This window comes from Mycobacterium sp. 360MFTsu5.1 (assembly GCF_000383495.1).
GTDB classification, from domain to species: domain Bacteria; phylum Actinomycetota; class Actinomycetes; order Mycobacteriales; family Mycobacteriaceae; genus Mycobacterium; species Mycobacterium mucogenicum_B.
This window is the reverse complement of sequence record NZ_KB911463.1, coordinates 171,023-228,693: the sequence shown is the minus strand read 5'-3', so window position 1 is coordinate 228,693 and position 57,671 is coordinate 171,023. Positions and strand designations below refer to the sequence as shown.

Annotated in this window: 52 protein-coding genes (2 of these 52 running past the window's edge); 31 read left to right on the top strand and 21 right to left on the bottom strand. The window is 68.2% G+C overall.

Features of this window, described 5'->3' with window-relative positions:
- Positions 1–515, bottom strand: the 5' portion of a protein-coding gene (locus tag H289_RS0104635; protein ID WP_020099585.1) for a TetR/AcrR family transcriptional regulator. 118 nt of this gene lie to the left of the window's left edge; the window shows 515 of its 633 coding nt (coding positions 1–515); the start codon lies at positions 513–515; its stop codon lies beyond the left edge, outside the window.
- Positions 516–593: 78 nt separating this feature from the next.
- Here H289_RS0104635 and H289_RS0104630 point away from each other — a divergent pair, with 78 nt between their 5' ends.
- Entirely contained in the window at positions 594–2,063 is a 1,470-nt protein-coding gene (locus H289_RS0104630) for a flavin-containing monooxygenase (RefSeq protein WP_020099584.1), read from the top strand.
- Between the two features lie 62 nt (positions 2,064–2,125).
- On the opposite strand, the gene rraA is transcribed toward H289_RS0104630, so the two are convergent.
- The 3 genes from rraA to H289_RS0104615 are packed head-to-tail and all read right to left on the bottom strand — an operon-like array spanning position 2,126 to position 3,759.
- Positions 2,126–2,614 (bottom strand): ribonuclease E activity regulator RraA, encoded by a 489-nt coding sequence (rraA, locus tag H289_RS0104625; protein WP_020099583.1) that lies wholly within the window; start codon positions 2,612–2,614, stop codon positions 2,126–2,128.
- Positions 2,615–2,638: 24 nt separating this feature from the next.
- On the bottom strand, positions 2,639–3,082 hold the full coding sequence (locus H289_RS0104620) for a hypothetical protein (protein ID WP_020099582.1): 444 nt from the start codon (positions 3,080–3,082) through the stop codon (positions 2,639–2,641).
- 20 nt (positions 3,083–3,102) lie between these two features.
- A complete protein-coding gene (locus tag H289_RS0104615; RefSeq protein ID WP_020099581.1) occupies positions 3,103–3,759 on the bottom strand; it encodes a DUF6474 family protein in 657 nt (218 codons plus the stop codon).
- A gap of 31 nt (positions 3,760–3,790) precedes the next feature.
- Here H289_RS0104615 and H289_RS32825 point away from each other — a divergent pair, with 31 nt between their 5' ends.
- The 3 genes from H289_RS32825 (at position 3,791) to H289_RS0104600 (ending at position 7,247) form a co-directional block, all read left to right on the top strand.
- Entirely contained in the window at positions 3,791–5,533 is a 1,743-nt protein-coding gene (locus H289_RS32825) for a hypothetical protein (RefSeq protein ID WP_155944029.1), read from the top strand.
- Between the two features lie 62 nt (positions 5,534–5,595).
- Complete coding sequence (locus H289_RS0104605; protein ID WP_020099579.1) at positions 5,596–6,087, top strand: ImmA/IrrE family metallo-endopeptidase; 492 nt, start codon at positions 5,596–5,598, stop codon at positions 6,085–6,087.
- Positions 6,084–7,247 (top strand): hypothetical protein, encoded by a 1,164-nt coding sequence (locus H289_RS0104600; protein WP_020099578.1) that lies wholly within the window; start codon positions 6,084–6,086, stop codon positions 7,245–7,247. The genes H289_RS0104605 and H289_RS0104600 overlap by 4 nt, the downstream gene beginning before the upstream one ends.
- Before the next feature lie 48 nt (positions 7,248–7,295).
- Here the strand turns inward: H289_RS0104600 and H289_RS0104595 are convergent, their stop codons facing one another.
- The 4 genes from H289_RS0104595 to H289_RS33310 form a co-directional block, all read right to left on the bottom strand.
- Entirely contained in the window at positions 7,296–7,694 is a 399-nt protein-coding gene (locus tag H289_RS0104595; RefSeq protein WP_020099577.1) for a helix-turn-helix domain-containing protein, read from the bottom strand.
- A 447-nt stretch (positions 7,695–8,141) separates the two neighbouring features.
- Positions 8,142–8,672, bottom strand: a complete 531-nt coding sequence (locus H289_RS0104590) for a hypothetical protein (protein WP_020099576.1) — start codon at positions 8,670–8,672, stop codon at positions 8,142–8,144.
- A gap of 218 nt (positions 8,673–8,890) precedes the next feature.
- The gene (locus H289_RS0104585) at positions 8,891–9,514 is read right to left on the bottom strand and encodes a superoxide dismutase (protein WP_020099575.1); all 624 of its coding nucleotides are present in this window, start codon (positions 9,512–9,514) and stop codon (positions 8,891–8,893) included.
- 144 nt (positions 9,515–9,658) lie between these two features.
- The gene (locus H289_RS33310) at positions 9,659–9,814 is read right to left on the bottom strand and encodes a hypothetical protein (protein ID WP_020099574.1); all 156 of its coding nucleotides are present in this window, start codon (positions 9,812–9,814) and stop codon (positions 9,659–9,661) included.
- 396 nt (positions 9,815–10,210) lie between these two features.
- On the opposite strand from H289_RS33310, the gene H289_RS0104575 reads away from it, so the two are divergent.
- Genes H289_RS0104575 through H289_RS0104565 form a run of 3 tightly spaced genes read left to right on the top strand, consistent with a single transcriptional unit; the run spans position 10,211 to position 12,418 of the window.
- Entirely contained in the window at positions 10,211–10,552 is a 342-nt protein-coding gene (locus H289_RS0104575; RefSeq protein ID WP_020099573.1) for a rhodanese-like domain-containing protein, read from the top strand.
- Between the two features lie 20 nt (positions 10,553–10,572).
- Positions 10,573–11,559 carry a DUF4328 domain-containing protein gene (locus tag H289_RS0104570; RefSeq protein WP_029104789.1) on the top strand — a complete coding sequence of 329 codons (987 nt, stop codon included), beginning with the start codon at positions 10,573–10,575 and terminating at the stop codon, positions 11,557–11,559.
- 4 nt (positions 11,560–11,563) lie between these two features.
- Positions 11,564–12,418: a glycerophosphodiester phosphodiesterase gene (locus H289_RS0104565; RefSeq protein ID WP_020099571.1), complete on the top strand. Its 855-nt coding sequence runs from the start codon at positions 11,564–11,566 to the stop codon at positions 12,416–12,418.
- 3 nt (positions 12,419–12,421) lie between these two features.
- Here the strand turns inward: H289_RS0104565 and H289_RS0104560 are convergent, their stop codons facing one another.
- The 3 genes from H289_RS0104560 to H289_RS0104550 all read right to left on the bottom strand — a co-directional run bounded on the left by H289_RS0104560 (position 12,422) and on the right by H289_RS0104550 (position 14,755).
- The gene (locus H289_RS0104560; protein WP_020099570.1) at positions 12,422–12,970 is read right to left on the bottom strand and encodes a ferritin; all 549 of its coding nucleotides are present in this window, start codon (positions 12,968–12,970) and stop codon (positions 12,422–12,424) included.
- Between the two features lie 153 nt (positions 12,971–13,123).
- Positions 13,124–13,891, bottom strand: a complete 768-nt coding sequence (locus tag H289_RS0104555; RefSeq protein WP_020099569.1) for a CPBP family intramembrane glutamic endopeptidase — start codon at positions 13,889–13,891, stop codon at positions 13,124–13,126.
- A gap of 60 nt (positions 13,892–13,951) precedes the next feature.
- Positions 13,952–14,755: a DUF2470 domain-containing protein gene (locus tag H289_RS0104550; RefSeq protein WP_020099568.1), complete on the bottom strand. Its 804-nt coding sequence runs from the start codon at positions 14,753–14,755 to the stop codon at positions 13,952–13,954.
- A 121-nt stretch (positions 14,756–14,876) separates the two neighbouring features.
- On the opposite strand from H289_RS0104550, the gene pheA reads away from it, so the two are divergent.
- Positions 14,877–15,782 carry a prephenate dehydratase gene (gene pheA, locus H289_RS0104545; protein WP_020099567.1) on the top strand — a complete coding sequence of 302 codons (906 nt, stop codon included), beginning with the start codon at positions 14,877–14,879 and terminating at the stop codon, positions 15,780–15,782.
- Complete coding sequence (locus tag H289_RS0104540; RefSeq protein ID WP_020099566.1) at positions 15,779–16,453, top strand: histidine phosphatase family protein; 675 nt, start codon at positions 15,779–15,781, stop codon at positions 16,451–16,453. The genes pheA and H289_RS0104540 overlap by 4 nt, the downstream gene beginning before the upstream one ends.
- Here H289_RS0104540 and H289_RS0104535 read toward each other — a convergent pair whose 3' ends face one another.
- Genes H289_RS0104535 through H289_RS0104525 form a run of 3 tightly spaced genes read right to left on the bottom strand, consistent with a single transcriptional unit; the run spans position 16,454 to position 18,520 of the window.
- Positions 16,454–16,651 (bottom strand): hypothetical protein, encoded by a 198-nt coding sequence (locus tag H289_RS0104535; RefSeq protein WP_020099565.1) that lies wholly within the window; start codon positions 16,649–16,651, stop codon positions 16,454–16,456. It lies immediately after the preceding gene.
- A 49-nt stretch (positions 16,652–16,700) separates the two neighbouring features.
- Entirely contained in the window at positions 16,701–17,051 is a 351-nt protein-coding gene (locus H289_RS0104530) for a metallopeptidase family protein (protein ID WP_020099564.1), read from the bottom strand.
- 2 nt (positions 17,052–17,053) lie between these two features.
- Positions 17,054–18,520: a septum formation family protein gene (locus H289_RS0104525; protein WP_020099563.1), complete on the bottom strand. Its 1,467-nt coding sequence runs from the start codon at positions 18,518–18,520 to the stop codon at positions 17,054–17,056.
- Positions 18,521–18,642: 122 nt separating this feature from the next.
- On the opposite strand from H289_RS0104525, the gene serS reads away from it, so the two are divergent.
- Complete coding sequence (gene serS / locus H289_RS0104520) at positions 18,643–19,899, top strand: serine--tRNA ligase (protein ID WP_020099562.1); 1,257 nt, start codon at positions 18,643–18,645, stop codon at positions 19,897–19,899.
- Between the two features lie 21 nt (positions 19,900–19,920).
- Positions 19,921–23,238, top strand: a complete 3,318-nt coding sequence (locus H289_RS0104515) for an ATP-binding protein (protein WP_020099561.1) — start codon at positions 19,921–19,923, stop codon at positions 23,236–23,238.
- On the opposite strand, the gene H289_RS29705 is transcribed toward H289_RS0104515, so the two are convergent.
- Entirely contained in the window at positions 23,235–23,960 is a 726-nt protein-coding gene (locus H289_RS29705) for a hemerythrin domain-containing protein (RefSeq protein ID WP_020099560.1), read from the bottom strand. The two genes, H289_RS0104515 and H289_RS29705, sit on opposite strands and share 4 nt — an antisense overlap.
- 105 nt (positions 23,961–24,065) lie before the next feature.
- Between H289_RS29705 and H289_RS0104505 the strand changes: the two genes are divergently transcribed.
- Both H289_RS0104505 and H289_RS0104500 read left to right on the top strand, forming a co-directional pair.
- Positions 24,066–24,875, top strand: coding sequence for a DUF5718 family protein (locus H289_RS0104505; protein ID WP_020099559.1), 810 nt, complete (start codon positions 24,066–24,068; stop codon positions 24,873–24,875).
- Positions 24,876–24,944: 69 nt separating this feature from the next.
- Positions 24,945–25,193, top strand: coding sequence for a hypothetical protein (locus tag H289_RS0104500; protein ID WP_110772322.1), 249 nt, complete (start codon positions 24,945–24,947; stop codon positions 25,191–25,193).
- A 20-nt stretch (positions 25,194–25,213) separates the two neighbouring features.
- Here the strand turns inward: H289_RS0104500 and H289_RS0104495 are convergent, their stop codons facing one another.
- The 3 genes from H289_RS0104495 to H289_RS0104485 are packed head-to-tail and all read right to left on the bottom strand — an operon-like array spanning position 25,214 to position 27,848.
- Positions 25,214–25,585, bottom strand: a complete 372-nt coding sequence (locus tag H289_RS0104495; RefSeq protein ID WP_020099557.1) for a hypothetical protein — start codon at positions 25,583–25,585, stop codon at positions 25,214–25,216.
- Positions 25,582–27,132 carry a Rieske 2Fe-2S domain-containing protein gene (locus H289_RS0104490; protein WP_029104787.1) on the bottom strand — a complete coding sequence of 517 codons (1,551 nt, stop codon included), beginning with the start codon at positions 27,130–27,132 and terminating at the stop codon, positions 25,582–25,584. The genes H289_RS0104495 and H289_RS0104490 overlap by 4 nt, the downstream gene beginning before the upstream one ends.
- Before the next feature lie 38 nt (positions 27,133–27,170).
- A complete protein-coding gene (locus tag H289_RS0104485; RefSeq protein ID WP_029104786.1) occupies positions 27,171–27,848 on the bottom strand; it encodes an aminoglycoside 3'-phosphotransferase in 678 nt (225 codons plus the stop codon).
- 52 nt (positions 27,849–27,900) lie between these two features.
- Between H289_RS0104485 and H289_RS0104480 the strand changes: the two genes are divergently transcribed.
- The 3 genes from H289_RS0104480 to H289_RS0104470 are packed head-to-tail and all read left to right on the top strand — an operon-like array spanning position 27,901 to position 30,228.
- A complete protein-coding gene (locus H289_RS0104480; protein WP_020099554.1) occupies positions 27,901–28,674 on the top strand; it encodes a lysophospholipid acyltransferase family protein in 774 nt (257 codons plus the stop codon).
- A 4-nt stretch (positions 28,675–28,678) separates the two neighbouring features.
- A complete protein-coding gene (locus H289_RS0104475) occupies positions 28,679–29,416 on the top strand; it encodes a lysophospholipid acyltransferase family protein (RefSeq protein WP_020099553.1) in 738 nt (245 codons plus the stop codon).
- A complete protein-coding gene (locus tag H289_RS0104470; RefSeq protein ID WP_020099552.1) occupies positions 29,416–30,228 on the top strand; it encodes a Cof-type HAD-IIB family hydrolase in 813 nt (270 codons plus the stop codon). Before H289_RS0104475 ends, H289_RS0104470 begins: the two co-directional genes overlap by 1 nt.
- A gap of 10 nt (positions 30,229–30,238) precedes the next feature.
- Here H289_RS0104470 and H289_RS0104465 read toward each other — a convergent pair whose 3' ends face one another.
- Together H289_RS0104465 and H289_RS0104460 are read right to left on the bottom strand one after the other, a co-directional pair.
- Entirely contained in the window at positions 30,239–31,855 is a 1,617-nt protein-coding gene (locus H289_RS0104465) for an N-acetylmuramoyl-L-alanine amidase (protein ID WP_036420122.1), read from the bottom strand.
- A gap of 155 nt (positions 31,856–32,010) precedes the next feature.
- On the bottom strand, positions 32,011–33,009 hold the full coding sequence (locus H289_RS0104460) for a hypothetical protein (protein ID WP_029104785.1): 999 nt from the start codon (positions 33,007–33,009) through the stop codon (positions 32,011–32,013).
- A gap of 201 nt (positions 33,010–33,210) precedes the next feature.
- On the opposite strand from H289_RS0104460, the gene glf reads away from it, so the two are divergent.
- The 14 genes from glf to H289_RS0104390 all read left to right on the top strand — a co-directional run bounded on the left by glf (position 33,211) and on the right by H289_RS0104390 (position 54,333).
- Complete coding sequence (gene glf / locus H289_RS0104455) at positions 33,211–34,440, top strand: UDP-galactopyranose mutase (protein ID WP_020099549.1); 1,230 nt, start codon at positions 33,211–33,213, stop codon at positions 34,438–34,440.
- Between the two features lie 5 nt (positions 34,441–34,445).
- Positions 34,446–36,395, top strand: a complete 1,950-nt coding sequence (locus H289_RS0104450; RefSeq protein WP_020099548.1) for a glycosyltransferase — start codon at positions 34,446–34,448, stop codon at positions 36,393–36,395.
- Positions 36,396–36,430: 35 nt separating this feature from the next.
- Entirely contained in the window at positions 36,431–36,970 is a 540-nt protein-coding gene (locus H289_RS0104445) for a phosphatase PAP2 family protein (protein WP_029104784.1), read from the top strand.
- The gene (locus H289_RS0104440) at positions 36,967–37,881 is read left to right on the top strand and encodes a decaprenyl-phosphate phosphoribosyltransferase (protein ID WP_020099546.1); all 915 of its coding nucleotides are present in this window, start codon (positions 36,967–36,969) and stop codon (positions 37,879–37,881) included. Before H289_RS0104445 ends, H289_RS0104440 begins: the two co-directional genes overlap by 4 nt.
- Positions 37,878–39,872: a terminal beta-(1->2)-arabinofuranosyltransferase gene (aftB, locus tag H289_RS0104435; RefSeq protein WP_020099545.1), complete on the top strand. Its 1,995-nt coding sequence runs from the start codon at positions 37,878–37,880 to the stop codon at positions 39,870–39,872. The genes H289_RS0104440 and aftB overlap by 4 nt, the downstream gene beginning before the upstream one ends.
- Before the next feature lie 163 nt (positions 39,873–40,035).
- A complete protein-coding gene (locus H289_RS0104430) occupies positions 40,036–41,037 on the top strand; it encodes an esterase family protein (protein ID WP_029104783.1) in 1,002 nt (333 codons plus the stop codon).
- Between the two features lie 245 nt (positions 41,038–41,282).
- Positions 41,283–42,152 (top strand): alpha/beta hydrolase, encoded by an 870-nt coding sequence (locus H289_RS0104425; protein ID WP_177127350.1) that lies wholly within the window; start codon positions 41,283–41,285, stop codon positions 42,150–42,152.
- A gap of 114 nt (positions 42,153–42,266) precedes the next feature.
- Complete coding sequence (culp6, locus tag H289_RS0104420) at positions 42,267–43,280, top strand: carboxylesterase Culp6 (RefSeq protein WP_020099542.1); 1,014 nt, start codon at positions 42,267–42,269, stop codon at positions 43,278–43,280.
- 241 nt (positions 43,281–43,521) lie between these two features.
- Complete coding sequence (gene fadD32 / locus H289_RS0104415; RefSeq protein WP_020099541.1) at positions 43,522–45,405, top strand: long-chain-fatty-acid--AMP ligase FadD32; 1,884 nt, start codon at positions 43,522–43,524, stop codon at positions 45,403–45,405.
- Positions 45,406–45,450: 45 nt separating this feature from the next.
- Positions 45,451–50,889, top strand: a complete 5,439-nt coding sequence (gene pks13, locus H289_RS0104410) for a polyketide synthase Pks13 (protein ID WP_020099540.1) — start codon at positions 45,451–45,453, stop codon at positions 50,887–50,889.
- A 10-nt stretch (positions 50,890–50,899) separates the two neighbouring features.
- The gene (locus H289_RS0104405; protein ID WP_020099539.1) at positions 50,900–52,474 is read left to right on the top strand and encodes an acyl-CoA carboxylase subunit beta; all 1,575 of its coding nucleotides are present in this window, start codon (positions 50,900–50,902) and stop codon (positions 52,472–52,474) included.
- A 76-nt stretch (positions 52,475–52,550) separates the two neighbouring features.
- A complete protein-coding gene (locus H289_RS0104400) occupies positions 52,551–52,997 on the top strand; it encodes a hypothetical protein (RefSeq protein ID WP_020099538.1) in 447 nt (148 codons plus the stop codon).
- Entirely contained in the window at positions 52,994–53,416 is a 423-nt protein-coding gene (locus H289_RS0104395) for an RDD family protein (RefSeq protein ID WP_020099537.1), read from the top strand. Before H289_RS0104400 ends, H289_RS0104395 begins: the two co-directional genes overlap by 4 nt.
- Positions 53,407–54,333 (top strand): alpha/beta fold hydrolase, encoded by a 927-nt coding sequence (locus H289_RS0104390; protein ID WP_020099536.1) that lies wholly within the window; start codon positions 53,407–53,409, stop codon positions 54,331–54,333. Before H289_RS0104395 ends, H289_RS0104390 begins: the two co-directional genes overlap by 10 nt.
- A 130-nt stretch (positions 54,334–54,463) precedes the next feature.
- Here H289_RS0104390 and H289_RS0104385 read toward each other — a convergent pair whose 3' ends face one another.
- Positions 54,464–55,702 (bottom strand): HNH endonuclease, encoded by a 1,239-nt coding sequence (locus H289_RS0104385; protein ID WP_020099535.1) that lies wholly within the window; start codon positions 55,700–55,702, stop codon positions 54,464–54,466.
- A 403-nt stretch (positions 55,703–56,105) separates the two neighbouring features.
- Between H289_RS0104385 and H289_RS0104380 the strand changes: the two genes are divergently transcribed.
- A protein-coding gene (locus H289_RS0104380; RefSeq protein ID WP_020099534.1) for a nitrate reductase subunit alpha crosses the window boundary here: on the top strand, positions 56,106–57,671 show its beginning. 2,082 nt of this gene lie beyond the right edge of the window; 1,566 of the gene's 3,648 nt are visible here — the first part of the coding sequence; it begins with the start codon at positions 56,106–56,108; its stop codon lies beyond the right edge, outside the window.

Here is a 57,671-nt window from a genome sequence, read left to right as displayed (position 1 = left end):
AGCGAGGTCGCCAGGTCCCGGGCGGGCAGGGTGTTCGGCGCGGCGCCGCGTGAGCGTTCCGCGGAGATCAGTGCGGCGGTCAGGTTGATCCACTTCTGCATGAGGCCGGCCCAGAACTCGCGGAACTCGGGAACGGTCCGGACCGCCTCGACGCCGGCCCGGGCGGTGGCCGGGTGCGAGCCGAACGAGCTGAAGAAGATCTCGATGCCGTGCCGGATGGCCTGCTTGGGGTCTGACGGCATGTCTTCGAGCGCGCCGTCGAAGCCGGTGTCGGCGCGCTTGATCAGCGGATCGAGCAGCGACAGCAGCACCGCTTCTTTGGACGAGAAGTAGAAGTAGAACGTCGGGCGGGAGATGCCGGCGCCTTTGGCCAGGTCATCGACGGAAATCTCGGAGAACGAGCGCTGCTGCAGCAGGGCGGTCGCGGTGGCCAGGATGGCCGCTTCGCGGTCGTCGCCCGACGGTCGGGCCGCGCGTCGACCCCGGGCGGACCGGGTCTGTGCGGCGGTACTCACGCAACTGAGCCTAACAGTTTGTCGAGTTTCTCAACAGACCGTTGACTGACTCAACACCATGTTGATACCGTCGGTACCATGATCGAACACTTCGATGTTGTCATCGTCGGTGCCGGCATCTCCGGCATCAGCACCGCCTGGCACCTCCAGGACCGCTGCCCCACCAAGAGCTACGTGATCCTGGAGCGCCGGGAGAACATCGGCGGCACCTGGGACCTGTTCAAGTACCCCGGCATCCGCTCGGACTCCGACATGTTCACCCTCGGTTTCCGGTTCAAGCCGTGGGAGTCGGCCAAGTCGATCGCCGACGGACAGTCGATCTGGAACTACATCAACGAGGCCGCCGACGAGAACGGCATCCGCCAGCACATCCGCACCGGCCAGCGCGTCACCTCGGTGGACTGGTCGGACGCCGAGAACCGCTGGACCATCAACATCACCGCAGGTGGTGAGGAAAAGCAGATCACCGCGTCGTTCCTGTCGGTGTGCAGCGGCTACTACAACTACGACGAGGGCTACTCGCCCGAGTTCCCCGGCGCGGCCGATTTCAAGGGCCAGATCGTGCACCCGCAGCACTGGCCCGAGGATCTCGACTACACCGGCAAGAACGTCGTCGTGATCGGTTCCGGCGCAACGGCCGTCACGCTGATCCCGTCGCTGGTGAACGGCGGCGTCGGGCACGTGACCATGCTGCAGCGCTCGCCCACCTACATCGGCGCGCTGCCGCTCGAAGACCCGGTCGCGAAGCAGACCAACAAGTTCCTGCCGAAGCACCTGGCGCACTTCGTGAACCGCTGGAAGCAGATCGGTTACAGCACCGGGCAGTACCAGCTCGCCCGCAAGTTCCCGGCCGTGTTCAAGAAGGCGCTGCGGCAGATGGCTGAACGCCGACTGCCGGAAGGCTTCGACTACGACAAGCACTTCAGCCCGCGCTACAACCCGTGGGACGAGCGAGTCTGCTTGGCGCCCAACGGCGATCTGTTCAAGGCCATCCGCTCGGGCAAGGCCGGCGTCGTCACCGACACCATCGAGACCTTCACCGAGAACGGCATCAAGCTGAGCTCCGGCGAGGAGCTGCAGGCCGACATCATTGTCACCGCAACGGGTTTGAACATGCAGCTGTTCGGTGGCGCGACCGCCAACCGCAACGGCGAGCCGATCGACCTGCCGTCCTGCATGACCTACAAGGGCCTCATGCTGTCGGGCGTGCCGAACATGGCGATCACCTTCGGCTACACCAACGCGTCCTGGACGCTCAAGGCCGACCTGGTGTCCGAGTTCATCTGCCGCGTGCTGAACTACATGGACGCCAACGGATTCGACCGCGTCGAGCCGCAGCACCCGGGCGACAGCGTCGACGAGCTGCCGTTCATGGACTTCACCCCCGGCTACTTCAAGCGGGCCATGGACAGCCTGCCCAAGTCGGGTTCGGAAGCGCCGTGGAAGCTCAAGCAGAACTACTTCTTCGACATGCGGACCATCCGGTACGGCAAGGTCGACGAGCAGGCTCTGCAGTTCACGAAACACCGTGCCGCAGTGACGGTTTGATCCGTCAGACGAGAAAAGCCCCCACCTCGCGGTGGGGGCTTTGCCGTGTTGAGGTCACGGTGTCACGACGGTGACGGTGTCACGACGACGATGCCGTCCTCGTCGCAGTAGGCGATGTCACCCGGGACGAAGGTGACGCCACCGAAGGTCACCGCGACGTCGCGCTCACCGGCGCCGGTCTTGGTGCCCTTGCGCGGGTTGGTGCCCAGCGCCTTGATGCCGACGTCGATGGTGCGCAGCGTCGACGCATCGCGCACCGGGCCGTTGACGATGACGCCCGACCAGCCGTTGTCGTGGGCGAGGCCGGCGATGATGTCACCGACGAGGGCGGTGTGCAGTGAGCCGTCGCCGTCGACCACCAGGACGCCGCCGTCACCGGGCGTCGACAGGATCGACTTGAGCAGGGCGTTGTCCTGGAAGCACTTCACCGTGGTGATGCGGCCGGCGAACATGGTTCGACCGCCGTAGTTCTGCAGCTGCAGATCGCAGCTGCGGACATCGGGATAGATCTCGTCGACGAGGTCGGCGGTGGCGCGGGGTTCGATGGTCACCCGCCGATTATCTCAGGGGCGAAGTCAGTCAGCGGCGCGGCGTCGGGCCAGCAGCACGACGAGCAGGGCCAGGACGCTCGCGGCGATCACCGCGGTGACCGGCAGCTGCGAGCGCTGCGGGACGGGCGGAGCCAGGTCGAGCACGGGCGGTGGTGCGGGCGCCGGGGCGTCGGGAGCCGGCGGCTGAGGAGCCGGAGATTCGGGAGCCGGGGGCGCTGGTGGCGCTGGCGGCGCGACCTTCGGCGGAGCCTTCTTCGCGGCCGCCTTCTTGGCGGGCGCGGTGGTCGCGGCCTTTTTGGCGGGCGCCTTCTTGGCGGGCGCCTTTTTCACTGCGGCCTTCTTGGCCGGAGCTTTTTTCGCCGGAGCCTTTTTGGCGGGCGCCTTTTTGGCAGGTGCCTTCTCGGCCGGCGTCTCATTCGCGGGAACGCCGGGTTGCGACTTGTCCGGGGAATTCTGCTCGTCTGCCATGCGGATGCTCCTCCGGGCGGTCAGGACACCCCGAGGCGGGCCAGGACGTCTGCGTCGATGCCGTTGAGCTGGCTCTCGATGGCGGCGTGTGCCGTCCGCCGCTGCGGGGCCGGCATGTTCTCCGCCGCAGTCACCGCCGCGGACAGGTCGGCCAGCTTGCTCGACAGCGTCGCCACGAACTGCTTGGTCTCGGCATCTTTGGGCTTGTTCTCGGCCACCTGGCGCAGCGAGCGCTCCGCGCCGGCGATCCGGGCCGACAGCGCGCCGCCGGCGCCGGAGAACTGGCCGATCTGGCTCAGCGGAACACCCAGCTGGTCGGCGCGGCGCTGGTCGATGAGACCGCGCGCGGCAATCGCGGCCCGGTACGCCACAGGCACGACAACAGGAGTGAGGATTCGCGACACCATCAGCAGCCGGCGAATCTTGGTCGGCGACAGCAGCTTGCCTTCACGGACCGCCTGCAGCTGCGCTTCAGCAACCTTGAGTGCCGTCTTGTCGCTGTCCCGCTGGGCTTTGACGCCGGCCCGGTCCCGCTTCGTTTGCCGACGGCCGTCCGCCTTGATGCGGCGGGCCTCGTTCTTGGCGGACAGCCGTGCCTCGAGTTTCGCCTTCGCCTTGATCGCCTTCGCCTCGGCGCGACGGGTTGCCCGGCTCTTGCGTCGCTTGAACAGGCCCATTCCGGCTGACCTCCCGGTCGTCTCGACACGTGTGCACGATCTTGCTGCGATGGTGACGTCACCTTATCGTCCGTGGGCCACAATCGGGCACCGGGTCGCGGCTCGAATTGCGCCGCAATTCCAGGGTGGAATTTCCCACATTTCTCGTTGCTTTATCCAGCAAACAAAGTCCGGCGGCTGTGCGACAATTATTCGGAATTCATCGGAGCGGGTTTTTGATGCCATGAAAGCGGAGGGAACGATGGCGCCACGCCAACGAATAGCTACAGCTGCCGCTCTGATGGCATCTGGGCTGTTGATCGCTGGCCTGGGTGGCGCGAACGCCTTCGCTGATACGGCATCTTCCGGTAGTGGCTCGAGTGGCCATGGTGACGGGGCTTCCCACGAGGGCGCGAAGCCCGGTGGTGGCTCAACCGCTGGTGGCGGGCACAAGTCCCCCGCGCGGCCCACCAAGCCCACCGACGGCCAGTCGCAGACGCCGTCGATCAGTGGCACCGGTTCGGGCACGAAAAAAGATAAGCGCGGCGCGCCCGGCGGCGTTGCCAAGAGTGGTTCTGAAGCCGGTGCTCACGACCCCGGCAAAACCGGTGAATCCGGCAAAAATACGTCCGAAAGCAATGCCCCCAGCAAACAAAACAATGCCACTTCGCCGGGCCGGTCCGAAGATTCCGGAACGGCAAACGGGGCCGCTGGCGAACATCAGCAGTCGGCCGGCTCGTCGCCTCAGCAGACCGAAAGCGGCACGACGACCGGCACCACGGCGCCCGCGACGACGGGCGCGACGAGCCAACCGCAACCGGCTGCCGCGATCGGTCCCGCGACGGCGACCGAGCCCGCGACCACGACGGGCGTTCCCGCCATCCGGTTCCCGAGCCTGCCCAACATCTTGAGCCTGCCGTCCCTGCCGGGCCTTCCCGGCCTGCCCAAGCTGCCGGGTCTGCCTGCCCTGCCCACCGCAGGCGGCGTCAAGCCGGGAGGCGGATCGGACAGCCCCGCGTCGCCGTCCACGTCGCCCACCAAGACGCCGGTCAAGGCCACCCCGGCCGGGGCGACCACCAGCATCAACCTGATGGGTCTGACGTTCTCCCTGCCGACCGCCGCGGTCCACACGTCGCCGACCGGCGCGGTGCAGAGCATCGATCTGACGAAGATCCCGCTGGCGTCGCTGGTGCCGCGCCTGCCGAAATGGGATCAGCTCCCGCAGCTGCCCGACATGTCGAACATTCCGGTGCTGGCGCAGCTCGCCGCGATCCCGGTCTTCGTCCTCGCACACATCGAGCCGGTCTATGACTTCGTCGCCGGGCTCACCAACGCGACGCTCGACGCCGCGACGTCGCTGCCCTTCATGCAGACGTCGCTGTCAATGCTGAGCGGGCAGGTCGTCCCGACCATGAACTTGAATGCGGGGCGCCCGAACCGCATGCCCGCGCCGGCTGCGATCCTGCCGGCGGCGCCGGTACTGGATACGCCGGCGTTTCCCGCGCTGAAACTGGACAACCCGGTCGTCGTCAGCGCCCCGACAGAACTCCCGGCGGTGCGGTCACCGCAACCGACCACTTTCGGCGCCAAGAACGAGATCATCGCTGACTCCGCGTTCCGCGCCGGATATCCTGACTACCTGCGTGCAGCCGGTCTCAGCGAGGTGGCCGCGGTAGCCGTCCCCGGCTTCACCGGCATCCTCATCCTGACGGGCGCCGGTGGCCTGGTCGGCTACCGGCAGGCGCGCGCTGGTCACGTGGTCCGCCGCAGCGGCACTGCACGATTTATGACCTGAGGCAATGGGTCTGCGGCACAATTGATGGCAACCGTGCCAATCGCAGTGAAAGGGGGTTCGGCATGCCCGCGAGCCGCCGTGTCACACGCGCAGTCAATTCGGTGCTGGATCTTGCCCCGCGACGTGGCGAGGTCTCACTTGCCCGTCTCGTCGAAGCCGTCAGCGAGGATCGTGGCCGCCCCATCGAGGTGACCATGGCCGACCTCCCGGCCGGGGTCTGTGGACAGTGGCGCCAGTACAACGACCGCGACGTGTTCCTCTTACAAAAGGGACTCCCGGCCGGAGACCGGACGCTTGCCCACGAGCTCGGCCACCTGGTTCTCGGTCATGAGGGCGTCTCCGTCGTCGAGGCCGCCCGTGACTCCATGGAACTGGCGAGTTCCGATCTCATCGGCTACATGCTGAATCAGCGGACCGGTTGTATGGGGCCGGCCGGTGAGGAAGCCGAACAGGAAGCCGAGGATTTCGCGGCGTTGCTGATCCACCGGCTGGGCCGGCTGCCTTCTGACCGCTCGTCGATCGTCCAGATCCGTCTCGGCGAGGCGTTTGGTTGATCATCTGGGTTATCGCCGGCCTCCTCGGCCTGGCGACCGGCCTCCGTATCGGTTGGGCACTGGTCAACAAACAGTCGCTCGTCAGCGCAGCGATGATCGTCGCGTTAGGCAGTCTGGGCCTGGTCGCGGCACTGAACTGGGAGCCGCTCACGCTGCTGCTCGACACGATCCTGCATTGGCCGAACGTGTCCAGCATGCTCAGTCAGGTGGCGCTGATCGCTTGTGCCGCAGGCAGTTGCGTGATGATCACGTCGGCCTCGTCGAGTCGTAAACCGCTCGTCATCCGCCGCATCGCCCTGGCTCAGTACGGCGTCGCCGGGGCGATCGGGGTGCTCACCCTGGTCCTCTTCTTCCTGACCCCGCAGCAGCCGGAGATGGCGCCCGAGGAGTACCTGCGCAGAAATCTCGGTTCGGGCGGCAACTCGTTGTCGTGGCTGCTGCCGTTGCTGTACGTGCTGCTGGCGCTGACGCTGGTCGCGTGGGCCGGTGTGCGTAACTCGAACCGCACCCGGCGGGGCCGGGCCCTGTTCGTCTTCAGCGTCGGCATCGTGCTGATCGTGCTGGCCAGCGCCTTCATCCTGCTGCGCGCGGTGGGCAGCACGCAGCTGGTCGGTGTCGGCGCGGCGGCGACCATTCTCGGCTGCGCCATGCTGGTGGTGGCCAGCGGCTCGCTGCTGCCCAGCGTCGAGGACTGGTTCGGGGCGCGGCGCGAACTGCGGACCATCGCCCCGCTGCTCGCCGAGTTGAGCCGCCGTCATCCGAACATCGGGATCGGCGTGCGGCCCCGCGGTCCGCTGCTCTTCCGGGTGGCCGAGCAGATGTCGCTGATCTCCGATGCGCTGTACCTGGAGGCCACCGCAGTCCTGGACGGCGGCGACGTTTCCGACTCGCGCGGCGTCGATGTGGCGCCCGATGTGCAGGCGCGGCGCGTGGCCAGCTGGATTTATGACGGCCGCAGCGGCCGGCCGAAGGGCGGTTCGCGGACCAAGTTCCCCGGGCCGGGCTGGCTCAGGCAGCCCGCGACATATTCGGACCGAGAGTGGATCCTGGCGATTGCCGAGCAGTACCGCGAGCTGGATCGGCAGGGTAAGGCGGATGCGACCGGAACCGCCGCCAAGGCGTCCGTCGGTCGGGTGAAAGCAGTACGACCAGCGGATTAACGGAATCCGCTGGTCGTAATGTGGTCGAGCCCGGTTGGGCTAACCGGTTCAGCTGTCGAGGTTCTCCTGGCGACGCAGCTCGTCAACCTTGTCGGCGAGGTCCTTCTTGGCCTCGGGGGACAGGCCGACGGTACGAGCGGCAATGCGGCGGATGCCCTCATCGCGCATGTTGGCCAGCCAGGTCAGTTCCTTGTCGAGCTTCTCGTAGTACTCGTCGTCGGTGAAGTAGGCCGGCTTGATCCGGAAGAAGTTGGCAAGCGCCGCCATGGTCGCGACAGACGGGTTGGTCCGGTTGCCCGAACGCAGCTGCGACAGGTAGGGGGCCGACATGGTCACACCCTCGGCCTTGAGTGCGGCGATGACCTCGGCAGATGTGTGAGCGCCGCGTCCTGGCGGGTAGACGGTGTCAAACAGCCGGTTCAGCCGAGCGGCGAACGTCATGCTCATCGGTTATTCCTCCACTTAGCGATATCTGCAGGCGTCAGTGTCACTATTTGCTGACTATCGTAGCGAGAGTTGCGCCGAGAGCCAAGTGCAAACCACGGAAAACTCGATCCAGCTACCAGATTTATCGGTTCAAACGGCTCCGAGCTGCGGTTCTGAGGGGGGATCCCGGTGCCTGCCCGTAGCCTGATGAGGCAAATTTTGACGCGTATGCTATTTTGCCCGGACCTCGACTGCACGTCGCGTCACAGTCGCTGTCGGGCGGTGGGCGATTCAGCAATCCGGCTGCGCGGCGCTCGGTGTCGTCCGAAGTGTTTGCCATCAGCGTACCGACGATTAACCGGAGCGGCGGGATGCGGCAACCGCGCGAGCTGGATGTGGAGCGCCCTGGCTCGCCGGCCCGTGACGTGGCGAAATTCGCCGATTCTTTGCTGTTAACCCACTGTTGGGTCAGGCGGCAAGCAGCATCGCCAGAATGGCGGTATCGGGGTGGCTGATGGGATCGACGCCGACCCGGCTGACCATCGAGGTGATGGTGCCGTCTGCTTCTGCCTCCACCCACGCGGCCCGGTGATCCAGTCCCAGGTAAGGCAGTCCCGGCAGGAGCAGGCACCCGGACGCGGCGCCGCGGCACTCCGGCAGCGACGGCGTCGTCTCGGCGGGCGGGTGGAGCATCAACAGCGCAGTCGGCTGATGGTCGGCGAAGTATCCGGGTGTCACCGCTGCTTCGCCAACAACGGGGCCTTCCGCGAGAACAAGGCCCACGGTGCCTGGCTGTGGATGTTCTGGCAGTTCTTCCCGTGTGCCGAAGACGGTGGTCGTTGCCAGCAACCCCGGCAGTGACGCGACTCGGACGGCGACCATCAATAGCTGGGCCCATTCTTTGGTGGAATCGGGCCACCGCCCGGACACCACGAACCCCTTCAATGCGCCGCCAGAATGGAACGGCGCAATCTCGACGGCTTGCCCAGACCTCTCCATGGCTGCCCTCCGGTACCTCAATCAGCAATCTGTCGATACGGCAGTGGATCGCTGATTCCAGGGTGCGGCAGTGACGGGTTAGCACGCAAGATGGCCCGAGTGCCAGAAGTGTCACGTGAGCCGAGAGTGGCTTCCGACTCGCGGGGTGAGAGCTTCAGTGGTAACGAGAACGGGGCGCCGCGCAACAGCGCGACGCCCCGTTACCCGGAAACGCGAGATCAGCCGAAGATCAGACCGTTGGTCTTGGTGGTGGCGGCGGCGAAGCGCTCCTGGACGTCGGCCCAGTTGACGACGTTCCAGAAAGCCTTGACGTAGTCCGCCTTGACGTTCTTGTACTGCAGGTAGAAGGCGTGCTCCCACATGTCGACCTGCAGCAGCGGGATGATGCCGAGCGGCACGTTGGCCTGCTGGTCGTACAGCTGGAAGGTCAGCAGACGGCCGCCGAGGCTGTCGTAGCCCAGCACCGCCCAGCCCGAGCCCTGCAGGCCGTTGGCGGCCGCGGTGAACTGCGCGCGGAACTTGTCGAACGAACCGAACTGGTCGTCGATGGCCGCGGCCAGCTCGCCCGTCGGCTTGTCGCCACCGTTGGGGGACAGGTTCTTCCACCAGATCGAGTGGTTGACGTGGCCGCCGAGGTGGAAGGCCAGGTTCTTCTCGTTCAGGAAGATCGCGGCGTGGTCGTCGCCGGCCCGCGCCTCTTCAAGCTTGGCCACCGCATCGTTGACGCCCTTGACGTAGGCCGCGTGGTGCTTGCTGTGGTGGATTTCGTTGATCTGACCGGAGATGTGCGGCTCCAGGGCGCCGTAGTCGTAGTCCAGTTCCGGCAGGGTGTACTCAGCCACAGGATTCCTTCCTTAGATGATCGCGTGCGGGATCAACGACCCTAGTTGGGGTTCGTCCACAGATCCCAGACCACATTGCTCCATCGCTGCGCGCACCGCAAGGACACCCCCGTAACAGGGGTGGGATCGATGCCTGTTGGGCCTTTAGACCAGAACGATCAGAACGAGCACGACGAGCAGGAACAGCGCGATGATGCCGGCGCGGACGCAGGCGACGAGTTGGCTGTGGGTGCGGGACGGGAACGCCGAATGCCACTCGGGCGAGGCGCCCGAACCCGGACGCAACGGATGTGCCGCCATTGCATACTCCCTGACCTGCCAGAACAATCCTGAGTTCCCGATTTCGAGCGGAGTGAGGATTGTCACAACCCGATGTTGTGACGCCGATCATAACCGTTTGCCAGCGGGACGGGGAAATCGGGCGCCATCGGCGGCGGGCCGGCATCTGCGGCCCCAAAGTTACTTAGCTCGGCAAGCTTTTTCGCTCACGCCGCGTGTCGCCCTGTTGATCAACCGGGACCAATGGCCTCTTGTTTATCCCCAGTCAATTATGCGTTCGGCTCGCTGTGGCCGGTGAGACCCGCAACGGACGCCGCGTCGTCCTGTGGATGAACCTGTGGAAACTGTGGATAGTTCCGCGATTGCTGTCGTGGCGTGCTGTGGTGGCGTGAGCGCTGCTCGTGCCAGCATGTACGCATGGATGACGTGCACGTGCCGCAGATTGACGTCGATCAGTTGCCCGCCGAGTTCGACTCGGCCGCGGTTCTGCTCGACGTGCGGGAAGACGATGAGTGGGCCCGGGGCCATGCCGCAGGGGCGCAGCACATCCCGATGAGCGAGGTGCCCGCCCGGCTGGGGGAGATCGACGGAGACGCCACGCTGTACGTCATCTGCCATGCCGGCGGCCGGTCGCTGAAGGTCTCGCACTACCTGGCGCGCAACGGGTTCGAGCCGGTCAACGTCACCGGCGGGATGCTGGCCTGGGCCGGGGCCGGTCGCGCGATCGTCACCGACGACGGCGCCCCCGGCGCCGTCTGACGGGCCCGTAGGCTGGTTCCGTGATCCAGGTCTGTTCCCGGTGCTCGACGCGTTGGAACGTGCGTGATCGCCAGCGCCAGTGGTGCCCGCGCTGCCGTGGTCCGCTGCTGGCACCCGACGCGCCGACGCCGGCCGGGCAGACGAAATCGTCGCGCGGATATCGCTGGATCGCCGTCCGTCCGGGTCCGGCGCCGAAGCCGCGGCGGCACCAGCCGCCGTTGGGGCCGACCCCGCATTACGACCACATTCCGCGCTGGGGCCTGACCGAAGAGTTCACGCAGGCTCCCGAGCTGGCCGCCGAGCAGGAGCAGGCGCACCGCGGACCGTCGACCGCGGTCGTGCAGACGGTCGCCGCCATCACGATGATCGCGCTCGGTGCCGCGGCGCTGATGCACGTCGTGCGCTACGTCCTGCTGCTGATCAACCGCACCGTGCTGCTCAACCCGTGGGTGGCCCTCGCGGGCAGCTGGCTCGGCGTCGCGGCCAGCGTCGTCGCGTTGTTCGCGGTACTGGCGACGGCGATCGTCTTCACCAATTGGCTGATCGCCCGCCGCGCGGCGGCCTATCACCGCGCGGGCACCACCGAGCCGCGCCGCCGCTGGGTGCTGTGGGTCGGCTGCCTCGTCCCGGTGGTCAACATGTTCCTCGCGCCGGTGTTCGTCACCGAGATGGCCACTGCCGAGAACCGGGTGAAAACGTTGCGTCGCCCGATCGGCGTCTGGTGGGCGATCTGGGCCGTGTCGGGTCTGGTTGTCGTGTGGTCCATCGTGGGCATGTTCGCGACCGACCCGCAGGGCATCGCCGACAGCACCGAGGTGACGGTCATCGCGTATCTGATGGGCATGCTGTCGCTGGCATTGGTCCTGCGCGTCTATCACGCCTTCGAGCGGACACAGGCCGATGCACCCGCACAGCGCTGGGTCGTCCTGGATGCTGACCAAGCCGAAGAATCAGGCGCCCAATCGGCGGTTCCGGTTGAGCCCACGCCGGAGGAACCGGCAGCATAGGACCATGGGCGTGGACGGCACTGGCGGGACGGACGGCACACGCAACAGCTCTTTCGTGGTGGCACACCGTGGCGCATCGGCCGAGCGGCCCGAGCACACGCTGGCGGCCTACGAGCTCGCGCTGAGCCAGGGTGCCGACGGCCTCGAATGCGATGTCCGGCTGACGCGTGACGGGCACCTGGTGTGCGTGCACGACCGCAAGGTGGACCGCACGTCCGACGGCACCGGGCTGGTCAGTGAGATGAGCCTGGCACAGCTGCGCGAATTGGATTACGGCGCATGGCATCCCAGCCGGGCCGACGGCGGCCAGAGTTCAGCCGGACTGCTCACCCTCGACGACCTGATCCGGCTGGCGCTGGACTGGGGCCGGCCGGTGAAGCTGTTCATCGAGACCAAGCATCCCGTGCGGTACGGCGCGCTCGTCGAGAGCAAGGTGCTCGCACTGCTGCACCGGTACGGCATCGCGGCACCGGCCTCTGCCGACCTCGCCCGCGCCGTCGTGATGTCGTTCTCGGCGGCGGCGGTGTGGCGGATCCGCCGCGCCGCACCGATGCTGCCGACGGTGCTGCTCGGTGAGACGTCGCGGTACCTGGGCGGCAGCGCGGCGACGACGGTCGGCGCGACGGCGGTGGGCCCGTCCATCACCACGCTGCGCGAGCACCCCGAACTGGTCGACCATGCGGCCGCGCACGGGCGTGCGCTGTACTGCTGGACCGTCGACCATTACGAGGACGTGCGCTACTGCGCGGATCTCGGTGTCGGGTGGGTCGCCACCAATCACCCGGGCCGAACCAAGGACTGGTTGCAGAACGGGTTGACCGGCGCGGGCCGGGACAGCGGCCAGGACGCCGAGGCGTAACGGCTAGAGGTTGCCGCCGGCGGCCTCGGGCGCGGTCGGGTCGGCAGCACCGGCGCCGGCCAGCTCGCGGGCGACGAAATCCTCGAGGTTGAACAGGTTTTCACCGGCGCGGTCGGCGATCTTCACCAGCGTGGTGATGGTCGCGACCTCTTCGACCTGTTCCTTGAGGAACCACTGCATGAACTGCTCGCCGAGGTAGTCGCCCTCTTCGCGGGCCACGCTGGCCAGCCGGCTGATCTGCTCGGTGACCACGCGTTCCTGGGTGAGCGCGAGCTTGAGGGCCTCGGTCGGCGAGGCGAAGCTGTTGCGCACCGAGTCGACGCCCGGGATCTCGACGTCGATGTCCCGGTCGAGCAGATACTTCACCAGCATCATGGCGTGATTGCGCTCTTCGACGGCCTGCGCATAGAAGTGCTTGGCGAGCTGAGGGAGGTCTTCCCCATCGAAGTAGACGGCAACCGCAATGTATTGCTGAGACGCGCCGAATTCGCTCCGAATCTGCTCTTGGAGCAGTTGGTGGAATTTCGTCTCGAGGCGCGTCACGTCGGTCATGAAAATGAAGATAGTGCAGGTCAAATGGCCTTGTCATGCAAGGTCAACCTAATTCAGGAAAGCGTATCCTTACCCGATGTGACGTATGCAATATCCATTAATTCGAATTGCTGAATGCGAATAGAGGTAAGGCTTGGCTGGCATCCGGCGGAATTACGCGGGATGAAGCCAACCCAAATGGCGGGCGGCCAACGCGTAGCCGACAAACGCCACCGCGTCGATCACGCCGTGCCCGATGATCAACGGCCACAATCGGCCGGTGCGCCGCCAGGTGTACCCGAACACCAGGCCCATCGCGATGTTGCCCAACCCGGCGCCGAACCCCTGATAGAGGTGATAGGCGCCGCGCAGCAGAGCTGACAGGACGAGCGATTTGGTCTCGGAGACGTCCAACTGGCGCAGGCGTGTCAGCAGGAACCCGACGACGATGATCTCCTCGGCCCAGGCGTTCGCGAACGCCATCAGCAGCAGCACCGGAATGCGCCACCACGTGTCGCCGAGTGTGCTCGGCACGACGTCGACGCCGATGCCCAGCGCCCGCCCGGCCACGTACAGCCCGAGCCCGGGCAGGCCGATCAGTGCGGCCAGTCCCAGGCCGCCCAGCAGATCGGGGCGCCACCGGAAGCGCCCCAGCCCGATCGCGGCGGGCCGGAAGCCGCTGCGCCACAACAGGTACAGCGCCAGGAAGCCCCAGCCGACCAGGGTGATGACCGGGCTGAGGTTGAGCAGGAAGTCGATGAAGTCGATCGGGGAGCGGCGGCGGTTGAGCGCGACCTTCTGCCCGGACAACCCGAGGATGACGGCCTCGGCCAGGCTCACGACGGCCGTGTAGGCCGACAGGCCGAACGTCACCGCCAGCACCACGGCGATCTCGAGGCGCAGCGCGCGACGTTCGGTGTGCTCCTGCTGCGGCCCGGTCATCGCAGCTACGGTAACCGGCGCTCGTCTAAGGCTGTTCGCGCGAACGGCTCATCGGCGCGCTCAGATCTTGCGCGCGCGGAGCCCGTTGAGGAACGGGCAGCCCATCAGGGTGCGGATGGCGCGGCTCAGGCTGGTGACGTCGTCGACGGGCTTGGTGAACGGCAGCCGGACGTCATGGTCGCCGTCTTCGCGTTCGATGCGCAGCTGCACGCCGTAGCGGTCCAGGCCCAGCGGGCGCACGTGCCCGTGGCGCAGCGTCACCGGCAGCCGGCTGGCGAGCCGGTCGACCATGTCGCGGTGGGCGCTCTCCATGTGCTGCACCCAGTGCGACTCCATGGCGCAGAACGGGTCGGGCCGGGCTTCCAGGAGCGCGCCGACGGGCACCGATTCGGCGCCGGTGGCGTCGGCCACTACGACGGACTCGATCTCGAGGCGGACCAGCGTGTAGGGCGTGTCGGTTTCGCTGGCCCCTGATCCGGTGTTGACCTGGAGCAATGCCGGGTGCGGGTGCTCGGACGCGACCAGGTCGAGCATGGCCCGGACGCGGGCCGACGGTACGTCGTGGAGGCGGCCGCGGAACCAGACCAGGGAGCGCACCCGTTCGCGCAGCGGCAGGGCGGCCAGGTCGGTCAACTCCAGCATGGCGGCGACGCCACCGGTTCCGGCGGCCGTGACGGTGGCGGCGAGCAGGCCCGCGGCCGGCACGGTCAGGACGACGGAGCCGTCGGCCAGCAGGTGGTGCACCGGCGTGGTGGTCGGCGTGACGCCGTCGGCGGCCAGCGTCGCGTCAGCAGCTCGAGCGCACGCGCTGCGGACGCGTTCGGCCGTGGTCGGTGCTGCGATTGTCGTCGTGAGGTCGCGCATGTCCCGCCTTCGCTAGTAAGTGAGGTAAGCCTAAGTTAACTATCGCTGGGTGTTGGCGCAAGGCCTATCGAAAGGCCCGCGTCGCGGGCTCTGGCCGACCGGCAGCCAGTAGGGTTGCGGCGTGGCACGCATCGCCTATCTCGGGCCGCAAGGCACCTTCACTGAAGCGGCCATGCTGCAGTTGGTCGCCGGCGACCCGGATTTCGAACCCGTCGCCTGCGACAGCTCGAGCGCGGCCGTGGAAGCCGTCCGGACGGGCGCCGCGGACTACGCGTGTGTGCCGATCGAGAACTCCATCGAGGGCTCGGTGCTGCCGACCATGGACAGCCTGTCGTCCGGCAGTGGGGTGCAGATTTTCGCCGAGCACACGCTCGACGTCGCGTTCAGCATCGTCGTCCGGCCCGGGGTAACCGCCGATGCGGTGTCGACGATCGCGGCGTTCCCCGTGGCCGCGGCCCAGGTCCGCCGCTGGCTGGCCGACCGGTTGCCGCACGCCACCGTGGTCCCCGCGATCTCCAATGCCGGTGCGGCGCAGCAGGTTTCCGAGGGTCTGGTGGACGCCGGCGTCAGTACCGCCCTCGCGGCCGCGCGGTGGAAACTGGACTCGCTGGCCGACGGTGTGGTCGACGAGCCCAACGCCAGAACGCGCTTCGTGCTCGTCGGCCGTCCCGGCCCGCCGCCGCCGCGCACCGGCGCCGACCGGACGTCCGTCGTCCTGCGGTTGCGCAACGAACCGGGTGCTCTGGTCTCGGCGATGACCGAGTTCTCGATCCGCGACATCGATCTGACCCGCATCGAATCTCGGCCCACCAGAACGGAATTGGGCACCTATATCTTTTTCCTGGATTGTGTCGGACATATCGATGACGCGCCGGTCGCCGAGGCGCTGAAGGCGCTGCACCGGCGCGTGGCCGACGTGCGGTACCTCGGTTCGTGGCCGACCGGGGTGGCTGCCGGCGCGGTGCCGCCGGTCACCGATGAGGCGACGCAGTGGTTGGCGGGGTTGAGAGAGGGGCAACGCGGATGAGTGGCCGTTTGGTTCTGGTGCGGCACGGGCAGTCGGAGGCGAACGTCGCCAAGCGGCTGGACACCCGGCCGCCGGGGGCGGCGCTGACCCAGCTCGGCCGGCAGCAGGCGCGTGATTTCGGGATCGACTGGGCACATCCCGTCGGCCTGGTGGTGCATTCGGTCGCGGCGCGCGCCCAGCAGACCGCCGCCGAGATCGCGGACGGGTTGGGCCTCGATCCGGTCGAGGCGCACGGTATCCACGAGGTGCAGGTCGGCGATCTGGAAGACCGCAGCGACGCGGCCGCCATCGAGCAGTTCGACGCCATCTACGAGGAGTGGCAGCGCGGCAAGCTGGATGTCGCCATGCCCGGCGGCGAGACGGGCCGCGAGGTGCTGGACCGGTATGTGCCGGTACTGACGAACCTGCGGGTGCGCAGCCTCGACGATCACGACTGGGTCGGCGACATCGTCGTGGTGAGCCACGGCGCGGCGATCCGGCTCGTCGCGGCCCAATTGGCCGGTGTGGACGCCGATTTCGCGTTGGAGCACCATCTGCTCAACGCCGAATGCGTGGTGCTCAGCCCGATCACCGACGGACGGTGGAGCTGCGTGCAGTGGGGCGCGAAGACGCCGCCGTTCTACCCGGGGCACGACCCCGAAGCGCCGCCGGCGCCCGACCCGATGGCCTGACTATCCCGCGGCGCGCAGGCCCATCGCGGGCTCCGCGCAGCCACACCCGATCACGTCGCAGTCGATGCGCAGCGTGTGTTCGGATTCGGGCAGTGCGCACGTCTCGTCGGTGCATTCGGCCGGCAGGCCCACGTGCACGATGACCGTGCCGTGGCAGTGCGCCAGCCCATCCACGCAATTGCGGCAGGTGGTGCTCATGAACTCTGTTGTAGCACCGCGGTCCGACAAACCCGCGGTGCCGCGCTGCTCAGCCCCAGCCCAACTCGTGCAGTCGCTCGTCGTCGATGCCGAAGTGGTGGGCGATTTCGTGGATCACCGTGATGGCGACCTCGTCGACGACCTCCTCCTCGGAGTCGCACATGTCGAGCAGGGCGTCGCGGTAGATCGTGACGGTGTCCGGCAGCGCGCCCGCGTAGAAGGAATCACGCTCGGTGAGGGCGACGCCCTCGTACAGGCCCAGGATGCCGGGATCGTCCGGGTTCCGTGGCTGGACGAGCACCACGACGTTGTCGAGCGCCGCGGCGAGCCGGGGCGGGATCAGGTCGAGCGCGTCGGACACCAGTTCCTCGAAGCGCTGCTGTCCCATGCGGACCGGCATGGCTACGGAGCGGGCGCCGGTACCGCCGGTCCCGGGGGCGCACCCGCACCCACAGGTCCGGCCGGCGGCGCCGGGGCGGGCGCCTCTTCGAGCGGCGGGCCGTCGAGCGGCGCGCCGAAACCGGGCGGCGGCGCGGGAGCGGGCGGCGGGCCGTTGAGGAACGTGTTGCCCTGCTGCTGCTGAGGGGTGCCGGGCGTGGTGTTGCCGTGCTGGTTGGAGGTGTCCGTCTGGCCCGGCATGTGCTGGTTGCCCTGCGGGGACTGCGAGGTCTGCTGGCCGCGCTGGTTCTGGCCGGACTGGCTGGACGAACCGGACTGCGAACCCTGCGACGAGGACGACGACGAGCTCTGCGACGACGTGTCCACCGGCGGTTCGATGACCGGGATCGGCGGCAGGTTCAGCCGTTCCTCCGGGATGGCCGGCGGTGCGACGGGCGACTGGCCGTTGACCAGCAACGGTCCCTTGGCGCTGTTGACCAGCGTCGACCAGCCGCCGTTGCCGAGCGACGAACCGATGCTGCACGACACCTGACGGCTGCCGGCGGTCCAGCTGGGCAGCGCGACGGAACTGTAGATCAGCGTCAGCGTGGTGGCGCGCAGCTGCACCGGGGCCAGGTACTCATCGGTGGCCTTGGTGCAGGAGTCCTTGATGTACGCCAGCTGGTCGGGCTCGGCCGGCATGACGTCGTGGTACTTGTCGGCGAGGTTGACCGCGCCGGTGACCTCCATGGCATGCGGCGCCGAGCAGTCGACCGGGATGTCGATGGGCTGGTTGGTCGCCGGGTCGATGCCGAGGCACGTGCCGGCCGGCCACACCTTGGACTGGTCGACGTCGGCGACCTTGCCCTTGTAGGCCAGCTGCTGGCTGTTCGGGCCGAGCAACTGCAGGCCGCACAGCATGCGGCGCTGGCCCTTGGTCTTCCAGGCCTTGTCGCCGGACCAGACCAGGCTCACCGCGAACTTGCCGTTGGGGTCGTAGCGCGGGCCGAGGTAGTCGCGTGCGGCGTTCTGGCACTGCTCCTGGCTGATCTGTTTGATCCGGGCGTCCGACGGCGGCGCCGCATCGGGGCCGTATTCACTGCCCGGGAACGTCCGCATGTCCAGGGACTCGGCGACCTCGAAGCGGTGCTCGTTCTTGCAGTCGACGATCTCGACGGCGTCCGGCGAGCGATCCGGCCAGTTCAGGCAGTCGCCGGGCTTGGCGTGGTCGAGGGTGTCGCTGACGCGGCCGGCATTGACGCGGCCGGTGTTGAAGCCGAGCCCGGTCGGGCCGAGCGAACCTTCCGGCATGACGGTGAGGACACCGGCGATGAGCAGTCCGCCGAGCGCGGTGAGGACGAGCGCGCGCTGCGTCCCGGTGACATGCATGCCGTGCATGCGCTGCCGCCAGGTGGTCGTCGTCTTCGGCGCGTCTGGGGGTGTGTCCGGGCCCAGCTCGATTGCCGCGGGTGCGTCCAACATCGGTTCCATTGTGACAGCCGCTGCTGGAGCTGTGACAAGAGTTGCAGTTGTACCGTTATGTGGTTGTGGCCAGGCGCCGCTAGTGGCCCTCGACATTCCACGGCCGCGACGACAAAAGTAGTCTGACGCCCGTGATCGACCTCAAGCTGTTGCGCGAAGATCCAGACCGGGTGCGGGCGTCGCAGCGGTCCCGTGGCGAAGACCCCGGCCTCGTGGATGCGCTGCTGGACGCTGATGCCTCCCGGCGCGCCGCCATCGCCGAGGCGGACACCGCACGGGCCAACCAGAAGGCGGCGAGCAAGCTCGTCGGCGCGGCCTCGCCGGAAGAGCGGCCCGCACTGCTGGAGAAGGCCAAGGAACTGTCCGCGGCGATCAAGGACATCGAGGCCCGTCAGGCCGAGGCCGAGGCGGCGTTCACCGCCGCGCACCTGGCCATCGGCAACGTCATCATCGACGGCGTGCCCGCCGGCGGCGAGAGCGACTTCGAGGTGCTGGATGTCGTCGGCACGCCGACGGAGATCGAGAACCCCAAGGACCACCTGGAACTGGGCGAGGCCCTCGGCCTGCTCGACATGGAGCGCGGCGCCAAGGTGTCGGGCTCGCGGTTCTACTTCCTGACCGGCCAGGGCGCCCTGCTGCAGCTCGGCCTGCTGCAGCTCGCCGTGCGGCTGGCCACCGAGAACGGGTTCACCCTGATGATCCCGCCGGTGCTGGTGCGCCCGGAAGTCATGCGCGGCACCGGATTCCTCGGCGCGCACGCCGACGAGATCTACCGGCTCGAGGCCGACGACCTGTACCTCGTCGGGACCTCCGAGGTGCCGCTGGCCGGCTACCACTCCGACGAAATCCTGGACCTGTCCGCGGGCCCGCTGCGGTACGCCGGCTGGTCGTCGTGCTTCCGCCGCGAGGCCGGCAGCTACGGCAAGGACACCCGCGGCATCATCCGCGTGCACCAGTTCGACAAGGTCGAGGCCTTCATCTACTGCAAGCCCGAGGACGCCGAGGCCGAGCACCAGAAGCTGCTCGCCTGGCAGCGGCAGATGCTGGCCCTGATCGAGGTGCCCTACCGCGTGATCGACGTCGCCGCAGGCGATCTCGGTTCGTCGGCGGCCCGCAAGTACGACTGCGAGGCCTGGGTGCCGACGCAGCAGGCCTACCGCGAGCTGACGTCGACCTCGAACTGCACGACGTTCCAGGCCCGGCGCCTGTCCACCCGCTACCGCGACGAGAACGGCAAGCCGCAGACGGCGGCGACCCTCAACGGCACGCTCGCCACGACCCGCTGGCTGGTCGCGATCCTGGAGAACCACCAGCAGCCCGACGGCAGTGTCCGGGTGCCCGAGGCGTTGGTGCCGTACGTCGGCACCTCGGTGTTACAGCCCAAGTAAGAGAACCACGTCGGCGGGGGCATGACGGTGGCACAACCGGTTCGGGTGACGGTGCTCGGTCCGGTGCGGGCGTGGGTCGGTGACGACCCGGTGGACCTGGGCGCGCGCATGCAGCGGGCGCTGCTGGCCCGGTTGGTGGCGGCCCGTGGGCACACCGTGTCGGTCGACCGGCTCATCCACGACCTGTGGGAAGGCGAACCGCCGCCCAAGGCGCTGTCCGCGCTGCAGGTCTACGTCTCGCATCTGCGCCGGGTGCTCGAACCCGGCCGGCAGCGCCGGGCTCCGGCCCGCATCCTGGTCAGCGCCGCGCCCGGATACTGCCTGCGGTTGCCGGACGACGCCGTCGACGCCTGGTTCTTCGAATCGAAAGTGACTGCGGCGCAAGCTGAATCAAATCCGGTGCGGCGTGCCCAGCTGCTCGACGAGGCACTGGCCGGCTGGGCCGGCGAGCCGTTCGCCGGGGCCGGTGACGCCTTGTGGGCGGTGCCGGAGGTGTCCCGGCTGACCGAACTCCGGTCGGCCGCGGTGGAAGGTCAGGCGGCCGCGCACGTCGAGCTCGGCCGGTACGGCACCGCGGTCGCGGCGTTGGAGGGGCACGTCGCCGCGCATCCGGGACGGGAAGGCGCCGCCGCGGTCCTGGCGACCGCCCTGTACCGCACGGGCCGGCAGGCCGACGCGCTCGAGGTGCTCCGGCGCACCCGCGAGCACCTGATCGACGAGCTGGGTCTCGAGCCCGGCCGCGCCCTGCGTGATCTCGAGCGCGACATCCTGCGGCAGGCCGACCATCTGGAACCGTCGCGGCCCGCGCCCTTCCGGGCGACGGCGCCGGAGGTTCCGGACGCGGCGCCGCGCGAACCGGCGGGCCTCGTCGCGTACGGCCGGGCCGAGGAGCTCGCGGCCATCGACGCCGCGGCACGCAGCGTCGCCACCGGTGCCAGTGCGGTGCTGTGGATCGGCGGCGAGGCGGGCTCCGGCAAGACCACGCTCGCGGCGGCCGCCGCGGCCCGGCTGCGCGCGGCCGGCTGGCGGACCGTGCACGGCCGGTGTCAGGAGGTCCACGGCGCGCCGGCGGGGTGGGCGTGGACCGAGGTGCTCCGGGAGCTGGTCGACGCGACGGACCAGGACCGGCAGGCGCTGGCCCCGCTGCTGCACGACGGCGCCGCGGCTGACCAGGGCACGTTCTGGCTCGGGCAGGCGGTCGCCGACGCTTTGAGCGCCGTCGCCGACCAGCAGCCGCTGGCCGTCGTCCTCGACGACCTGCACCGCACCGACGGTCTCACGCTGGAGCTGTTGCGCCTCGTCGCCGACCGCATCCAGGACCGCCGTGTGCTGGTCATCGCGACGTACCGCCCGTCGGAGGATCGCGGCGAACTCGAGGTGGCGCGGGCGGCGCTGACGGTGCACACGTCGGCGCACCTGATCCTCGGCGGCCTGGACGCCGCGGCCACCGCCGCCGTCGCCGCCGACTGCGGACTGACGACCAGTGGCGAGGCGCTGCGCCTGCTGCGCGAACGGACCGGCGGCAACCCGCTGTTCGTGCGGGAACTGGCCCGGCTGATGGCCGCCGAGGGGCCCGACGCGGTGTGGGCGTCGGTGCCGGTCGGGGTGCGCGACGTGCTGCGGCGCCGGCTCGCCCGGCTGCCCGGCCCGACGGTCACCGCGCTGCGCCAGGCCGCCGTACTGGGCCGCGACATCGACGTCGACCTGCTGGCCGAGCTGGGCCGCAGTGATCCCGACGATCTGCTCGACGCTCTGGAACCGGCCGTGCTGCTGGGCCTGCTCGACGAGCCGACGCCCGGCCGGCTGCAGTTCGCGCACGGGCTGGTCCGCGACACCCTCTACGAGGACACCTCGAAACTGCGTCGGTCCCGGCTGCATGCCGCGGCGCTGGAGCTGCTGCGCGCACCCGGCCGCTCGGTCGACCAGGCCGCGCTGGCGCACCATGCCGTCGCCTCGGCAACCGCGGAAACCGCTTCGGCCGCAGCCGATTTCGCGACCGCCGCCGCTCGGGACGCGGGTTCGGTCGGGGCGCATGCCGAAGCCGCCCGGCAGTGGCGCGCCGCGGTCCAGATGCTCGAACTCGCCGCCAGCCGGCAGCTCGCGCCGAGCGTGGCGATGCTGGATCAGGACATCGAGGTCCGCTGCGGCCTGATCGCCGCGCTCGCGCAGTCCGGCGACGCCGTCACCGCGCGCAGCGAGATGAAATGCGCGCTGCAGCTGGTCTCGGGCCGGTCGCGCGACGATCTGGTGGTGCGCATCCTCACCGCGTGGGACACCCCGCTGGTGTGGCGCGACCGCGAGTACGACGAATCCGACGGCCAGATGATCGGGCTGCTGCGGCACGTGCTGGCCGGCTCCGGGGTGACGGCCGCGGACCGCATCCGGTTGCTCAAGGCGCTCTACGTCGAGCTGGAGGGCAACGACCCGGAGGGCGCGCTGGCCGCCAGCACCGAGATGCTCGCGCTGGCGCGGCAGGTGTACGCCGACGATCCGGGGACGGGCCGGTTGCTGTGCACCGCGCTCAACGTGCACGCCTTCTGTGCTCTCGGCCCCGACCTGGACGCCGAGCGTGACGTCCTCGCCGCCGAACTGCTGCAGACCGCAGAGGCCGCCGAGCAGGCCGACTACCAGGCGGTGGCGCACTGGCTGCTGTCGCTGGCCGCCGGCAACCGCTCCGACCTGGCGACGGCGAAGCGCCACGTCGACCTCGCGGTGGCGCGCGCGAGCACCGGCCAGCTGGTCCATCTGCTCGGTGTGCTGGGCCTGTTCCAGGCCCGGATGTACCTCCTTGCCGGCCGGCTGGAGGAGGCGGTGAGCGCCTACACCGACCTGGCCGCGCGGATGGCCGAAAACGGCGCCGCCAACGGCGCGAAGCTGGCGATGGTCGGCCGGGTGACGGGTGAGTTCTGCCTCGGCGACCTGGGCACCCTGGCCGACGAGCTGGTGTTCTTCTACCGCGAGATATCGGTCGCCGCGCTGGACGCGGCGGTACTGGCGTTGGTCGCGCGGGGCCGCGAGGCCGAGGCCCGGGCGCTCTGGCCGGACCGCAAGCCGATCGAGCGGGCCTACTTCTGGGTGCCGTTCACCGTGCTGCGGGTAAATGCCGCGGCGGCGATGGGTGACCTCGACGAGGTGCGGGCCCGCGCGGCCGAGCTCGAGCGCTACTCCGGCAGCATCGCCGGGCTCGGGGTCGACGGGCTCATGGTCGGGCCCGTCGACGACGCGCTGGCCGCCGCCGCCGAGGCGCTGGGCCGGCCCGACGACGCCCGCGCCTACGGCAAGGCCGCCGAGGCGCTGCGGTCCCGGCTCGCGGCCGAGGCGCTGAGTTTCATCGACTAGTCGGCCAGGGCCTCGAGCCGGCTCTCCGCGAGGTCGCCGAAGACGGTGCGCACCACGCGCCGGTGCCGGAACATCAGCACCGCGAGGAAGGCTCGCAACCCGATGCTCAGCTTGCCCGCCATCGAGGCGCGCTCGTCGTCGGTCATCACGGCCAGCGAGCGCGGGCCGTCGAACGACATCCGGCTGCCGGCGCGGGCGGCCGCCTCCACGTCCTCCCAGTCGTCCACCGACACGTGCTCGGTGATCAGGGGGAACAGGTCGAGTTCTTCGTCGTTGATGTGCTCGGTCAGCAGCGCGGTGAGTTCGGCCAGTTCGAACGCCATCAGGAACGCGACCTTGCGGTCACCGTTGGACAGCCGGAACGCCGCGGCGCGGGCCCGCAGCTGATCCAGGCGCGGATCCAGCGCGGCGTGATCGTCGGTGAGTTCGCTCAGGTCGAGGTGAGCACCGACGCTGGCCTGGATGACCGGCCACAGCACGGTGTCCTCGGTGCTGTGGTGGTGATGGATCGAGTCGCACAGCATCTCGATGTACTGCGAGATGGCGCGGGCCCGGGCGGGCGTGCAGATGATGTCGCGGTCGCGCACGGCCTTGGCGAGCTCGGTGAGCCGGACCAGGTCGACAAGCATGGCGCGGTGCGCCAGCGTGATGCCCAGCAGGTCGGGCCTGGGCTCGCCGGCCTGGCGGGGTGCGACGCTGACGGCGGGGACGGAGGTGGGCACAGCAGACTCCTCATGATCGGTTGTGTACAGCCTGGTGCCCGTGACTTAAGCGCGACTTGGTTGTGGCTTGTCGGCGCTGGTCACGGCCGCAGTAGGGTGGCAGCCATGATCGATCTCGACCTGGACGACATGCGTGGCTGGTTCGGCTTCGGGGTGGCGGGCAATTTCGCCGGCCATCTCGAACAGGCCGGGGAGGCAGTCGATTTCGTCAACGTCCGGTCGGAGGGCGGGGCACCGAAGGGCATTTTTCCGTGGTACGCGCCGGGCAGCGACACGTTTCTGGGCGAGTTTCCGCTGTCGACCGATGCCGTCCAGCTGCCGGTCAGTGACACCCCGCTGAACCTGCAGATCGAGCCCGAGGTCGGGCTGGCGTGCGAGGTGTCGTGGTCGGGCGACCGCGTGGTCGGGCTGCGGCCGTTCGCGCTGGGCGCGTTCAACGACTGCTCCATCCGCCGGCCGAACGCCCCGAAAATCAGCCACAAGAAGAACTGGGGTCCGGCGTCCAAGGGGGTGGCCCCGCAGTTCTTTGCGATCGACGACCTGAGCCCCGACGGTCCGACGTCGTCGCTGCGGCTGGCCAGCTTCCTCGACGACGGCAGCGGCGTCGAGCAGGCGTACGGACAGGACAGCCCGCTGCTGGGCTACTCCTATTACGGCACGCAGCTGCTGGACTGGATCGTGGACCGGCTGGCGAACCAGAAGGGTTCGGACGACACGCCTTTGGAGGATGTCGGCGCCCTGATGGTGGCCAGCGGACGCCCGGCGCACCTGCTCGTCGGCATCGGCGCGACGCGCTACACCGAGCTGGGGGAGTCCACGTACCTCAAGCCGGGCGACCGGGCGATCGTGCGCGTGTACGACACCGCCTCCGACGACGTCTCCGAGTTGCGGCAGACGGTGCGGACCGCCGATTAGCTTGGTTCACCTCCCGGATTTCGGCGTAGCATTGGTGCACGTCGGGGCCATCGGCCGGAGGTGTCCATGATGTTCGACTCGACCCGCTCTCTCGTCCTCGCGTCCACGGCAATGCTCGCGTTGGGCTTCAGCACTGCTGTGGCCGCCGCCGATCCACCCGGTCCGGGCACCCCGTGCGGCCAAGACAAGGTGATCACGTCCATCAACACGTGCGAGCCGCTCAACGCGTCGTGTACGGGTTATGACGGCATGCTCATCGGCCGCGTCGCCGCGGACGGGCGGTGCGTGATTCCCGGGCTCGATGGCACCAGGTGGTAGGGCGACCGGCTGAGATTTCGTCAACCGCGACGAGCGGCCTGGTCTCCCAGTAACTCGTCGAGCGTGGTCAGGAACTCCTTGGGCCGCAACGGGGTACAGGCCGGCGCGGGGGTGGTGCCGACGACGTCGAGGGTCACCAGCGTCGACTTGATGGGCCGCCAGATGTCCAGCGGCAGCCACCGGCGCGGGTCGGTGCCGCCCCAGATCAGGAACCGGTCCATGATGAAGCCGAGCGACTCGGCCTTGTAGCCACGGACGGCGCTCAGCGGGATGATCTTCGACGTGCCCGACGGAAAGTGGTAGCGGCGCAACGTGATCGCCTGCCGGTCCAGGAAAATCTGGCCGTCGTCGTAGTGCGCGTCCGAGCGCGGCCCGGACTGGGCGCTCGTCACCGCTTGGTGCTCCGCAACTCATGACCCTTGGAGGTCAGGCAGCGGCCGTTGTCCAGGTTCCACTGCCACCCGTGCAGGTTGCAGGTCAGTGTGTTGCCCTCAACGATGCCGAACTTCGACAGGTCGGCCTTCAGGTGCGGGCACCGGCGCTGAATCTCGTAGCCGCCCATATCGATTGACGCCGACGTGTCGTGCGCCTCGGCGAACCAGCCGTCGGCGTAGGCGATGCGCTCGTCGGTCAGGCACTTGAAGAACGTGTACAGGTACTCGTTGTAGCCGCCGACGCGCCACGCCTGGAAGCGGGTGGACAGGAAGATGGTGTTGACCCAGTCCGGCTCGTCGTCGCGCAGCACGGTGCGCACCAGTTCGGGTGCGATGCCGAAGCCGTAGCGGAACTTCTCGTCCGGAATCGCTTCCCGCACAGCCCGTTTCGGGAAGTCCAGCACCACGGTCTCGCTGCCGATCCGCAGCTCGACGGGATAGCCGATGCCGTCGCAGATCTGGTCGCTCTGCACCATGATCGGCTCGAACTTGGCGCGCAGCGGCTCCAGCAGCGAATCGCCGGAAGCCGGTGCCCACGAAGCCTTTTCTGCGGCCAGCACCGGTGCCATGCGCTGCGCGTAGGCCTCGATGTAGTCGGCCTTGCCGGTCGTGAAGATCGCCTCGGCCTCGGCGTCCGGAATCGGGTGCACGAGCGCGTCGAGCGTCGAGCCGGTGAACGTCGCCACCGTGCCGGGAATCATCAGCAGGCCGCCGTCGTGGCCGTGGCTGCGCAGCTGGTCCAGGAACACCGCCTGGTCGGGGAAGATGTTGGCCGGATCGTCGTGATCGTCGTTGAGCCAACGCAATTCGGGATCAAGGAAGCAGGGCGGGCCGGCCGACGGCACCACCCAGGTGGCGCCCACCTGCGCGATGTACTGGCGACAGCGGTCCATCTGCCGTTGCCGCTTCTGGGTGCCGAAGGCCTCCTTGGCTCGGGCCGGCATGTCGTAGACCATCGGGTACCAGATGGCGCCCGAGTACTGCAGCATGTGCACGTCGACGTCGCCGAACTCGGTGCCCACCATGTCCAGGTCGATCGGGCGGGCGTCGTTCATGTTGAACGCGACGGTCTCACCGTCGGACACCACGAGCCCCGAGTCGCCGATCGGGCCGTCGGCCGGGGCGCGCAGGGCGATGATCATGACGTCCAGATCACCCTTGGGCCCGCTGACGCGGTGCTTCACCGAATCGGTGGTCTCGAAGAACGTGTGGAAGCCGAGCGCCTCGAGTTCACGACGCAGGTCCGGCACCGGGTAGTCGGGCAGCAGCACCGTCGCGTCCTTGTTGACGTGGGCGCGCAGGTGCTCCGGATCGAAGTGGTCCTTGTGCAGGTGGCTGACGTACAGGTAGTCGCAGTCGCCGAGCGTGTCCCAGTCCAATTGGCTGTTGTCGGGGAACGGGAACCACGACGCGAAGTAGGCCGGGTTCACCCACGGGTCGCAGAGAATGCTGCCCGCGGCGGTATCGATCCGGAATCCGGCGTGTCCAACGCTTGTGACCTGCACTAATGCCCCTTTTGGCGGTGACGAGTTCGCCAGCGAGTCTAGCCGGATTCCGGAGCGTCCCAGAGCGAGCGGTAGTAGTCGATGCGTTCGTCGTCGCGCGCCACCCCGTAGGCGTCCAGCAGGGCGGCCTCGTAGTTGCCGGGGTAGTTCCAGTCCAGGGACATGGTGGCGATCGCCAGGTCGGCCCACCGGTCGGCCACCCCGAGGTCCCCGATGTCGACGTGCCCGACGAACACGCCGTCGTCGCTCAGCAGGGTGTTCGGCGCGCAGGCGTCGCCGTGGCAGACCACGAGCCGGTCCGGGTCGGGGACGTCGACGACCCAGGAGGGCCGCCCGAACGGGCAGTCCGCGACGGGCAACGCGTCGTGCATGGCCCGCAGGCCGGCGCCGATCGCGCGCGCCGCGGTCTCGGGATCGTCGGACCACAGTGGGTCGACGGCGGAGCGCCCGGGCAGGCCCGCGGTGTGCAGCCAGCCCGGGCCCTCGCCGAGCACGCGCGGGACGGCGATGTACCGAACGGCCCAGCGCAGCCGGACGGACTCGTCGGTCAGCAGCGGCGCGTGCTCGGTGGGATAGGTCTTCACGTACTCGGCACCCGCGCCGATGGCGAACGTCACGCCGCCGAGTTCGTTCTCCCAGACCGCGGTCACGGGACGGCCGGCGGCCAGTGTGTCGACGACGTCGGGAACAGGTACGGGGCCGCTGGGAAAGGTCACCTGACCGACCTTTCCACGCCCGGTACCGACGGTCCGCACTAGGCTGATCCCCGTGGAACCGGTATATGGCACCGTGATCAAGCTGGCGCGCACGGTGTGGCGGGCGCAGGGTCTGAAATTCACCGTGACAGGCGCGGAGAACCTGCCGGTCAGTGGCGGCGCCGTGGTCGCGATCAACCACACCAGCTACTTCGACTTCACGTTCGCCGGGCTGCCCGCCGTCATGCAGAAGCGCGGCCGCAAGGTGCGGTTCATGGCGAAGAAGGAAGTCTTCGACAACAAGTACGGCGGCTGGCTGATGCGCAAGATGCGCCACATCGCCGTCGACCGTGGCAGCGGCGCCGAGTCCTACGCCGAGGCGGTCAAGCAACTCAAGGCGGGCGAGCTCGTCGGCGTCTATCCCGAGGCCACCATCAGCCGCAGTTTCGAGATCAAGGCGTTCAAGTCGGGCGCGGCCCGCATGGCCATCGAGGCCGACGTGCCGATCGTCCCGCACATCATCTGGGGCGCCCAGCGGATTTGGACCAAGGGTCATCCGCGCAACATGCGTCGTCCCAAGGTGCCCATCTTCATCCACGTCGGTGAGCCCATCTACCCGACGTTGCCCGCCGCCGAGCTGACGGCGCTGCTGCACGCCCGCATGCAGCACCTGCTGTCGGAAGTCCAGGACCGCTATCCCGAACATCCCGCAGGCGAGTTCTGGGTGCCGCACCGGCTGGGTGGTGGGGCGCCGACGCTTGCCGAGGCCGACCAGATGGACCTCGACGAAGCTCGCGAGAAAGCGGCACGTCGGGCGGCGCGGCAGGCGGAAGGTGCGCCGGAGTAGCGCCATGGAGCCAGTTTTCCGCGGCATCGAGATTGCCGCCAAGGCGGCCGTCGCCGCCACGGGAACCCGGATCACTTACCAAGGGCTGGAACACATTCCGGATACCGGTGGTGCGGTGATCGCGATCAACCACACCGCGTACGTCGACTTCCTGCCGGCCGGGCTGGCCGCCACGCATCGGCGGCGCCGGGTCCGCTTCATGCTCAAGGCCGAGGTGCAGCAGGTGCCGATGGGCAATTTCCTGGTCAAGCGGGCCGGGCTCATCCCCGTCGACCGCAGCTCCGGCGGCGACGCGTATCCCATCGCCGTGGAGCGGCTGCGCGCCGGGGAACTGGTCGGGGTGTACCCCGAGGCCACGATCAGCCGCAGCTTCGAACTCAAGGAGTTCAAGACCGGTGTGGCGCGGATGGCGCTCGACGCGCAGGTGCCGATCATCCCGGTGATCGTCTGGGGCGTGCACCGGATGTGGACCAAGGACCACCCGAAACGGTTGGGCCGCAAGAAGATTCCGGTCATCGTTCGGGTGGGCGCGCCGATCGAGGCGAACGGTCCCGTCGCGCAGCTGATGGCGACGCTGCAGCAGACGATGACCGAGCAGCTGCACGCTGTGCAGGAGGAGTACCCGCATCCGGCGGGTGAGTACTGGGTGCCGAGCCGCTTGGGCGGCGGCGCCCCGACGCCCGAGGAGGCCGAAGTGCTGGAGAAGGCCGAGCGGGCCCGCCGGGCAGCTGGGGGCCGGTGATGCTGCCCGCACTCATTGCCACCGACGTCGACGGCACGCTGCTCGACACCCATGAGCGGGTGACGCCGCGGACCCGCGCCGCCGTGCAGGCCGCCGTCGCGAACGGCGCGAAGTTCGTGCTCGCCACCGGCCGGCCGCCGCGCTGGATTCCACCGGTCGTCGACGCCTTGGGACTCGCGCCGATGGCGGTGTGCGCCAACGGCGCGGTGCTCTACGACTCGGCGACCGACCGGATCGTCTCGGCCCACACCCTCAGCCCGGATGCGTTGGGCGAGTTGGCCGAGATCGCGACCCGGGTGATCCCGGGTGTCGGGCTGGCGGTCGAACGGGTGGGCCGCACCGCGTTCGACGAGTCCATGCCGCAGTTCGCGAGTTCACCGGGCTACGAGCATGCTTGGCACAACCCGGACAACACCGAGGTCTCGGTCGAGGACATGCTCAGCGTGCCGGCGGTGAAGCTGTTGATCCGCAAGGCGGGCGCGCACAGCGCCGATCTGGCCGCGGCGCTGGCGCCGCACATCGGCGTCACGGGCGACCTGACCTATTCGACCAACAACGGGCTCATCGAGGTGGTGCCGCTGGGCATCAGCAAGGCGACGGGGGTCGCCGAGGTCATCCGCCCGTTGGGTCTGACGGCCGAGGACGTCGTGACCTTCGGCGACATGCCCAACGACATCCCAATGCTGACCTGGGCCGGACTGGGCGTGGCGATGGGCAATGCGCATCCGGAGGCCCTGGCGGCCGCTGACGAGGTCACCACGACCAACAGCGACGACGGGGTGGCCCGGGTGCTCGAACGCTGGTGGCTCTAGCCCGAGCCCGTTAGCTCTGCATCTCGATCCGGCTGAACCGCTCGAGCTGCACCGGCTCCTGCTTCGGCGGCGGCGGAAGTTCTTGCGGCACACCGTCGATGACACGCGTCACGGTGCCGTTCTCGCGGTCGAAGTTGAGGGTGCCGTGCTGGAAATTCTGCACGATCCACTGCGGTTCGCCGATTTCGCCGCTGGTCGGCAGCCCGAGGGCGCCGCGTTCGAAACCCAGTGCGCCCCAGGCGTCGTAGAGCGCTCCGGTGAGCGGCTGCGCGCCGGTGGCCGGTGACCAGTACATGGCGCCGTGGTCGAACGTCGCGTAGCGGGTGTGGCCATCGGCCGCGGCCTCCGGTGAGGTGGCGACGCCGAGCGGGCCGGACGCGCCGCCCATTGCCTGCCATTTGTCGAAGATGGCACCGCCGCGCAGCATGTCCATCGCGCTCAGGGCGCCGGGCGGGGCGGTGAAAGAGGCTGCGATGTCCCGCAATTCGCCCATGGCGGCGTAGGCGGCGTTGCCCGGGCAGTCGGTGTTGCCGACGTCGCGGTGGGTGAAGATCGTCGGCAGCGTCGGCGTCGCGCCGGCGGGGAAGTGGGTGAACGAGCCGCCGCCCGATGTCAGCACCACGCTCCCGAGGGGGTTGACGTGGTCCAGGCTCAGCCGCCAGCCGATGAGCCGGCCGGTCATCTTGAGCTGCAATGGGGTCGGGGGCACGGCGTCGAAGTCACCGAGCATGGCCACGCCCCAGGTGTCGACGTTGAAGCCACCGGTGTGCGAGCCCTCGACGGGCCGCGTCATACCGCCGAACCGGCCCTCGAAGACCTGTCCGTACTTGTCGACCAGCGCGTTGTAAGCGATGTCGCACCAACCCAATTCGCGGGTGTGGTACTCGTAGATCGACCGGACGATGCCCGCGGAATCCTCGGGCGCGTAGTCGTTGCTGCCGGCGGTGTGGTGCACGATGGCTGCCCGCACACCCGGGTCGTACACCGGTTGTCCGCAGCGGACGCTCTCGTTGGCGCCCCACTGGGCTCGGCTGATGATGTTCGGCGGCTGGTTCGGCGCCGACACCGCGGTCGGCTGGAACTGTACGTCGGCCGGTGCCTCCGGCGGGCTGATGAGCACCGCCTTCATGCTGGGGCCCAACGGTTTTTCGACGTCGACGGGGCGGTACCCGAGGCCGGGACCCTGCGGCCGGTCGCCGGCGGGCGGCGTGGCGGCGGCTTCGGCGGGCCGGGTGACCGCGATCTGGACGGTGTTGGTGCGGCCGACGAACACGGGCTCGGTGCCGCGCGTGGTGGCATGCGCTTCCCCGACGCCGTCGGGCGCCTCGACCTCGTACCACGGGCCCCAGGATCCGTCGGCCTTCTGGGCGCGTACCCGGGCCGAGGTTCCGGTGAAGTCGGACGCGGTGAGCGCGACCAAAGAGAAAGGAGTGTCCTGGTGGATTTCCCGGACGGTCTGTCCGCCACCGACGCCGGCCAGTGGCTGCGTGCGGAGCTCGGGCGCCGACGGCTTGTCGTCCGTCAGACCGGGGATGCCCGGGATGCCGCTGACGGCCAACGGCACCATCACGACGGTCGCCGCCAGGGCGGACAACAGTATTGACGGTGCGGGACGACGGCGCGGCACAGCGCGAATGTTACGTATGTGTCAGGTGTTACCCGTGTTTCGACACGGATTACTGTGCTGTCAATTCTCTGCAAGACGCCGCAACGGCACCGCAGAGCCTTGGGGCTTCTGCGGTGCCGTCTCGGTTACAGGTCTTCAGTTGTGTGTGACGGATATCAGACCGCGGGAGCGGCCACTGCGGGTGCGGCCGCCGCGGCTGCCGCGGGGGCGGCCTGAGCGGACTTCACCGCTGAGGTGATGGCCGGCACGACCATGCCCTTCAGTAGATCGATCGCCTGGGTCGCACCCAGCTGGTTGGCCGCGCTGGTCAGGTCGCTGATCAGACCGCCGCCACCGCTGCTCGGGGCCGCGCCGAGGCCGAGGCCATCGCCGCCACCCAGTCCGACCGACGGGTCACCGAGGATCGGGTAGCTGCCACCGAGGCCCTGGCCGGGGCCGAGGCCCAGGCTCGCGTTGGGATCGGTCATCGGCATACCGGCAGCACCGAGTCCGGCCGGGTTCGCGCTGATCGACGGCGTCGTCAGACCCGTGGCGTTCAGGCCGGGAGCGGTCAACCCGGGCGTGCTCACGCTCGGGAGGGTCGCGCCCTGGGTCGTCAGACCGGCGCTGGGCAGGCCACCCAGGCCCGGGGTCAGCGACGACGGGCTGGTGGCGCCCAGACCGGCCGGCGGGGTCAGGCCGGGTGCGGTCGCCCCGGTCGGTGGGGTCAGGCCCGGTGCGGTCAGCCCGGTCGACGGCGTGGTGAGCCCGGTCGACGGGGTGGTGCCCAGGCCCGGGGTCAGGCCGGCCGGCGGAGTGAGCCCACCCGCCGGCGTCAGGCCGGCCGGCGGCGTCAGGCCGGGGGTGGTGCCCAGGCCGGGGGTCAGGCCGGTCTGCGGGGTCAGGCCGCCGGTCAGCGGGCTGGGGGAGCTCGCGGCTCCGCCCATGAGGTTCGGCAGGTTGACGCCGAACTGGGACAGGCCCTGGGACAGCGCGGACATGACCTCGTTGGGCAGGTCGGTCACGAGCGCGGCCTGGACGAATTCCCGGTGCTGCGGAGTCGGGTTTGCCGGGGTCATCTCGGCGACCGCCACGAGTGCGATCGGACTTGCGACGGCCACGGCGGCGACTGCGCTCATGGCTGTCGAGAGCTTGCGTCGACGTCGGTTAGGCACGGAAGTCTCCTCAATCTGTGGGGTACGGCTCGAGCTGGCTTGCTGAGTCGTCGGTACTGACGCAATCGATGTTAAAGCTGTGATTAGTGGGATTAGAGTGACGATGCGGAATCGTGAGCGAATTGCGACCGGCCCGCGCACTGCCCGACCCGACCGGGTGTTTTCGGGCCGGACGGCCTCTGTCGGATACCCTGAACGCCGATGACCTCCGCTGATTCCCGGGGCGCTGCGAGCCAGTCCTCCGGCCCTTATGACCTCATCGTCGTCGGCTCCGGATTCTTCGGACTGACGATTGCCGAGCGCGCGGCAACCCAACTCGACAAGCGGGTGCTGGTCGTCGAGCGCCGTCACCATCTCGGCGGCAACGCCTACTCCGAAGCCGAGCCCGAAACCGGCATCGAGGTGCACAAGTACGGCGCCCACCTGTTCCACAACTCCAATCAGCGGGTGTGGGACTACGTGCGGCAGTTCACCGACTTCACCGGCTACCAGCACCGCGTCTTTGCGATGTACGACGGCCAGGCCTACCAGTTCCCGATGGGGCTGGGTCTGGTGTCGCAGTTCTTCGGGCGCTATTTCAGCCCGGACGAGGCCCGCGCCCTGATCGCCGAGCAGTCCGCCGAGATCAACACCGACGACGCACAGAACCTCGAAGAGAAGGCCATCTCGCTGATCGGCCGGCCGCTCTACGAGGCCTTCGTCAAGGGCTACACCGCCAAGCAGTGGCAGACCGACCCCAAGGACCTGCCCGCGTCGATCATCAGCCGCCTGCCGGTGCGCTACAACTTCGACAACCGCTACTTCAACGACACGTACGAGGGCCTGCCGGTCGACGGTTACACCGCCTGGCTGGAGAACATGGCCGCCGACGAGCGCATCGACGTGGTGCTGAACACCGACTGGTTCGACGTGCGCGACCGGCTGCGGGCCGAGAGCCCCGGCGCCCCGGTGCTGTACACCGGCCCGCTCGACCGCTACTTCGACTACTCCGAGGGCCGGCTGGGCTGGCGCACCCTGGACTTCGAGATGGAAGTGCTGCCCATCGGAGACTTCCAGGGCACGCCCGTCATGAACTACAACGACCCCGACGTGCCGTTCACCCGGATCCACGAGTTCCGGCACTTCCACCCCGAGCGGGATTACCCGACGGACAAGACCGTCATCATGCGGGAGTACTCGCGCTTCGCCAACGACGACGATGAGCCGTACTACCCGATCAACACCGATTCGGATCGCGCGATCCTGGCGGCCTACCGCGCCAGGGCCAAGGCCGAAACCGAGGAGAACCGCGTGCTGTTCGGGGGCCGGTTGGGCACCTATCAGTACCTCGACATGCACATGGCCATCGCCAGTGCGCTGAACATGTACGACAACGTGCTGATGCCGCATCTTCGTGACGGCGTGGCACTCGCCGGTGCAGAAAGTAGCTGAAGACCATGAGCGACATCCCATCCGGCGCGTTGGCGTCGGGAGAATCCCGTGCGGTGAGCCTGCTGTCGCGGGTCATCCTGCCCCGTCCGGGTGAGCCCCTCGACGTCCGCAAGCTGTACATCGAGGAGTCGTCCACCAACGCCCGGCGCGCGCACGCCCCGACCCGCACCACGCTGGAAATCGGTGGGGAGTCCGAGGTTTCGTTCGCCACCTACTTCAACGCGTTCCCGGCCAGCTACTGGCGCCGCTGGACGATCCTGACGTCGGTGGTGCTGCGCGTCGAGCTGACCGGCAGCGCCCGTGTGGATGTCTACCGGTCGAAGGCGACCGGCGCACGAATCACCGTGGGCGGCAGCGAGATCGCCAGTGGTGAGGACGGTCTGCCGGCCGTGGTCGAGTTCGAGATCGGCCTGGAGCCGTTCGAGGACGGCGGCTGGATCTGGTTCGACATCACCACCGACAGCGCGGTGACGGTGCACAACGCCGGGTGGTACGCCCCCGTGGAAGCGCCGGGCCACGCGAACATCACGGTCGGTATCCCGACCTTCAACCGCCCGGCGGACGCCGTCAACGCGCTTGCGGCGCTGACGTCGGATCCGTTGGTGGACAAGGTGATCGGCGCGGTCATCGTGTCCGATCAGGGTGCCAACAAGGTCAAGGACCACCCCGACTTCGCGGCGGCCGCGGCCCCGCTGGCCGACCGGTTGTCCATCCACAACCAGCCGAACCTCGGTGGCTCCGGCGGCTACAGCCGCGTCATGTACGAGGCGCTGAAACACACTGACTGCGAACAGATTCTGTTCATGGACGACGACATCCGCGTCGAACCCGACTCGATCCTGCGGGCGCTGGCGTTCAACCGGTTCGCCAAGACGCCGACCCTGGTCGGCGGCCAGATGCTCAACCTGCAGGAGCCCTCGCACCTGCACGTCATGGGTGAGATGGTCGATTCGGCGAACTTCATGTGGACGCACGCCATCAACGCCGAGTACGACCACAACTTCGCGAAATATCCCCTCGCCGACGAGGAGGAGTACCGCAGCAAGATCCTGCACCGCCGCATCGACGTCGACTACAACGGCTGGTGGATGTGCATGATCCCGCGCGCGGTCGCCGAGGAACTCGGCCAGCCGCTGCCGCTGTTCATCAAATGGGACGACGCGGACTACGGCCTGCGCGCCGGCGAGCACGGCTACCCGACGGTGACCCTGCCCGGCGCGGCGATCTGGCACATGGCGTGGAGCGACAAGGACGACGCCATCGACTGGCAGGCGTACTTCCACCTGCGCAACCGCCTCGTGGTGGCGGCGCTGCACTGGGACGGCAACATCCGTGGCCTGGTGGCGAGCCACTTCAAGGCGACCATGAAACACCTTCTGTGCCTTGAGTATTCGACGGTGGCGATCCAGAACCGGGCGATGGACGACTTCCTCGCCGGGCCGGACAACCTGTTCACCATTCTGGAGTCCGCACTGCCCGACGTGCGCGCCATGCGTGCCGAGTACCCGGACGCGGTGGTGCTGGAGAGCGCGACCGCGCTGCCCGCGCCGTCCGACAAGAAGTGGCGCCGGAAGGTCAAGATTCCCACCAGCCTGCCCGCCATCGCGATCCGGCTGACGCGTGGCGTCGTGAACCAGCTCAAGCCGCACGACCCGGAACACCATGTGCGGCCGCAGATCAACGTCGCGACGCAGGATGCCCGCTGGTTCTCGCTGTGCATGGTCGACGGTGTCACCGTCACCACCGCCGACGGCCGCGGCGTCGTCTACCGCCAGCGCGACCGCGAGAAGATGTTCGAGTTGCTGCGTGAGTCGCTCAAGCGCCAGGCGCTGCTGGCCCGCAAGTTCAACCGCATGCGGAAGGTGTACCGCAACGCACTGCCGGAGCTGACGAGCAAGGAGAAGTGGGAGACCGTGCTTCTGGCCTCCCAGACCGAGTCGGCTGGTGCCCGGTGAGCCTCGAAGGCGCCGGCGGCATCGAGGGTGACGTCATTGCTGACGTCCCCCGCGGCGAGGACGCCATCCTGGTCGGAGTCCAGTCCGCGCTGACCGGTCGTCCCGGCGTCCTCGCGGGCGCCCGCGTGCTGTCGTACTTCGGGGAGCACAGCCTCGGCTGGTTCGCCGTGTGTGGTCTCGGCGCGCTGCTGCAGCCGCAGCGCCGCCGGGCCTGGGTGACCGCCGGTGTCGGCACCTTCTTCGCCCATGCGGCCGCCGTCCTGATCAAGCGGGTGGTGAAACGTGAACGCCCGCAACACCCGGCCATCGCCGTCAACGTCGGCACTCCGAGCCGGCTGAGCTTCCCGTCGGCGCACGCGACGTCGACCACCGCCGCGGCGATCCTCATCGGCCGGGCCACGGGCCTGCCGCTGCCGTGGTTCCTGGTACCGCCGATGGCGTTGTCCCGCTTGGTTCTCGGCGTGCACTACCCCAGTGACGTGCTCACCGGTGTCGTGGTGGGAACCGTGGTCGCCGAATCAGTCGGGGCGGTTTCGGAGCGAACTGCCAAGCGCGAACCGAAGGCTGGGGTATGACCGAACAGACGCAGGAGCTGGGGCCGCCGAAGAATCTGGCCGCCGGCATCGTCAAGGCGCTGCGGCCGCGGCAATGGGTGAAGAACGTCCTGGTCCTGGCCGCACCGCTGGCGTCGCTCGGCGTCGGGGCCCACTACAGCTACACCGAGGTCTTCAAGGCCGTCGGTGTCGCGTTCGTGGTGTTCTGTATGGCCGCTTCGTGTATCTACCTCATCAACGACGCCCGTGACGTCGAGGCCGACCGGGTGCACCCGACGAAGCAGTACCGGCCGATCGCCGCCGGCGTCGTGTCGGTACAGCTGGCCTACTCGCTGGCCGTCGTGCTCGGTGTCGGCTCGCTGGCCATCTCGTGGTGGCTCACGCCCAGCCTGGCGATCGTCATGGCGGTGTACCTCGCGACGCAGCTGGCCTACTGCTTCGGCCTGAAACATCAAGCGGTGCTGGACATCTGCATCAATTCGTCGGGATTCCTGATCCGCGCCATCGCCGGTGGCGCGGCCGCCGGCATCCCGCTGTCCAAGTGGTTCCTGCTGGTGTTCGCGTTCGGCTCGCTGTTCATGTCGGCCGGAAAGCGTTACGCCGAACTGCAACTCGCCGAACGCACCGGCGCCAAGATCCGTAAAGCGCTGGAGTCCTACACCAGCAGCTACCTGCGGTTCGTCTGGACGCTGTCGGCGACCGCCGTGGTGCTCTGCTACGGCTTGTGGGCCTTCGAGGGCAACAAGGGTCCGTGGTTCGCCGTGTCGATGGTGCCGTTCACCGTCGCGATCCTGCGCTATGCCGTCGACGTCGACAGCGGCGCGGCGGGTGAACCCGAGGAGATCGTGCTGAACGACCGGGTGTTGCAGCTGCTGGGCGTCGCCCTGGTCGCAACGCTCGTCGCTGCGATTCTGCCCGGACTGATCCGGTGATCGATTCGCCCGCACAGCAATTGCTGCGCGGGCCGGTCTTCCCGTATGGCCGGGCCGCGCGGATCAGCCTGTGGTTGAGCGTCGTGGTGTCCGCCGCGTTGTTCGGCTGGGGTGCCTGGCAGCGCCGGTGGATCGCGGACGACGGCCTCATCGTGCTGCGCACGGTGCGAAACCTGTTGGCCGGCAACGGCCCCGTCTTCAACGTCGGTGAGCGCGTCGAGTCCAACACCTCGACGCTGTGGACCTATCTGGTCACCCTCGGTGCCTGGATCGGTGGCTCGGTCCAGCTCGAGTACGTGGCCCTGGCGTTGGCGCTGACGCTGAGCGTGGCGGGGCTGGTCTTCGCGATGCTCGGCACCGGCCGGCTGTACGCCCCCGGCCTGCGGGGCCGCCGCGCGCTGTTGGTGCCGGCCGGCGCCCTCGTCTACATGGCCGTGCCGCCGGCGCGTGACTTCGCGACGTCGGGCCTGGAGAACGGCCTCGTCATGGCCTACCTGGGGCTGCTCTGGTGGATGATGGTGTGCTGGTCGCAGGCCTTGCGCGTGGCCCCGCCCGAGGCCCGCGAAGCTGATGCCAACGCCACCAGCGCCCGATTCGACGGCACCCTGGCCTGTCTGGCCGGCCTGTCTGTCCTGGTACGCCCCGAACTCGCCTTGATCGGCGGGGTGGCGCTCGTCATGCAGCTGGTCGCGGCCCGGGGCAAGCGCCGCCGCGTCGTCATCCTGGTGGCCGGTGGTCTGCTCCCGATCGCCTACGAGATCTTCCGGATGGGCTACTACGGCCTGCTGGTGCCCATCACCGCGCTGGCCAAGGACGCCACCGGATCCAAGTGGCAGCAGGGCTTCGTCTACCTCGGCAACTTCAACCGGCCCTACCTGTTGTGGATCCCCGCGGTGCTGACCGTGGCGCTGGCGATTGTGTTGTTCGTCACTCACAGCCGGCCGTGGTGGGGCCAGACCGCGCCCCGGGGCTACAGCCTTTTGGCCCGCCGGATTCAAAGTCCCACGGCCGTCGTTGTTTTCATGGCCGGCAGCGGCCTGGTGCAGGGCCTGTACTGGCTGCGCCAGGGCGGTGACTTCATGCACGGCCGGGTGCTGCTGGTGCCGCTGTTCTGCCTGGTCATCCCGGTGGCGGTGATCCCGATCGTGCTGCCCGACGGTAAGAACATCGCCCGCGAGGTCGGCTACGCGCTGGCCGGTACGACGACGGTCCTGTGGCTGGCGGTGGTCGGCTGGTCGCTGTGGGCCGCCAACTCACCGGGGCTCGGGTACGACGCCACCCGGGTGACCTACTCGGGCATCGTCGACGAACGGCGCTTCTACTCGCAGGCCACCGGGCACGCGCATCCGCTGACGGCTGCCGACTACCTCGACTACCCGCGCATGCGGGCGGTGCTGACGGCCATCGACAACACCCCGGTCGGCGCACTGCTGCTGCCGTCGGGCAACTACGACCAGTGGGACGTGGTTCCGGCCATGCCGCCGCCGGTACCGGACCCGACGTCGCCGCCGCCGCCCAACTGGTTCGAAAAGGGTCCACACACAGTCTTTTTCACCAACCTGGGCATGATGGGCATGAACCTGCCGCTCGAGGTCCGGGTGATCGACCAGATCGGGCTGGCCAACCCGCTGGCCGCGCACACGGCACGACTGGACGACGCGCGCATCGGCCACGACAAGGACCTGTTCCCGGACTGGGCCGTCGCCGAGGGGCCGTTCCTGCGCAAACCACCGTGGATTCCGACGTATCTGGACCAGGACTGGGTGGCGCAGGCGGCGGTCGCGCTGACGTGCCCGGAGACGGAGACGATGTTGAGTTCGGTGCGGGCTCCCATGGGCTTCCATCGGTTCATGTCAAATCTGGTACACGCGTTCACATTTACGCGTTACCGGATCGATCGCGTGCCGTTATACGAGCTGCACCGCTGTGGGCTCGATGTGCCTCCGAGGCTGTCGACCCCTTACACTGGCTTACCGGCTACCGGTCCGTAGTTTCAGCGCACGAGCGCTGGCACGGTCTGAAGCGTAGGTAACGCCGGTGAACCATGCGGCGATAACCACTCGGGCGTGTGCGCCCGGCCTGATCGTCACCTCAACGGCAGAGGCGGGGATGAGGGTTGTCCGTACGCCGTCATAGGAAAGATTAGGGAGCGGTATGAGTTTCGTTGGGAAGATGCGGTCGATGGCCAAGGCCATGCCGCGCCGGATGGCGGTTGCGGCCGTTGCCGCGGCAGCGCTGCCCGGTCTTGTCGGTGTCGTCGGTGAAACGGCGACTGCAGGGGCTTTCTCGCGTCCCGGTCTGCCGGTTGAGTACCTGCAGGTTCCGTCCGCGGCCATGGGTCGCGACATCAAGATCCAGTTCCAGAGCGGTGGCGCCGGCTCGCCGGCCGTCTACATGCTCGACGGTCTGCGTGCGCAGGACGACTACAACGGCTGGGACATCAACACCGCTGCCTTCGAGTGGTACAACGGCTCGGGCATCTCGATGGTCATGCCCGTCGGCGGTCAGTCCAGCTTCTACAGCGACTGGTACAAGCCGGCTTGCGGCAAGGCCGGTTGCTCCACCTACAAGTGGGAGACCTTCCTGACCCAGGAGCTGCCCGCCTACCTGCAGGCCAACAAGTCGGTCAAGCCGACCGGTGGCGCTGCTGTCGGTCTGTCGATGGCCGGTTCGGCCGCGATGACCCTCGCCATCTACCACCCGCAGCAGTTCATCTACGCGGGCTCGATGTCGGGCTTCCTGAACCTGTCCGAGGGCTGGTGGCCGTTCCTGGTCAACATCTCGATGGGTGACGCGGGTGGCTACAAGGCCGACGACATGTGGGGCTCCACCGGCGACCCGAACAACGCCTGGAAGCGCAACGACCCGTTCGTGAACATCGGCACCCTGGTCGCCAACAACACCCGTCTGTGGGTCTACTGCGGCGACGGCAACCCGAGCGACCTGGGCGGCGACAACGTGCCGGCCAAGTTCCTCGAGGGCCTGACCATCCGCACCAACCGCACCTTCCAGCAGACCTACCTGGCTGCCGGTGGCACCAACGGTGTGTTCAACTTCCCCAACAGCGGTACCCACGACTGGGGCTACTGGGGCCAGCAGCTGCAGGCCATGAAGCCTGACCTGCAGCGCGTGCTGGGTGCTTCGGGACAGGCGTAACAACCTGATCCTGAGGTAAATCCTCTGGCAACAACTCGCACTGGCGGCGGCGACCCTTCACGGGTCGTCGCCGCCAGTCGTTTACGTCGGGGTAGACGAATATCACCCCATCCGCTGGCAACGTTCCCTCCCTTTGTCCGGGACATCTGTCGAGGTGATGTGGTTCACTACAACGCGGGTTCAGGACGCTCGACGATCACGAACAGGTGAGGTTGGTTATGGGGCTGCAGGCAATGTTCCGGACGATGGCCGCGACGGCGGCGGCGGTAGTGCTGGCCGGCGGCCTCCTGACGGGTACCGGAACCGCGCACGCCGCGGGCGTGGAGACGCTGATGGTGCCCTCGGCCGCGATGGGCCGGGACATCCCGGTGACGTTCCAGGCCGGTGGCCCGCACGCCGTGTATCTCCTCGACGCCTTCAACGCCGGCCCGGACGTGAGCAACTGGGTCACCGCAGGCAATGCCATGGGCACGCTGGCCGGTAAGGGCATCTCGGTGGTCGCCCCGGCCGGTGGCGCGTTCAGCTTCTACACCAACTGGGAGCAGGACGGCAGCAAGCAGTGGGAGACGTTCCTGAGCCAGGAGCTGCCGGACTATCTGGCCGCCACCAAGGGTCTGGCCCCGAACGGCCACGGTGTCGTCGGAGCGGCCCAGGGCGGCACCGCCGCGTTGGCCCTCGCCGAGTTCCACCCGGACCGGTTCCGCTTCGCGGGCTCGCTGTCGGGATTCCTGACCCCGTCGTCGACGACGTTCAACGGCGCCATCACCGCCGGCATGCGCGAGTTCGGCGGTGTGGACACCTACGGCATGTGGGGCGCCCCGCAGCTGGGCCGCTGGAAGTGGCACGACCCGGATGTGCACGTGAGCCTGCTGAACCAGAACAACACCCGGGTCTGGGTGTTCAGCCCGTCGACGGTCACCTGCAGTGACCCGGCCGCGATGATCGGTTACTGCGACCAGGCGCAGGGCAGCAATCGCGCCTTCTACGCGCATTACCGCAGCGTGGGCGGCCACAACGGGCACTTCGACTTCCCGGACGGCCCGCAGCACGACTGGGGCAGCTGGAGCGGTCAGCTCGGTGCTATGTCGGGCGAATTGGTGAGCGTCATCCGCTAGCTCAACCGGAGTGATATTGCCGACGGAACCCGCCGGCGTGACCAGTCCGTGATGCCTGCTGACTAGATTCGGATGACAACCGCTTGATTCAGCCCGCAGGAGACCTCACACCACATGGCCACCAACAATCGCCGCCGCCGCCATCGCATCCTCGCCATTGCCGCGGCGGGTGCGGTGGCACTGCTGGTCATCGTGGTCGCCTTCGCGATCGTGGTGTGGCTGCGTCAGCCCGGTGAGATTCCGGGCCCGACGCCGCCCTCGGCGCAGCCGCCGACGTCCGGTCCCACCACGAAGCCGTCGAAGCCGCGTCCGGCCTACCAGTCGGCCGACTGCCCCGATGTGCAGCTGATCTCGATCCCGGGCACCTGGGAGTCCTCGCGGGCGCTCGACCCGCTGAACCCGACGCCGTCGTTCCCGATCGCGCTGCTGCTGAACGTCAGCAACCCGCTCGGCCAGCAGTTCGGTGCCGACCGGTTGGCGCAGTACACGGTGCCCTACACCGCGCAGTTCCATAACCCGCTGGCCGCGGACAACCAGATGTCGTACAACGACAGCCGCGAAGAGGGCAAGAAGAAGGCCGTCGAAGCCATCACGGACATCAACAACCGGTGCCCGCTGACGAGCTTCGTCATCATCGGCTTCTCTCAGGGCGCGGTGATCGCCGGCGACATCGCCAGTGACATCGGCAACGGCCGCGGTCCCATCGACCAGGATCTGGTGCTCGGCGTGACGTTGATCGCCGACGGCCGCCGCCAGCCCGACGTGGGCAAGGACATCGGCCCCAACCCTCCCGGCCAGGGCGCCGAGATCACGCTGCACGAGCTGCCGCTCGGCATGCTCGGGCTCAACATGACCGGACCGCGGGTCGGCGGTTTCGGTGCGCTCAACGACCGGGTCAACGAGATTTGTGGAAAGGGCGACCTGATCTGCGCCGCGCCGACCGAGGCGTTCAACGTCGTGAACCTGCCCAGCACGCTGGCGACGCTGTCCGGTAGTGCGGCGGGACCGGTGCACGCGCTGTACAACACGCCGCAGTTCTGGACCCTTGACGGGCAGACCTCCACGCAGTGGACACTGAACTGGGCGAAGGACCTCGTCGACAACGCGCCGCACCCCAAACACGGCTGACATCAGGCGTTGGCTACTGACGAGTACAACGGGGTCCATGTTCGGCCCGCCGAAGCGGTGGGGCGATTTGGCCTGCGAATACGCGTCACCTAACATTAAGAGATAGCTAAGAGCACGGTCTTATCATTGACTGAGCATCTTGGGGTGGCTTATCGCTACCGCCCGGTACCATTTGCCGGGATTTGGCGTGACTGGCCGCATACGACGTAACCAGCGCGGCAGGCTGTGACAGGAGATTTTGATGGCGTTCCACAACCCGTTCGTCAAGAACGGGAAGATCACCTTCCCGGACGGCGCCGGCATCGTGAAGCACGTCGAACGCTGGGCGAAGGTCCGCGGCGACCGGCTGGCCTTCAGGTTCCTGGACTACTCCATCGAGCGTGACGGCGAGGCCAAAGACCTGTCCTGGGCGCAGTTCAGCGCCCGCAACAAGGCGGTGGCCGCGCGGCTGCAGCAGGTCACCCAGGTCGGCGATCGCGTCGCGATCCTGTGCCCGCAGAACCTCGAGTACCTCGTGGCGTTCTACGGCGTCCTGTACTCCGGCCGCATCGCCGTGCCGCTGTTCGACCCGTCGGAGCCGGGCCACGTCGGCCGTCTGCACGCCGTGCTCGATGACTGCAAGCCGTCCGCCATCCTGACCACCACCGCCGCCGCCGAGGGCGTGCGCAAGTTCTTCCGCAGCCGCCCGGCCAACGAGCGTCCCCGTGTCATCGCCGTCGACGCGGTGCCGGACGAGGTTGCCGCGACCTGGATCCCTTTCGACGACGTCGACGAGCACACCGTCGCCTACCTGCAGTACACCTCGGGCTCGACCCGCATCCCGACCGGTGTGCAGATCACGCACCTCAACCTGGCCACCAATGTGGTGCAGGTCGTCGAGGCCCTCGAGGGCGAAGAGGGCGACCGCGGTCTGTCCTGGCTGCCGTTCTTCCACGACATGGGTCTGATCACCGCGCTGCTGGCGCCGATGATCGGCCACAGCTTCACGTTCATGACCCCGGCGGCCTTCGTCCGTCGCCCGGAGCGCTGGATCCGTGAGATGGCGCGCAAGGAAGGCGACACCGGCGGTGTCATCTCCGTGGCCCCGAACTTCGCGTTCGACCACGCCGCCGCCCGTGGCGTGCCCAAGGAACCGATCGATCTGTCGAACGTCAAGGCCGTGCTGAACGGCAGCGAGCCGATCTCGGCCGCCACCGTGCGCCGGTTCAACGAGGCGTTCGGCCCGTTCGGCTTCCCGTCCAAGGCCATCAAGCCGTCGTACGGCCTGGCCGAGGCGACGCTGTTCGTGTCGACCACGCCGTCGTCCGACGAGCCGACCATCGTGTCGGTGGACCGCGACGCCCTCAACACCGGCACCTTCGTGGTGGTCCCGGACGATTCGCCGAAGGCGGTCGCGCAGGCCGGCGCCGGCAAGATCGGTGTCGACGAGTGGGCCGTCATCGTGGACGCCGAGACCGCCACCGAGCTGCCCGACGGCCAGATCGGTGAAATCTGGATCAGCGGCGCCAACATGGGCACCGGCTACTGGGGCAAGCCCGAAGAGACCGTCGAGACGTTCCAGAACACCCTCAAGTCGCGCACCAACCCGTCGCATGCCGAGGGCGCTGCCGACGACGCCACGTGGGTGCGCACCGGCGACTACGGCGCCTACCACGACGGCGAGCTGTACATCACCGGTCGCGTCAAGGACCTGGTGATCATCGACGGCCGCAACCATTACCCGCAGGACCTCGAGTACTCGGCGCAGGAGGCCAGCAAGGCGCTGCGCGTCGGCTACGTCGCGGCGTTCTCGGTGCCGGCCAACCAACTGCCGGACCAGGTCTTCGCCGACGCCCACTCGGGCCTCAAGCGCGATCCCGACGACAGCTCCGAGCAGCTGGTCATCGTCGCCGAGCGGGCCCCGGGTGCGCACAAGCTCGAACCGCAACCGATCGTCGACGACATCCGCGCGGCCATCGCGGTGCGTCACGGCGTCACCGTGCGCGACGTGCTGCTGACTGCGGCCGGCGCCATTCCCCGTACCTCCAGCGGCAAGATCGGCCGCCGGGCCACCCGTGCGGCGTACCTGGACGGCACGCTGCGCAGCGGCAAGGTGGCCAACGCCTTCCCCGACGATCTGAACTGACCCTCACCCGGCTCCCCTGTCCGGCGGCGAAAGTGAACAGTGAAAATGACTGACACCGAAGACAATTCGAACGAAATCGACACTTCGCCGCAGGAGGGGCAGGAACCCGCGCGGGCCAATGGCATGTCCGTGCCCGAGATGCGGGAGTGGCTGCGTAACTGGGTGGCCAATGCCACCGGACAGCCGGCGGACTCCATCAATGAGTCGGTGCCTATGGTCGAGCTCGGTCTGGCGTCGCGCGACGCGGTCGCCATGGCGTCCGACATCGAGGACCTCACCGGCGTCACGCTGACCGCGACGGTGGCGTTCCGGCACCCGACCATCGAGTCGCTGGCGCAGGTCATCATCGAGGGCGAGCCCGAGGAAGACATCGACGCGGCGAATGCCGAGGACTGGTCCCGCGACGCCGACGACGACGCGATGAACATCGCGGTCGTTGGTCTGGCCACCCGTTTCCCGGGTGACATGAACACGCCCGACGAGATGTGGCAGGCGCTGCTGGAAGGCCGCGACGCCATCACCGATCTGCCTGAGGGCCGCTGGGAAGAGTTCCTTTCGGAGCCTCGGATCGCCGAGCGCGTGGCCAAGGCCCGCACCCGCGGCGGCTACCTGTCGGACATCAAGGGCTTCGACGCCGAGTTCTTCGCGCTGGCCAAGATGGAAGCCGACAACATCGATCCGCAGCAGCGGATGGCGCTCGAATTGACTTGGGAGGCACTGGAGTTCGCCCGTATCCCGGCGTCGTCGCTGCGCGGCGAGTCGGTCGGTGTGTTCGTCGGCAGCTCGACCAACGACTACAGCTTCCTGTCGGTCTCGGACCCGTCGATCACGCACCCGTACGCCATCACCGGCACCGCGAGCAGCATCATCGCCAACCGGGTGTCGTACTTCTTCGACTTCCGCGGGCCGTCGATGGCCATCGACACCGCATGTTCGTCGTCGCTGGTCGCGATCCACGAGGGTGTCAAGGCGCTGCGGTCGGGTGAAGCCGACGTCGTGCTCGCCGGTGGCGTCAACGCCCTGGTGACCCCGATGGTGACGGTCGGTTTCGACGAGGTCGGTGGCGTCCTGGCGCCGGACGGCCGCATCAAGTCGTTCAGCGCCGACGCCGACGGCTACGCCCGCTCCGAGGGCGGCGGCATGGTCGTGCTCAAGCGCGTCGCCGACGCCCGCCGCGATGGTGACGAGATCCTCGCCGTCATCGCCGGTTCGGCCATCAACCACGACGGCCGCTCCAACGGCATGCTGGCCCCCAACCCCGACTCGCAGGAAGCGGTGCTGCGCAAGGCGTACAAGGACGCCGGCATCGATCCCAAGACCGTCGACTACATCGAGGCGCACGGCACCGGCACCATCCTGGGTGACCCGATCGAGGCCGACGCGCTCGGCCGCGTCATCGGCCGCGGTCGCGCCGCCGACAAGCCGGCGCTGCTGGGCGCGGTGAAATCCAATGTGGGACACCTGGAGTCGGCTGCCGGTGCGGCCAGCGTCGCGAAGATGACGCTGGCGCTGTACCACGACAAGCTGCCGGCGTCGATCAACTACGCGGGCCCCAACCCGTACATCGACTTCGACAAGGAACACCTCAAGGTCAACGCCGAGCTGTCGGACTGGCCGCGCTACAGCGGCCACGCCATCGCCGGTGTCTCCGGTTTCGGTTTCGGTGGCGCCAACGCGCACCTCGTCATGCGTCAGGTGCTGCCCAGCGACCTCGTCGAGCCCGAGCCCGAAGAGGTTGTGGCCGAAGAGAAGCCGGCCTCGGACGCGGGCGCCGTCTACGTCGGTGGCGTCAAGATGGACGAGTACGGCGAGTTCATCGACGACGACAACGACACGCGCGGTGACGCCGAGTTCTACGGCTACGAGACCGATGACGAGCCCGAGCTCCCCGGTCTGACCGAGCGGGCGCTGGAGCTGATCGAGGCCGGCCGCGCCGAGCTGGAAGCCGCCGAGCCGGTCAAGCGCATTGTGCCGCTGGCGGTTTCGGGCTTCCTGACCTCGCGCAAGAAGGCCGCTGCCGCCGAGCTGGCGGACTGGATCGACAGCGAGAAGGGCCGGTCCTATTCGCTGGAGTCGATCGGTCGCTCGCTGTCGCGCCGTAACCACGGCCGTTCGCGCGCAGTGGTTCTCGCGCACGACCACGACGAAGCCGTCAAGGGTCTGCGGGCCCTGGCCGAGGGCAAGCAGAGCCCGCTGGTGCTGGCCGCCGACGGCCCGGTCACCAACGGCCCGGTGTGGGTGCTCGCCGGTTTCGGTGCGCAGCACCGCAAGATGGGCAAGAGCCTGTACCTGAACGATCCGATCTTCGCCGAGTGGATCAACAAGGTCGACGCGCACATCCAGGATGAGCGCGGCTACTCCGTCGTCGAGCTGATCCTCGACGACGCCATCGACTACACCAACGAGACCTGCGAATACCCCATCGAGGTCGTCCAGACCGTGATCTTCGCGCTGCAGATCGCGCTCGGCGAGCTGCTGAAGGCGCACGGCGCGAAACCCGGTGCGGTCGTTGGTCAGTCGCTCGGTGAGGCGGCCGCGGCCTACTTCTCCGGTGGTCTGTCGCTGGCCGACGCCACCCGGACCATCTGCTCGCGCGCCCACCTCATGGGTGAGGGCGAGGCCATGCTGTTCGGCGAGTACATCCGCCTGATGGCGCTCGTCGAGTACTCGGCCGAGGAGATCAAGACGGTCTTCGCCGACTTCCCGGGCCTCGAGGTGTGCGTCTACGCCGCCCCGACCCAGACCGTCATCGGCGGTCCGCCGGAGCAGGTCGACGCGATCATCGCCCGCGCCGAATCCGAGGGCAAGTTCGCCCGCAAGATGCAGACCAAGGGTGCCAGCCACACGCAGCAGATGGACCCGCTGCTCGGCGAGCTGTCCGCGGAAATTCAGGGCATCGAGCCGCACCCGCTGCAGACGGCCTACTACTCGACGGTGCACGAGGGTCAGCTGATCCGGGCCGGCGCCGAGCCGATCCACGATGTCGACTACTGGAAGAAGGGGCTGCGCCACAGCGTCTACTTCACCCACGGCATCCGCAACGCCGTCGACAACGGGCACACGACTTTCCTCGAGCTCGCGCCGAACCCGGTGGCGCTCATGCAGGTGGGGCTCACCACCATGTCGGCCGGCCTGCATGACGGTCAGCTGATCCCGACCCTCGCCCGCAAGCAGGACGAGGTCGACTCGATGACCAACGCCATGGCGCAGCTGTTCGTGCACGGCCATGACCTGGACTTCCGGACGCTGTTCTCGCCGGCCGAGAACCCGGCCGTCGACTACGCGCCGATTCCGCCGACGCGCTTCAAGCGCAAGCCGCATTGGCTGGACGCGCACTTCACCGCCGACAGCTCGGCCATCGAGCCGGGCAGCCACGTCGCCACCCCGGACGGCCGGCACGTGTGGGAGTACGCCCCGCGCGGCGAGGTCGACGCTGCGGCGCTGGCCAAGCTGGTGAAAGCCGCTGCGGCGCAGGTGCTTCCGGATGCGGCGCTGACCGCGTTCGAGCAGCGCGCCATCCCGGGTGAGGGCTCGCGCCTGGTCACCACGCTGACCCGGCACCCCGGTGGCGGCACGGTGCAGGTGCACGCCCGCATGGGCGAGTCCTTCACGCTGGTGTACGACGCCGTCGTCACCCGCGGTGGCGATGGTGCGGCCCTGCCGGTCGCCATGGGTGGCACCGCGCTGCCGGCCGCCGTCGGTGCATCGGTGGCCGAAACTGCCGCAGCCGCACCGGAACCCGAAGACGATGCCGCGATCCTGCAGGACAACCTGACCGCGGGCGCCGGCCTGGCCGCCGGTTTCAAGAAGTGGTCGCCGGATTCCGGCGAGACTGTCGCGGACCGGTTGGGTGCCATCGTCGGTGGTGCCATGGGTTACGAGCCCGAGGACCTGCCGTGGGAGGTCCCGCTGATCGAGCTGGGTCTGGACTCGCTCATGGCGGTCCGGATCAAGAACCGCGTCGAGTACGACTTCGACCTGCCGCCGATCCAGCTGACCGCGGTGCGTGACGCCAACCTGTACGCGGTGGAGAAGCTGATCCACTACGCCATCGAGCACCGCGACGAGGTCGGTCAGCTTGCCGAGGCACAGAAGGGGCAGACGGCCGAGGAGATCGCCGCCGCGCAGGCCGAATTGATGGGTGGCGCAACGACGGTCGCCGAGCTGGAGGCCAAGCTGGCCGAGGCCGGGCACCCGCTGGCCGACAAGGACGACGCCAAGCCGGCGGCCGCCGAGATCGCGACGGATTCCGCTGTCGCACTGGAGGTTCCGCCGCCCCCGACGAACCCCGCCGGCCCGGCGGCCGTCCCGCCGCCGCCGACCAACCCGTCGGGTCCGGCCGGACCGAGCCAGGCCACCGCTGCTGCGGCTGCCGCCAAGGTCCTCACGCAGGAGGCGGTCACCGAGGCGCTCGGCGCCGATGTGCCACCGCGCGACGCGGCGGAGCGCGTCACCTTCGCGACGTGGGCGATCGTCACCGGCAAGTCGCCGGGCGGCATCTTCAACGAGCTGCCGGCCGTCGACGACGCGACCGCGACCAAGCTGTCCGAGCGGCTCTCCGAGCGCGCCGAGGGCATCGTGACGGTCGAGCAGGTGCGGGCGGCCAAGACGATCGAAGAGCTGTCCACGATCGTGCGTGATCAGCTGGAAGACGGTGTGGTGGACGGCTTCGTCCGCACCCTGCGGGCACCGAAAGAAGACGGGCCGCAGGTACCCCTGTTCGTCTTCCACCCGGCCGGTGGTTCGACGGTGGTCTACGAGCCGCTGTTGAAGCGCTTGCCCGAGGACATCCCGGTCTACGGCATCGAACGCGTCGAGGGCTCCATCGAGGAGCGCGCCGCCGAGTACGTGCCGAAGCTGCTGGAGATGCACAAGGGCCCGTTCGTCCTGGCCGGTTGGTCGCTGGGCGGCGCGCTGGCCTACGCCTGCGCCATCGGGCTCAAGCAGGCCGGCGCTGACGTCCGGTACGTCGGGTTGATCGACTGCGTGCGACCCGGCACGCCGATCGACAAGAGCCAGGCCGGCATGCGAGCTCGCTGGGATCGCTACGCCCGCTTCGCCGAGCGCACCTTCAACGTCGAGGTTCCGGAGATTCCGTACGAGGAACTGGAGAAGCTCGACGACGAGGGGCAGGTGAAGTTCGTGCTGGACATCGTCGCGCAGAGCGGCGTGCAGATTCCGGGCGGCATCATCGAGCACCAGCGCACGTCGTACCTCGACAACCGTGCGCTGGACACCATCGACATCCAGCCGTACGACGGCCACGTCGTGCTCTACATGGCAGACCGCTACCACGACGACGCGATCGTGTTCGAACCGGCGTACGCCACCCGCCAGCCCGACGGCGGGTGGGGCGAGTTCGCTCCCGATCTGGAGGTCGTGAATATCGGCGGCGAGCACATCCAGGCCATCGACGAGCCGTACATTGCCAAGGTCGGGGCGCACATGAGCCAGGCCATCAACCAGATCCAGGCCGGGAAGTAGTAGGAGAACCGTGACTGAAGTTACCGAACAGCGCAGCCCTGCCACGACGGCAGAGAAGCTCGCAGAGCTTCGCCGAAAGCTGGAGCTGGCAGCCGATCCCGGTGACGAGAAGGCCAAGGCGCGGCGCGACAAGAAGGGCATCCCGTCGGCCCGCGCCCGCATCCACGCGCTCGTCGACCCCGGCAGCTTCTTCGAGATCGGCGCGCTCGCCAAGACGCCCGGCGACCCGAACGCGCTGTACGGCGACGGTGTGGTGACCGGCCACGCCACCATCGACGGCCGCCCGGTCGCGGTGTTCAGCCATGACCAGACGGTGTTCCAGGGCTCGGTCGGCGAGATGTTCGGCCGCAAGGTCGCCAAGCTGATGGAGTGGGTGGCCATGGTCGGCTGCCCGATCATCGGCATCAACGACTCCGCCGGCGCCCGCATCCAGGACGCCGTCACCTCGCTGGCCTGGTACGCCGAGCTCGGCCGCCGCCACGAGATGCTGCGCGGCACGGTGCCGGAGATCTCGATCATCCTGGGCAAGTGCGCCGGTGGTGCGGTGTACTCGCCGATTCAGACCGACCTGCTCGTCGCCGTGCGCGACCAGGGCTACATGTTCATCACCGGCCCGGACGTCATCAAGGACGTCACCGGTGAGGACGTGACGTTCGACGAGCTCGGTGGCGCCGACATCCAGGCGCAGCGCGGCAACATCCACAAGGTCGTCGAGGACGAGGCAGCTGCCTTCCAGTACGTCCGCGATTACCTGAGCTTCCTGCCCGCCAACACCTGGGACGATCCGCCGATCGTGAACCCGGGCCTGGAGCCGGAGCTGACGCCGAGCGACTTCGAGCTGGACAAGATCGTGCCGGACGCCGACAACGCCGGCTACGACATGCACGACATCCTGCTGCGCATGTTCGACGACGGCGACATCTTCGAGATCGCCGACCAGCGCGCTCCGGAGATGATCACCGCGTTCGCGCGGGTCGACGGCCGGCCGGTCGGCGTCATCGCCAACCAGCCGCTGTTCATGGCCGGCGCCATCGGTAACGAGGCCTCCGACAAGGCGGCCGGGTTCATCCGCTTCTGCGACTCCTTCAACCTGCCTCTGGTTTTCGTCGTGGACACCCCCGGCGCCCTGCCGGGTGTCGCCGAGGAGACCGGCGGCATCATCAAGCGCGGTGGCCGCTTCTTCAACGCCATCGTTGAGGCCGACGTGCCGAAGGTGACGTTCGTGATCCGCAAGGCCTACGGCGGCGGTTACGCCGTCATGGGCTCGAAGCAGCTGTCGGCCGACCTCAACTTCGCGTGGCCGACCGCCCGCATCGCGGTGATCGGTGCCCAGGGTGCGGCGCAGCTGCTGGTGAAGCGCTTCCCCGATCCGACGGCGCCCGAGGTGCAGAAGATCAAGGCCGACTTCATCGAGGGCTACAACGCCAACATGGCGATTCCGTGGACCGCCGCTGAGCGGGGCTACATCGACGCCGTGATCCAGCCGCACGAGTCCCGGCTGCTGCTGCGCAAGTCGCTGAAGCTGTTGCGCGACAAGCAGAAGCACGACCGCATCGCCCGCAAGCACGGCCTGACCCCGCTGTAAGTCTCTCGCGAGCAGACGTAAATGTCCCCCGACACAACGTGTTTGGGGGACATTTGCGTCTGGTGGGTGGTGACGCATGACTGAGCCCGGGCCGCCGCCGAATCCTGCCGTGCTGCTCGCGGCCGGCGTCGCGGCGACGGCGGTCGGCAGCGCGGTGGCGGTGTACCGCGGCGCGGAGCGGCTGCCGGTCCTCGGGGATCTGTTGCGCCGCAGCCGTTCCGACATGATGGCGCGCGGTGAGCGGGCGCTGGTGCCGATCAAGGTGCTGATCGCGGACGTCGCAGCCCAGGTTGTCGAGCTGGTCCTCGATGAACTCGACCTCAACGAGTTGGTGCGCCGCCGTGTCGATCTGATCGGGCTGGCCAACGAGGTCATCGACGGCATCGACCTGCAGTCCGTCATCCGGGAATCCACCGACACGATGACCAACGAGGTCATGTCGGACGTGCGCAGCCAGGGGGAGCGGGCGGACGACGCGATCTCCGGGTTCGTCGACCGGCTGCTGGGCCGGGACCGCACATGAGCGACCGCACTGCCGGGATCGTCAGCCGGGGCGTGGCTGCCGTCATCGACCTGATGGTGGTCGGTGCGCTGCTTGGCCTGATCTACGGTGGATTGCGGTTGTGCGAGTTCATGTTTCGCCCCGTCATGTTCCACGTCCCGACGTTGTCTTTCGTCTACTCGACGGCGGCGACGTGCGTCGTCTCGGTGCTGTATCTGACCGCGTGCTGGGCGGTGTCGGGTAGTACGGTGGGCGCAGTGGTGATGGGATTGCGGGTCACCGGCCTGCGGGGGGAACGGGTCGCGCCGGTACGTTCCTGCCTGCGGGCCGTTGCCTGTGTGCTGTTTCCGGTGGGCTTGTTGTGGGTAGTGGTGGATCGTCGACGACGGTCGCTGCAGGACATAGTTTTTCGTACCAAGGTGGTGTACGCATGGCATTGACGGAATCGGGTCCCGGTCGGCCCCGTAACGGGGAAACGGTCACCGACAACGATGCCGGGGTGTTGCCGCCGGTACCGGACGGAACGCGCCGGGCCTTCTGGTGGCTCGAGCGTTTTGCGCCGGCGATCGGCGCCCGCTGGGCCACCGAATTGTGGTGCACAGTCCCTGATGTCGACCTGAGCACCAAGATGCCGCCCGGACTGCCGGACAGCACGCCGCTGGAAGCGTCGTGGGATGGCCACCGGATCGCCGGGCAGTCGTGGGGCTCCGGTCCGCTGGTGTACCTGGTGCACGGGTGGGGCGGGTGCCGGGCGCACATGGCGGTGTTCGTCAAACCTCTTGTCGCAGAGGGATATCGGGTCATCGCCTTCGATCTCCCCAGCCACCATGACTCGGAGCCGGGTGCACTGGCACCGGGCCGCACCACCATCGTCGAATGCGCGGAAGCGGTGCGGGCCGTCATCGCGAAGCACGGTCCGGCGCACGCGGTCATCGGGCATTCCCTGGGGGCGAAGGCGGCCGCGCTGGCAGCGGCGCGGGGCGCCGACGTCAAGCGACTGGTGTTCCTCGCGCCGATGGGCGATTTCAGGTGGTACCTGGACGCTTTCGCCGAGCGTCACAACTTCGGGCGGCGGATCCGCGACCGCCTGCACCGGCGCCTGGACCGCCGGATCGGGATGCCGCTGCTGGACACGGACATCACCGCGTCGGCCACGCACGCGGGCGACCGGCCGCTGCTGCTCATCCACGACCCCGACGACCCGGACAGCCCGTACTCGTCCAGCACCGAGATCGCCGAGGTCTGGCCCGACGCACGGCTCGAGACCACGAAGGGTCTGGGCCGGCTGGCGCACTACCGGATTCTGCGCCACCGCCCGGCGATCACCGCGGGCGTTGATTTCATCGGAACGCCCTAGGGTGCTGCTGAATCGCGGGATCTGATGTTCGCGCGGCGGACGCAAATTCGACCCGCCGCGCGAACATCAGGGTCGGCTACACTGTTGAGTTATCAAGGTGCACAGCAGGTTTCAGTAGTGCGTGCGGCAGCTAGGCGGCCGCGTCGAGTCGCATGGTGCGGCGGTTGTGCGCGGGGATGGGTTTTCGGTGTGGGTCGACGGTGGCGGGTGGGATGAGCCAGGGGTGTTTGTCGAGGCCCATGACGACGTCCCAGCCGTCGTGGTGGATGTTGGCGTGGCAGGCCGGGCACAGCAGGCACCCGTTGCTCAGGCTGGTTTCGCCGCCGTGGGTCCAGTGCACGATGTGATGGGCATGGGTGCGTCCCGGTGGGGCGCCGCATTTGATGCAGCACTGATCCCGGTGATACAGGGCTTTGCGTAGCTGCTGTGGGAACAGCCGCTTCTCGCGGCCCATGTCGAGGGGTACCTGTTCGCCGTCGATGATCATGGTGGTGACGGTGGTGTCGCAGGTCAATCGGTCCAGGGTCAGGGTGCTGATCGACCCGATGAATTCCAGCGTGGCCAAATCGGGGGTGTCGGCGGGCACGGTCAGCAGCAGCTGGGTGCGCGGCGCGGAGGCGACGTCCCCGCCGCGGGCCGCGATATCCAACACCGCCTCCAACGCATCAGCCCGCCGCCGCGAGGCGGTGCGGGTGTCGGGGCTGCCGTCGGGTTCGGGCCGCGGCGCCGACCCTTGTTCCATCGCCGCGATGTATTTCGCGCCGACTTCGGCATCCAGGTCCGCGCGGATCTGCACCCGCCCGTCGCTGGTGACGCGGTGGTCGGCGGTGTTGATCGACCGATCCTCCGCGGCCGGCAGCCCACCTTCGGCCGCGGCGACCCGGTTGCCGAGCCGCCGCGCTCGGTTGCCGATGTCGGTGGGGGTGGCTCCGGAGAAGAACTGCCCCAACAGATCGGTCACCTGCGCGAACCGGGCGGCTTCATCCACCGGGCCGGGTGCGCGGGCCTGAATGTGGTTGATGCCTTTGACGATCGCATCGACATGCTCCCCCGAGATCACACCATCAGCAGCATGCGCCGCCAGGGTGGGCAGCGCCGGTAACGCGCCCGCCACACGCACCTGCCGCTGCGCCACCGACGGCGCATACCCCAACGCCATCAACAACTCCCGCGGCGTCCGGCCCTGCGCGGCCGCGGCCCCGCAGCGGTCGAGCACTCCGGTCAGCATCGCCGCCAAATGATCGATCACATTGCGCAGCTTCACCACGCACGTCATCGCCTCCACCGCGCTGTCCGGGGGCATGTGGTCGGGGACCTGCACGCCGCGGAGGGCGTCGAGGCTGGTGGTGAGATCCGTTGCGATTCCCATGCCCAATAGTATCGAACACCTGTTCGAATTGCAAGGAATTTTTGGCTATGTATCCGGACCTCGGTGACGGTGCTGGTGGTCTGCCTTGGAGAGAATCAGCCGAGCCGAGCACGGCCTGCGGTGTGTTACCGCGCTGATAAGAAATCGGGTCGCGCGGCTGCGGCAATGTGACGGGCGACGCACAGCCGCTGCTCCGCGTTCGCCTCGATCAACAAATCGTCGCAGGTAGGAACCGCGATGCCGAAATCGCGCTTGTTTCATGACATGACAGCCCTGTTAACGCGGTCGCACAGGCCCGGAGTGGTCCTGTGCGTTCTTTTGACAGCCGTCTGACCGGTTCTAGCCTCATGTTCCGACGGCTCGAAAGGAGGGCTTTGTGGCCGAGTTGGCAGGAAGCCCGGCGATGGCCGGCGACGCGTTGCTGCGGTTGTCCAAGTACTTTCACCGCGGGGAAATCTCCGGTGATCAGCGCACGATCCACAAGGTCGGCGGACGCTCGGCCGACGACTTCTATCGCGACCGCTGGGCACACGACAAGGTCGTGCGCTCCACGCACGGCGTCAACTGCACCGGTTCGTGCTCGTGGAAGATCTACGTCAAGGACGGCGTGATCACCTGGGAGTCGCAACAAACCGACTATCCGTCGATCGGCGCCGACAAGCCCGAATACGAGCCGCGCGGTTGTCCTCGCGGTGCCTCGTTCTCCTGGTACACGTATTCGCCTGCGCGCGTGCGGTATCCGTACGTCCGCGGTCTGCTGCTCGACTACTACCGCGAAGCCAAGGAGCGGCTACAGGACCCGGTGCTGGCCTGGGCCGACGTCGTCGAGGACCCCGAGAAGGCCAGGGCCTACAAGTCGGCGCGCGGCCGCGGTGGCTTCGTCCGCGCCGAATGGTGGGAGGCCGCCGAGATTGCTGCGGCCGCCCACGTCTACACCGTCAAGACCTACGGGCCCGACCGTGTCGCGGGCTTCTCGCCGATCCCCGCCATGTCGATGGTGAGCCATGCCGTTGGGGCACGGTTCATTTCGCTCATGGGCGGATCGATGCTGTCGTTCTACGACTGGTACGCCGACCTGCCGGTGGCATCGCCACAGGTGTTCGGCGACCAGACCGACGTCCCCGAATCCGCCGACTGGTTCGACGCCGGCTACCTCATCATGTGGGGCTCCAACGTCCCCGTCACCCGTACCCCCGACGCGCACTACATGACCGAGGCCCGTTATCGCGGTCAGAAAGTTGTTGTGGTGTCACCGGATTACGCCGACAACACCAAGTTCGCCGACGAATGGCTGCCGGCCCACCCGGGTACCGACGCCGCCCTCGCCATGTCGATGGGCCACGTCATTCTCAAGGAGTTCTTCGTCGAGAAGAACACCCCGTACTTCACCGACTACGTCAAGAAGTACACCGATCTGCCGTTCCTGGTGGCGCTGACCGAGCGCGATGGCCGGTTGGTGCCCGGAAAGTTCCTCACCGCAGCGGATCTCGGTGGCGAGTACGCCGACACCGAAGCCGCGGTCTCCAAGCCGGTACTGCTCGACGCCGGCGGCACCCCGGTGGTGCCCAACGGGTCCCTGGGCCATCGCTTCACCGCATCCGGTGAAGGGAAATGGAACCTGGACCTGCAGGGGGTCGACCCCCTCCTCACGCTGCACGGTGGCGCCAATGATGTCGCTACCGTTGCACTCCCTCGGTTCGATACTGATCAGCCCGGTGTCCTGGAACGCGGTGTGCCGACCAGAATCGTTGCCGGACAGCGCGTCACCACGGTGTTCGACCTCATGTTGGCGCAGTACGGCATCGCCCGTGATGGCCTGCCGGGCACCTGGCCCACCGGCTACGACGACGCCACCGAGCCGTACACCCCGGCGTGGCAGCAGGCCATCACGGGTGTGCCGGCCCAGGCGGCCGAACGTATCGCGCGCGAGTTCGCCGACAACGCAGAGCGTTCCAAGGGGCGCTCGATG

Coding starts and splice junctions, on each gene's coding strand:
- H289_RS0104630 (WP_020099584.1), top strand. CDS start 594: ATGATCGAACACTTCGATGTTGTCATCGTCGGTGCCGGCATCTCCGGC.
- H289_RS0104620 (WP_020099582.1), bottom strand. CDS start 3,082: ATGGCAGACGAGCAGAATTCCCCGGACAAGTCGCAACCCGGCGTTCCC.
- H289_RS0104615 (WP_020099581.1), bottom strand. CDS start 3,759: ATGGGCCTGTTCAAGCGACGCAAGAGCCGGGCAACCCGTCGCGCCGAG.
- H289_RS0104605 (WP_020099579.1), top strand. CDS start 5,596: ATGCCCGCGAGCCGCCGTGTCACACGCGCAGTCAATTCGGTGCTGGAT.
- H289_RS0104595 (WP_020099577.1), bottom strand. CDS start 7,694: ATGAGCATGACGTTCGCCGCTCGGCTGAACCGGCTGTTTGACACCGTC.
- H289_RS0104590 (WP_020099576.1), bottom strand. CDS start 8,672: ATGGAGAGGTCTGGGCAAGCCGTCGAGATTGCGCCGTTCCATTCTGGC.
- H289_RS33310 (WP_020099574.1), bottom strand. CDS start 9,814: ATGGCGGCACATCCGTTGCGTCCGGGTTCGGGCGCCTCGCCCGAGTGG.
- H289_RS0104575 (WP_020099573.1), top strand. CDS start 10,211: ATGGATGACGTGCACGTGCCGCAGATTGACGTCGATCAGTTGCCCGCC.
- H289_RS0104565 (WP_020099571.1), top strand. CDS start 11,564: ATGGGCGTGGACGGCACTGGCGGGACGGACGGCACACGCAACAGCTCT.
- H289_RS0104560 (WP_020099570.1), bottom strand. CDS start 12,970: ATGACCGACGTGACGCGCCTCGAGACGAAATTCCACCAACTGCTCCAA.
- H289_RS0104555 (WP_020099569.1), bottom strand. CDS start 13,891: ATGACCGGGCCGCAGCAGGAGCACACCGAACGTCGCGCGCTGCGCCTC.
- H289_RS0104550 (WP_020099568.1), bottom strand. CDS start 14,755: ATGCGCGACCTCACGACGACAATCGCAGCACCGACCACGGCCGAACGC.
- H289_RS0104540 (WP_020099566.1), top strand. CDS start 15,779: ATGAGTGGCCGTTTGGTTCTGGTGCGGCACGGGCAGTCGGAGGCGAAC.
- H289_RS0104535 (WP_020099565.1), bottom strand. CDS start 16,651: ATGAGCACCACCTGCCGCAATTGCGTGGATGGGCTGGCGCACTGCCAC.
- H289_RS0104530 (WP_020099564.1), bottom strand. CDS start 17,051: ATGCCGGTCCGCATGGGACAGCAGCGCTTCGAGGAACTGGTGTCCGAC.
- H289_RS0104525 (WP_020099563.1), bottom strand. CDS start 18,520: ATGGAACCGATGTTGGACGCACCCGCGGCAATCGAGCTGGGCCCGGAC.
- H289_RS0104515 (WP_020099561.1), top strand. CDS start 19,921: ATGACGGTGGCACAACCGGTTCGGGTGACGGTGCTCGGTCCGGTGCGG.
- H289_RS0104505 (WP_020099559.1), top strand. CDS start 24,066: ATGATCGATCTCGACCTGGACGACATGCGTGGCTGGTTCGGCTTCGGG.
- H289_RS0104500 (WP_110772322.1), top strand. CDS start 24,945: ATGTTCGACTCGACCCGCTCTCTCGTCCTCGCGTCCACGGCAATGCTC.
- H289_RS0104475 (WP_020099553.1), top strand. CDS start 28,679: ATGGAGCCAGTTTTCCGCGGCATCGAGATTGCCGCCAAGGCGGCCGTC.
- H289_RS0104470 (WP_020099552.1), top strand. CDS start 29,416: ATGCTGCCCGCACTCATTGCCACCGACGTCGACGGCACGCTGCTCGAC.
- glf (WP_020099549.1), top strand. CDS start 33,211: ATGACCTCCGCTGATTCCCGGGGCGCTGCGAGCCAGTCCTCCGGCCCT.
- H289_RS0104450 (WP_020099548.1), top strand. CDS start 34,446: ATGAGCGACATCCCATCCGGCGCGTTGGCGTCGGGAGAATCCCGTGCG.
- H289_RS0104440 (WP_020099546.1), top strand. CDS start 36,967: ATGACCGAACAGACGCAGGAGCTGGGGCCGCCGAAGAATCTGGCCGCC.
- H289_RS0104430 (WP_029104783.1), top strand. CDS start 40,036: ATGAGTTTCGTTGGGAAGATGCGGTCGATGGCCAAGGCCATGCCGCGC.
- H289_RS0104425 (WP_177127350.1), top strand. CDS start 41,283: ATGGCCGCGACGGCGGCGGCGGTAGTGCTGGCCGGCGGCCTCCTGACG.
- culp6 (WP_020099542.1), top strand. CDS start 42,267: ATGGCCACCAACAATCGCCGCCGCCGCCATCGCATCCTCGCCATTGCC.
- fadD32 (WP_020099541.1), top strand. CDS start 43,522: ATGGCGTTCCACAACCCGTTCGTCAAGAACGGGAAGATCACCTTCCCG.
- pks13 (WP_020099540.1), top strand. CDS start 45,451: ATGACTGACACCGAAGACAATTCGAACGAAATCGACACTTCGCCGCAG.
- H289_RS0104400 (WP_020099538.1), top strand. CDS start 52,551: ATGACTGAGCCCGGGCCGCCGCCGAATCCTGCCGTGCTGCTCGCGGCC.
- H289_RS0104395 (WP_020099537.1), top strand. CDS start 52,994: ATGAGCGACCGCACTGCCGGGATCGTCAGCCGGGGCGTGGCTGCCGTC.
- H289_RS0104390 (WP_020099536.1), top strand. CDS start 53,407: ATGGCATTGACGGAATCGGGTCCCGGTCGGCCCCGTAACGGGGAAACG.
- H289_RS0104385 (WP_020099535.1), bottom strand. CDS start 55,702: ATGGGAATCGCAACGGATCTCACCACCAGCCTCGACGCCCTCCGCGGC.